Below are 57,671 nucleotides of genomic sequence, written 5' to 3' on the forward strand. Positions count from 1 at the left end.
TTTCACCAACCGAGACTCTCTTTACCATCTTTCACTTTTACTTATCTTATCAACGCGCGAATCATTAACTTGTTATTAAGTATATCAGTAAATTTTTTATGTGTCAACCGTTTTTTGAAAAATTGTGTATTTTTATCTAAAAACTTTTTATAATTTTGAGTAATTGTCAGAAAATGGGAGTGACTCAAAAATCGTGATTTCGTAGAAATCGATTTTGTCGAGTCACCCCCGCAAAGTTTATTAGATATCTAAAAAGCTTTTATAAAGCGAATTTAGATATCAATAAACCACTGCGTCTATGAGTTTTCATATAAACCTTGTTAAAATTTAGGGCTTTTGAGTCAGCCCCCTTATTATTTTTTCTAAACTTCTGTAGAATCTTATATTCTAATTTTTATTCTAATCAGTTTCCAAAGACCAGCTGGTACTAATAATATTGTTAATGCTAAAGCTAGTACATTGTTAATAGTAAATACATCCACTAATACTATTAATACGAAGGCAAATACTCCTATTAATAATATTAAGTATCCCACTAACGAAACTCTTTCTATTATGAAAAATTCTCCTTCTTTTTCTACATTATGTATTCTATAAATCTTACTTGCTAACAGCATAATTATTGTTAAAATAACTAGGTAAATAATAATATTCTTCCAAGGACTATATCCGAAATAATAAAATATTGGCATCTTTGGTATATTATCAAGAAACGGTCCTTCTGGAAGATAATTTACAAAGAACAATCTTCCTACAGCAATCCATACTACCAATGGATAATAAATTAATGTAAGAGATGGAATATACATCACACCTATGCTCAATATACTTCCACAAAAACTTGATAAAATAGCTCCTAGTAATACCAGACCTATTCCTAGTATATAAATTTTATTATTTATTTCGAGTACCGCTGGCACGTTATAAATTTCTCCTAACAAACTATTACTTATAACTGCTATATTGGTTAATCCTGTTAGAATATAGCTAACTATTAAAGTTAAGAATGATAAAATTACTTTGGCAAAGTATACTTTCTCTTTTTCATAAGGTAAGCTCGCTACAAATTTACCAAAATTAGTATGATATTCAACTCCAAAGATTAATAACGGGATCAATGTTATTAAAATATAATACCCTATATTAGTTCCCTCGTTAAACATAGTTTCTTTCAACTTAACTTTACTAGCTTCTAAATTTTCTTTTAAGAAAGTTAATGTTTTTACATTACTAATATCTAATGCTGGCGGATATACTTTATCTAATTCCTCTTGTTTATCAAAGTACTCCTTACTACCCGGCTGCATTCTTGACCATTCTTTATACTTAGAAACATTATTCAGTTCTTCTTCAGTTAAGTACTGTTTATATTTTTCACTATCATTGCCAGTAAGTACATTTAGGTCCTCATTGTTAGTATAAAATGTCCATAATGTAGCACTAGGAAAGTTATGCAAATATGCTCCAACCGCATAAGAATGTTTCATCTCAGCTAATTTTTCTTTTGATAACTTTTCTTTATAATTTTTTTGATATTCTTCTTTTTCCTTATACAATTCATATCTTTTTTGATTTAATTCATCATTAGATGCACCTTTTCTAATTTCCAATTCCTTAACTATTCCTGTTGTTAATTGAAAATCATAAACTGCAACTCCATTTTTTAATTTATTTAGTTGTTTATTGGTAGTTGTAGCAGCAAATGTCGAGAAGGCAATTAATAGTATAATTAACATTATTGAATATTGTTTCAAATATATGCGAATAATTTTTAAAATATCTTTACACATTTTCATCTTCCCCCTTACTATTTAATAAAAAGATATCCTCTAATACAATAGGGAGTTTATCATATTGAAGAAGATTTTCATCTTGAATAATGTCATGAGTAACATCATAACTTCCCTTCATAATAACCACATAAACTCTTCCAATATTACTAATAATTCTTATATCAGGGTTACGACGTAACTCCTCTGGTATTTTTTCTTGGTATACTAATTGATATTTACTATACTCATCCTTATTAATTTCTTCACTAACTCCAACTCCATCATCTAAATAGACAACCTTATCACTTATATTTTCCAGAGCATTTAATTGGTGACTACTAATTAATAACCCAACTCCATCACTTTGAGCGTCCAAAATATAATCAACTATCATTTTAATATTTATCACATCTATCCCATCTAGTGGTTCATCTAAGAAGATAAACTTCGTTCGACACGAAATCCCCAAAATCAAACTAAAAATAGCTAGTTGTCCTTTTGATAATTCAGATAATCTGCTAGTTTGTGATAATTTAATTTTTTCTAATTCTGTTTTAAAATATTGTTCATCAAAATTTTCATAAGCTAACTTGTAAAATTCACAAACTTTCTTAATTTTAGAATTTTTAAAATAATCGAATCTATCCGGTATATAAATCAATTGTTTTCTTATATTTTTATTATCTACACCTTCAATTTCTATTTCCCCAGAATCTTGACTATATATTCCTGATAGTATCTTTAATAAAGTTGTTTTCCCACTTCCATTTCTTCCAACAAGTGCTACAATTTCTCCTGTACTTACGGAAAAACTAACATTGTTTAATACTATATTTTTTAAAAATTTTTTATTAATTTTTTCTATCGTAAGCTTCATAATTTTTCTCCTTTATCTTTTTTGATATAACTTCGCATAATTTCTCCATTGATAATCCTAAAAATTTCCATTCCATGATTAATTCTTTTAACTTTCCATCGATCTTCTTCTCATTATCCATAATTAATCACCCTTTCGAAATTCCAACTTAATTTTTTCTAATAAATCTTCTTCCGAGATTCCCCTTATCTTTACTTCCCTAATTAATTCCTCAATTATCGAATCTATTAGTTCATAATTTGGAACAATATTATCAAAATTATTTGTAATAAAAGTGCCTCTCCCTACGATTGTTGTGATTATCTTTTCACTTTCTAACTGTTGAAAAGCTTTTTGAATTGTACTAACATTAACACTAAGCATTTTCGAAAATTCTCTTACCGATGGTAATTTATCTCCCTCCTGTAATAAATTTTTGCTTATCATAGACTTAATTTGATCTACTATTTGTTTATAAATCGGTTTATCTGATAATGAATCAATTTGAAACATGGTGACCTCCTTTCTAAGTGTACCATATACCACCATACATCTTCCACTTATAGTGTACCATATACCACCATACATTACAAGTAAAAAATAAGATATAATAATAAATTTCAAAGAAACAATTATTATATCTTAATCTTACTTAGATTATCATAAAATCGTACCAATTTTTTCCGGTAATTCGATTTTTGTAAATCTATTTAATTAACTTTTTTATTTAATAATGGTTTTAGTACAACTCTAAAAACCGAATCAGCTATTATTATACCAACTGCTAAACCTATTGCACCATAAAAACTATTTAAGAAAATCTTTGCGGAATTTCCATATTCATCTAATAATAATGTTCTAAATGCATCATAAATAGTTACTCCAGGTACTACCGGTACTAGTCCTGGAACAAAATAGACAGTTACAGGATTTTTAAATTTTATCGCACAAATTTGACCTATATTAGCTAATAATAACGAGCATACTAAACTCGACATAAATACACTATGTCCATGACTCCACATTTCCCAATATCCACACCATCCTATAGCTCCAATTATTCCACCAGTTACCAAAGTTTTTCTTGGAACATCACAAACAATTCCGAAAGATACTGAAGATATAAAGCTAAATATAAAATGATATAGTAGCAACAAGGCATGACTCATTACAGCAAGCATTATACCACACCTCCTAGTAGTCTAACTATATAGTACACAGTAACTATTCCTGCACCTAACGCAAATGCTACACAGAAACTTTCAATAAATCGAATAGAACCAGAAATAAACTGTCTGGCGATAATATCCCTCATCGAATTTGTTATTGTAATACCTGGTACAAGAGGAACTACTGCACCTATCATAGCAAGTCTTAGTGAATGCCCATTTAACAAAGCAAATCCTATATATCCTGCTACACCACCGACAAAAGTACTAATGTACTCAGAAATAAACGGTGCTTTTAAATAGTCGATAACTTTAATATAAACATAAAATGCTACTGCTCCAGCTATTCCTCCTGGTATTACATCCCAAAAGGTACCATCAAAGATCAAGACGATACTACCACTAAGAACCCCTGAACAAAGAACTTTAAACCAATCCTTTATAGGACTCTTTTCTTCTTGAACTCTTTTTAGTGCCTTATACATATCTGGTAAACTTATTTTTCCTGATGTAAATGCCCTTGATAGCGAATTAACTTCCGATATTTTTGTTAGATTGTAGGTTCTATCTCCTACTCTTCGGAAATCAGTCCCTAGTTTTTCTATCCTAATAAATATACCAGTAAGAGTAACATGAGTATAATATTCATCAATACGATTATCGCCAACACCATGTTTAATGATTCTCTCAAGCGTATCTTCAGTTCTATATACCTCGGCACCATTTTCCATTAATATTTTTCCCGCAAGTAACGCTGTTTTCATCAATAATTTCTCATACATTACTCTTCTCCATTCAAGATTAGATGTAAAAATAAAATTAATTAAAAACTGTAAATAATTGCACAGTTTTAAAAACTTGAAATTCAACTACATATCTAATCGTCTTACCTTCCATAAATAAATTTTAAAATCATTATATCATAAAACCATCTATAAAAACATAGTTTTTCAATTATTCAAATTAAAAAAATCTTAAGGACACGCGCAGTAAGCGTACTCCAATCAGCTTCAGCTATCGCTTTGCTTCTTGGTACGTCCTTGCGTACTTTGTACCTAACGTATGTCAATTCATAATTTTCAAATTCTACATTGTCACTTCGCAGTTGGAACTAAAAATTTCTTACGTCTCTTCCTTCCTTAGAAATTTAGTTCCTTTTGCGTATTTTGCACGTAATGATTTTTACGAATCGAAGATTCTAAAAATAAAAACACTGCCTCGCAGTCTTGACTATGAGTTAATCGTTAAATTTCACAAATCTTATGGATGAAGGGAAATTTTATCGAGTAACTTATGCAACAATAACTCTAATCATCAGAAGCAACGCGACTAAGATGATTAGTAGTTATCACTGCTACTTTTATTCGTCACTTCGTTGCGTACGTTATACGTAAGGATTTCGACGTGCCTTTGGCACTAGAAATCTCATTATAATTTACTATATTACTTTGTCACTTCGCAGTAGACGTATTCCAATCACCTTCGGCTTTTGCCTTGCTTCTTGGTACGTCCTTGCGTATTTTGCACGTAATGATTTTTACAAATCGAAGATTCTAAAAATCTTAACACTGCCTCGCAGTCTTGACTAAACTTTTATTCGTCACTTCGTTCCTCTAAAAGTAAGTCTTCGTTGCGTACGTTGTACGTAAGGATTTCGACGTGCCTTTGGCACTAGAAATTCAAACGTACAACGCAAAAAAAGACTACCTTGCCTGGTAATCTTTTAAAGTATAATTAGATTTAATTTTTAAAGGGACAAAAGGGTATCCTAGCGATATGCTAGGATACATTAGAGCTAGACGACGTAGCCTTTTCCTACGCATTTCAAGCACTCTTTTGCCAAAAAAATTAGTTTAAATTCTTGTTGTATGTGTTGTTTAGTTGTGTGTGTATGTAGTATGTTATTGTTGTATGAAAAATTTTTATTAAACTAATTCTATAATAGCTGTTTCTGCACCATCACCTTTACGTGGTCCAACACGTAGAATACGAGTGTATCCACCGTTACGGTCAGCATATTTAGGTGCTACTTCTTCAAATAATTTTTTAAGAGCTAATTGACTCTTACCTTCTTCAGTTGCTACTGCAACAGGTTGGATGAATTTAGCTGCATTACGTCTTGCTGCTAGATCACCTTTTTTACCTAATGTAATCATTTTTTCTGCTAATGAACGAACTTCTTTCGCTCTTGTAACAGTTGTTTCAATTCTACCGTGTACTAGTAGAGCAGTTACTAAGTTTCTTAACATCGCTTTACGGTGAGCTGATGTACGTCCTAATTTTCTGTAACCCATTAGTGTGCCTCCTTGTTAGTATTATTCTTCTTTGAATCCTAGTTCTAACTCTTGAAGTTTAATTTTAACTTCTTCTAGAGATTTACGACCTAAGTTTCTTACTTTAATCATTTCTTGTTCTGTTTTGTTAGCTAATTCTTGTACTGTGTTAATTCCTGCACGTTTTAAGCAGTTGTAACTACGTACTGATAAGTCTAATTCTTCAATTGTCATTTCTAACATTTGAACTTTATTATCTTCTTCTTTAGCTACCAATATTTCAGCAGCTTTTGCTTCTTCAGACATTTCCATAAATAATTCTAAGTGCGAAATTAGAATTTTAGATGCTAATGCTAAAGCGTCGTTAGCTGTAATTGAACCATTTGTAGTAACGTCTAAGATAAGTTTATCAAAGTCAGTACTTTGACCTACCCTAGTTTTTTCTACAGTATAGTTAACTTTTGATACTGGTGTGTAAATTGAATCGATTGGAATAACTCCGATTGGTAAGTCACGTTTTTTGTTACCATCAGCTGGTATAAATCCACGTCCTTTTCCAACGTAAATGATCATTTCAAATTGTCCACCTTCAGATACTGTTGCAATGTGTTGATCAGTATTTACTACTTCGATATCAGAATCGATAGCGATGTCTGCTGCTGTAACAACTGCAGGACCTTTAACACTGATTGATACTTGTTTTTCTTCTTCAGAATGAACTACAAATGCGATGTTTTTAACGTTCATAATGATTTCAGTAACATCTTCTACAACACCTTTAATTGCTTGGAATTCGTGTTGAACTCCTTCAATATCGATGCTTCTTGCTGCTGCTCCTGGTAATGATGAGATTAACATTCTTCTCAATGAATTACCTAATGTAGTTCCATATCCACGTTCAAGTGGTTCAACTACAAAGCGACCAAATCTTTTATCTGATGATTCTTCAATGATTTGAATTTTTGGTTTTTCTATTGCTAACATTATGTTAAACCTCCTAAATTTTGTCTATGTTATTATTATACACGACGACGTTTAGGTGGGCGACATCCATTGTGAGGAACTGGAGTTACGTCTTTGATTGATGTAACTTCTAATCCAGCAGATTGTAATGCACGAATAGCTGCTTCACGTCCTGCACCTGGACCTTTAACTGTTACATCTACATATTTCATTCCGTGTTCCATAGCTTGTTTAGCTGCTGCTTCACTTGCCATTTGTGCTGCGAATGGAGTAGATTTTCTAGAACCTTTGAATCCTAGTGCTCCTGCACTTGACCATGATACTGCATTACCATGTTCATCTGTAATTGTTACGATTGAGTTGTTGAATGTAGAACGAATGTGTGCAACACCATTTTGTATATTTTTTTTCACACGACGTTTACGTGATTGTTGTTTACGAGCCATAGTTGTGTTTCTCCTCCTATCCTAATTATTTTTTCTTGTTCGCAACTGTTTTCTTAGGACCTTTACGAGTACGAGAGTTGTTCTTAGTGTTTTGCCCTCTTACTGGAAGTCCACGACGGTGACGAATTCCTCTGTAACATCCGATTTCCATTAGACGTTTGATGTTTAATGAAACTTCACGACGTAAGTCACCTTCTGTTTTGTAGTTATCTACGATTTCACGAATTTTATCTAGTTGATCTTCTGTTAAGTCTTTAACTCTCACATCTTCAGAAACTCCAGCTTCTTTTAAGATTTTTTGAGAAGTTTTTAAACCTATACCATATACATAAGTTAGAGATATAACAACGCGTTTCTCACGTGGAATATCTACTCCTGCTATACGTGCCATTAAGTTTGCACCTCCTAATTAATTATCCTTGTTTTTGTTTATGTTTTGCGTTTTCGCAAATCACTAATACTTTACCACCACGACGAATTACTTTACATTTGTCACAGATTTTTTTTACTGATGGTCTTACTTTCATCGTTATTTCCTCCTTGAGTTTATAACTTACTTGAATCTATAAGTTATTCTACCTTTTGTCAGGTCATACGGACTCATTTCTACTGTAACTTTATCACCTGGTAAAATTCTTATATAATTCATTCTGATTTTTCCAGAAACATGAGCTAAAATAATATGACCATTTTCTAATTCTACTTTAAACATTGCATTCGGCAAGTTTTCTACTACTAAACCTTCTACTTCAATGACATCTTTTGCCATACTTTTCCTCCCTGACTATTTCAGTTTATCTAATATATTTTGTACGTCTTGGAAAACTACTTTGATGTCTTGGTCACCATTAACATTTTCAACTACTCCTTCTTTTTGACTATAGAAGTCTAAAAGAGGTTTTGTTTGTTTGATGTTAACTTCTAAGCGATTACCAACTGTTTCTTCGTTGTCATCACTTCTTTGGTATAATTCACCACCATCATTATCACAAATACCTTCAACTTTTGTAGGGTTGAAAAGTAAGTGATAAGTGTTTCCACATTGTTTACAGATTCTTCTACCTGTTAAACGAGGTAACAGAATAGCTGGATCTACATCGATATTTAGTACTTTATCGATTTTTCTATTAGTTTTTGCTAAAATTTGATCAAGGGCTTCAGCTTGTTCTACTGTTCTTGGAAAACCGTCAAGTAAAAAGCCTTCTTTTGCATCTTCTTGATTCAATCTTTCTTCAACTAATCCTATAGTTACACTGTCAGGAACAAGTTGTCCTTTATCAATATAACTTTTTGCTTCTTTTCCAAGCGGAGTCTCATTTTTAATAGCAGCTCTAAACATATCTCCAGTAGAAATATGCGGAATTGGATAATTCGCTTTAATTTGCTCTGCTTGAGTACCTTTACCCGCTCCTGGTAATCCCATTAAAATAATATTCATCATGATTATTTACCACCTTTTCGTCCTGTAATAAAACTTCTATAGTTCTTCTCTGTTAATTGAGTATTAAGTTGTTTAACTGTCTCTAGCGCTACACTGACAACAATTATTAAACTTGTACCACCAATTTGAACAGATGCTGGTAATTTAGCAATGCTTGTGAATATTGTTGGAAGAACCGAAACAGCTGCTAGGAATATTGAACCTACAAACGTTAGTCTGTATAAAATACCTGTAATGTATTGTTCAGTTTTTTTACCTGGTCTAACCCCTGGAACAAAACTTCCTTGTTTTCTTAAATTATCAGCCATTTTTTCTGGGTTAACTTGAACCATTACATAGAAGTAACAGAACGCAATAATTAATACTACGTATAATGTTAATCCTAGAACATGACTGAAATCGAAATATGATACAATTCTTTGTAACTTTTCGTTATTAGGTGCGAATATCGCAATAGTTCTAGGTAATTGTAAGAATGCGATAGCGAAGATTACTGGGATAACCCCGGCACTGTTCACTTTAAGAGGCAAGTAAGTTGATCTTGCTCCTAACATTCTACGACCTGCTCTCGCTTGAGAGTATTGAATAGGAATTTTACGAATTGCTTCTTGCATGTAAACAACAGCAGCAACAATTCCTATAACAATGATTGCTACAATAACAATTTTTAAAATTGCTAATGTAAGGTTCTCAGCATCTTTAATTTGAGATTCATAAACTTGAATGAATTCCATTGGTAAGCGAGCGATAATACCCGCTAAGATAATGATAGAAACACCATTACCTACACCATATTGAGATATCTGATCCCCTAGCCATAGTAATAATGCTGTACCAGCAGTTAATACTAAAGCTACTGTAATGAATCCTATGACTGATGTGTCTTTGATTAGTCCTTGATATGCATTATTAAATCCATAAGACATAATAAGCGATTGGATAAATGCTAAGACAATAGCCAAGACTCTTGTTAATTTTTGAGTTTTTTTATGTCCTACTTCACCTTGTTTTGACCACTCAGTTAATGTAGGAATAACATCCATTTGCATAAGTTGAATTACGATTGATGCTGTAATGTATGGCATGATACCCATAGCGAATACAGAAAACTGTTGTAAAGCTCCTCCTGCAAATGTATTAAATATTCCGAATAATCCAGATGCATCTTGACTTTTAAGAACATCTGCATCTACTCCAGGTATCGGTAAGTAAGAACCGATACGGAATAGGAATATACCAAATAAGGTAAATAAAATTTTGTTACGAGTTTCTTTAACTTTAAATAAATTTAGTGATGCACTAAACATATATTATAGCACCTCGCAAACTCCTCCAGCTGCTTCAATAGCTTCTTTTGCTGAAGATGAGAATTTGTGAGCTTGTACAGTTAATTTTTTCTCTAATTTACCGTTAGCTAATACTTTAACACCTGAAAGTTCTTTTTTAATAACTTTAGTTTCTAATAATAGAGCAGGTGATACTACAGTACCATCTTCAAATTTATTTAAGTCGTCAAGATTTACAACTGCAAATTCTTTTCTGTTTACATTGTTAAATCCACGTTTTGGAATACGTCTGAATAATGGGTTTTGTCCACCTTCAAATCCTGGGCGAACTCCACCACCACTACGTGCTTTTTGTCCTTTTTGACCACGTCCTGAAGTTTTACCATTTCCTGATCCAATCCCACGACCTACTCTGTTACGCTCTTTACGAGAACCTTCAACTGGTTGTAATTCATGTAATTTCATTTAGACTAGCACCTCCTTGTATTAATAATTCTTATTTTTCTTCTACTGTTACTAAGTGTGAAACTTTGTTGATCATTCCGCGAATCGCAGCGTTATCTTTGTGTTCAACTGTTTGGTGCATTTTTTTAAGACCAAGAGCTTCAACAACTTTTCTTTGATTCTTTGGACGACCAATAGTACTACGAGTTAGGGTTACTTTTAATGTCATGTTCTTTTCCCTCCTCTTATCCTAATAATTCTTCCACAGATTTACCACGTAAAGCTGCTACGTGTTCTACTGTTTGTAATCTTGTTAATCCTTCGATTGTAGCACGAACCATGTTTACTGGTGTGTTTGAACCTAGAGATTTTGATAAGATATTTGAAATACCTGATAATTCTAATACGGCACGAACTGGTCCACCAGCGATAACCCCTGTACCAGGTGCAGCTGGTTTGATTAATACTGAACCTGCTCCAAATTGTCCGATGATTTCGTGAGGTATTGTTCCATTAACTACTGGTACAGTAATTAAGTTATGTTTAGCAGCTTCAACTGCTTTTCTGATTGCATCTGGTACTTCTTGAGCTTTACCTGTACCAAATCCTACGCGACCATTTTTGTCACCAACTACTACTAAAGCAGAGAAACGGAAACGACGTCCACCTTTAACAACTTTAGCTACACGGCGAATGGCAACTACGCGTTCTTCAAATTCTTTTTTGATTTCTTCTTGACGCATCTACTTATTTCCCTCCTTATTAGAATACAAGTCCGTTTTCACGTGCTGCTTCAGCTAATGCTTTAACACGTCCGTGATATAGGTATCCTCCACGGTCGAAAACAACTTTTTCAATTCCTTTAGTTTTAGCTACTTCTGCGATTAATTTTCCAACTTCTTTAGCTGCTTCTACACTTGATTTAGAAACGTTCTCAAGTTTTAATGAAGAAGCTTGTGCTAATGTAACACCTTTAGTGTCATCAATAATTTGTGCGTAAATGTTTGTGTTTGAACGGTATACGTTTAAACGTGGAACTTCTGTAGTTCCTTGAACTTTAACACGTACTCTTGCGTGTCTTTTTTTACGAACTTTATTTTTATCAAGTTTCGTAATCATATTTGAAACACTCCTTTCTGTTATCTATTATTTACCAGTTTTTCCTTCTTTACGGCGAACATATTCACCTACGTAGCGAATACCTTTACCTTTATAAGGTTCTGGAGGACGTACTGCACGAACTTTAGCTGCGTATTGTCCTACTACTTCTTTGTTAATACCTTCGATACTAACTTTAGTGTTTCCTTCAACACCTAATGTAATTCCTTCGATTTCTTCGAATTCAACTGGGTGAGAGTATCCAACACTTAGTACTAATTTTTTACCTTGCATTTGAGCACGGTATCCAACCCCGATTAATTCAAGTTCTTTTTTGAATCCAGCAGATACACCTTCAACCATGTTAGCTAAGATAGCACGAGTTGTTCCGTGTACTGTACGGTGACGTTTAGAGTCAGATGGACGTACTACTGTGATTTCACTTCCTTCAATGTTGAAAGTCATGTCTTTATCAAATTGTTGTTTTAATTCACCTTTAGGTCCTTTAACTGTTGCGAAGTTATCAACGATGTTAACTTCAACCCCTGCAGGTACTGTAATAACTTTATTACCTATACGTGACATTTAATTGGCACCTCCTTATAATATTACCAGATGTAAGCTAATACTTCTCCACCTGTGTTATTTTTACGAGCAACTTTATCAGTTACAACTCCAGTTGAAGTTGATACGATTGCTATTCCTAGTCCATTTAATACTCTTGGCAGTTCATCTGCTTTAGCGTATACGCGTAAACCAGGTTTTGAAATTCTTTTAATTCCTTTAATTACTCTTTCACCTTTTGAGTATTTAAGAGTAAGTTTAAGTTTTCCTTGTTTGTTATCTTCGATGTATTCTACATCTTTAATGAAACCTTCTTGTTTTAAGATTTCTGCAATTTGCTTTTTAATATTTGACGCAGGTAATTCTAATGTTTCGTGTTTAACCATGTTAGCATTACGAATACGTGTTAGCATATCTGCGATAGGATCTGTCATTGTCATTAGGATAAATCCTCCTTTCTTCTACTAATATATTACCAACTTGCTTTTTTAACTCCAGGAATTTGTCCTTTGTAAGCTAATTCACGGAATTTAATACGGCTGATTCCAAATTTTCCAATGTATCCGTGAGGACGTCCAGTTATGCTACAACGATTGTGTAAACGAGCTGGAGCTGAGTTTTTTGGAAGTTTGCTAAGTCCGATGTAATCACCTTTAGCTTTTAATTCCGCTCTTTTAGCTGCATACTTGTCAACTAATTTTTGGCGTTTTAATTCACGCTCTACCATTGCTTTTTTAGCCATGTGTCTTTTACCTCACCTTTCTTATTTTGCGAATGGCATTCCACATTGTGTTAATAACTCACGAGCTTCTTCATCTGTGTTAGCTGTTGTTACTATAACGATGTCCATACCACGTACTTTACTTACTTTATCGTAATCAATTTCAGGGAAAATTAATTGTTCTTTAACACCTAGTGTGTAGTTACCACGACCATCGAATGCTTTTTTAGAAACACCGTGGAAGTCACGTACACGTGGAAGTGCTACAGTTACTAATTTGTCGAAGAATTCATACATTCTTTCTCCACGTAAAGTAACTTTAGCCCCGATAGGCATACCTTCACGAAGTCTGTAAGTAGCGATTGATTTTTTAGCTCTTGTTACTAATGGTTTTTGACCAGAAATTAAAGCTAATTCTGCTACTGCGTTGTCTAGGGCTTTAGAGTTTTGCACAGCATCACCTACACCCATGTTAATTACGATTTTTTCAATTTTTGGTACTTGCATAACACTGCTGTACTCAAATTTTGTCATTAATTCTTTTGTTATCTCAGATTTAAATTTATCTTCTAAACGAGCCATCTAAAATAGTGCCTCCTTTCTTCAACTATTATTATATTTCTTTTCCTGATTTTACTGCGATACGTACTTTCTTACCATCTTTTTCTTCGAAACGTACTCTTGTCGCTTTTCCAGTTTCAGGATCTTGTAACATTACGTTTGATACGTGAATTGCTGCTTCTTTTTCTACGATTCCACCTTGAGGTGCATCTTGAGAATTCTTAACGTGTTTTTTAATGATGTTAACACCTTCTACAACAACACGATCTTTTTTAGGTTGAGCTTCGATTACTGTACCAACTTTACCTTTGTCTTTACCAGTAATTACTACAACTTTATCACCTTTTTTAATGAACATTTCTTGTTAACCTCCTTCTTTACTGTACTTTTTATTATTATAATACTTCTGGAGCTAGTGATACGATTTTCATGTAGTTACCGTCTCTTAATTCACGAGCAACTGGTCCGAAAATACGTGTACCACGTGGGCTCTTATCATCACGGATAATTACACAAGCATTTTCATCAAATTTAATATATGAACCGTCGTTACGACGAGCTCCTGTTTTTGTACGAACGATTACGGCTTTAACTACTTCACCTTTTTTAACAACTCCACCTGGTGTTGCTTTTTTAACAGAACATACAATTACGTCACCAATGTTAGCAACTTTACGTCCTGAACCACCTAGAACTTTGATTGTTAAAACTTCTTTTGCTCCTGAGTTATCAGCCACTTTTAAGCGTGTTTCTTGTTGAATCATGCGCTTTTTGCCTCCTTCTTAGGGTTTATCCTAGTTTTATTAGATTATAACTGCTTCTTCTACTACTTCTACTAAACGGAAGTTTTTAGTTGCAGATAATGGACGAGTTTCCATTATTTTTACGATATCATTTAATTTAGCAACATTGTTTTCATCATGTGCTTTGAATTTTTTAGAATATTTTACACGTTTACCGTATAGAGGGTGTTTTTTGTAAGTTTCTACTAAAACTGTGATTGTTTTATCCATTTTATCAGAAACTACTTTTCCAACGTAAACTTTTCTATCATTTCTCTCAGTCATGTTTGCCTCCTATATTATTTATTCGCTAATTCTCTTTCGCGAATAACAGTTTTCATACGAGCGATTGATTTTCTAACTTGACTAATACGAGCTGTATTTTCTAATTGACCAGTTGCCAATTGGAAGCGTAAGTTGAAAAGCTCTTCTTTTAATTCTTTGATTTTTGTTTCTAACTCTTGTGAAGTTAATTCTCTAATCATTGATTTGAATTCATTTGTTTTCATTATGCTTCACCACCTGTTTCTTCACGTTTTACAAATTTACATTTAACAGGTAACTTGTGAGATGCAAGTCTTAGAGCTTCACGTGCAACTTCTTCACTTACTCCAGCAACTTCGAACATCACTCTACCTGGTTTAACGATTGCAACCCATCCTTCTACTGCACCTTTACCAGATCCCATACGTACTTCTAATGGTTTTTTAGTGTAAGGCATGTGAGGGAAGATTTTAATCCAAACTTTACCACCACGTTTCATATAACGAGTCATCGCTATACGAGCAGCTTCTATTTGACGAGAAGTAACTCTTGCTGCAGTAGTAGCTTGTAATCCAAATTCACCGAAATCTACTACGTTTCCGCCTTTAGATTTACCTTTTGTTGATTGTCTGTGTTGACGACGATATTTAACACGTTTAGGCATTAACATAAATTAGTTACCTCCTTTTTCAGATTTTCTAGTTGGTAATACTTCACCACGGTTAATCCAAACTTTAACTCCAAGTTTACCATAAGTTGTATCTGCTTCTTCATGAGCGTAGTCGATGTCTGCTCTTAATGTGTGTAGTGGCACTGAACCTTCTGAGTAGTGTTCTGCACGAGCGATATCTGCTCCACCAAGACGTCCTGATACTTGAGTTTTAATTCCTTTAGCTCCTGCTCTCATAGCTCTTTGGATAGCTTGTTTTTGAGCACGACGGAATGATACACGAGCTTCTAATTGACGAGCAATGTTTTCAGCTACTAATTTAGCGTCGATATCAACTTTTTTGATTTCAACTACATTAATGTGTACTCTTTTCCCAGTTAATTTGTTTAATTCTAATCTTAATTTATCGATCTCAGCACCACCTTTACCGATAACCATACCTGGTTTACCAGTGTGTACTGAAATGTTTACTTTCTTATCAAATCTTTCAATTTCTACTTTAGAAACTGAAGCGTCTTTTAATTGTTTACTGATGAACTCACGGATTTTGAAATCTTCGTGTAAGTTAGCAGCGAAATCTTTTTCCGCATACCATTTTGAATCCCAATCACGAATAACTCCAACACGTAAGCCTATTGGATGTACTTTTTGACCCACAGTTTGTAGCCTCCTTTAACTAGTTTAGCTTTTATAATTTCTTAATTTTTATTATTTGTTATCACTTAAAACGATAGTGATGTGACTTGTTCTTTTGTTGATTGAACTTGCAGCACCTTTTGCTCTTGGACGGAATCTTTTAAGAGTTGGTCCTTCATTTGCAAATGCTTGTGATACTACTAAGTCTTCTACATTCATTCCATAGTTGTGTTCAGCGTTAGCAGCAGCTGATTTAATAACTTTAGCTACTGGTAAAGAAGCTGATTTAGTTGTGAATTCTAAAATTCCTAATGCTTCGCCCACTTTTTTCCCACGTACTAAGTCTAATACTAGTCTTACTTTACGAGGAGCAATGCGGACTGTCTTAGCGATTGCTTTTGACTCCATGAATGTGCCTCCTTGATTTTACTAATTTCTAAATTATCTTCTTGTTTTTCTGTCGTCTGCAACGTGACCTTTGTAAGTTCTTGTTGGTGCAAACTCACCTAATTTGTGTCCTACCATATCTTCAGTCACATATACAGGTACATGTTTTCTTCCGTCATATACTGCAAAAGTAAGTCCTATGAATGTTGGGAAGATTGTTGAACGACGAGACCAAGTTTTAATTACTTGTTTCTTTTCTTGTTCGTTCATTTTTTCAACTTTTGCTAATAAGTGGTGATCAGCGAATGGTCCTTTTTTTAAACTACGAGCCATTGTGTTATCTCCTTTCCGATACTTTGCATACTTAAGGCTTTGGTAAAGAGCACTTGCTCCTCACCAACTAACCTTTGTTTAATTTTATTATTTAGTTCTAGCACGTACGATAAATTTGTTTGAACGAGCTTTTTTAGAACGAGTTTTCTTACCAAGAGTAGGTTTACCCCATGGTGACATTGGTGATTTACGTCCGATTGAAGTACGTCCTTCACCACCACCGTGTGGGTGATCGTTCGGGTTCATAACAGATCCACGTACAGTTGGTCTTTTACCTAACCAACGAGTTCTACCGGCTTTACCGATATTTACTAGTCCGTGTTGTTCGTTACCAACTTCACCGATTGTAGCACGGCAAGTTGCTAAGATCATTCTTACTTCTCCTGATTTAAGACGTACTAATACGTATTTACCTTCTTTACCAAGTACTTGAGCACTTGCTCCAGCAGAACGTACTAATTGTCCACCTTTACCAGGTTTAAGTTCGATGTTGTGAATTAATGTCCCTACAGGGATGTTTGCTAGTGGTAATGCATTACCAACTTTAATATCAGCAGTTTCACCAGATACTAAGATTTGTCCTACTTTAAGTTCTTTAGGAGCGATGATGTATCTTTTTTCTCCATCTACATAGTGTAATAGAGCGATGTTCGCTGAACGGTTTGGATCGTACTCGATAGTAGCAACTTTTGCTGGTACGTTGTCTTTATTTCTCTTGAAGTCAATAATACGGTATTGTTTTTTGTGTCCTCCACCGTGGTGACGAACTGTAATTTTACCTTGGTTATTTCTTCCCGCTTTTTTCGGTAGCGGCGCTAATAATGACTTTTCTGGTTTGTTAGTTGTAATTTCCGCAAAATCTAATGATGTCATGTTACGACGACCGTTAGTTATAGCTTTATATACTTTAATTGCCATTTGTCATTTTTCCTCCTTAATGGTATTTGTTATTCTTAAGCGAATAATCCTTCGATTGTTTGTCCTTCTGCTAACTTAACGATTGCTTTTCTACGTTTGTTAGTGTAACCACCGTATCTTCCAACACGACGGAATTTTGGTTTGTAGTTCATTACGTTTACTTTCTCAACTTTAACTCCGAAGATTTCTTCGATAGCTTGTTTAATTTGAGTTTTGTGAGCGCGTGTGTCTACTAGGAAAGTGTATTTATTTTCTTGCATTAATAAATAACTTTTTTCAGTTAGTACTGGGCGTTTGATAATATCGCGTGCTTCCATTATGCTAATACCTCCCCAACTTTTTCTACTGCATCTTTAGTGAATACAACTTTGTTGCTTCCTAAGATGTCTAATACGTTAAGACCAGTTGTTTCTACAAATTCAACTCCTGGAATATTTCTTCCTGATAAAACAGTATTTTCTTCTAGTTCAGTAACTACGAATAATACTTTTTTCTCTAGGCTAAGGTTTGATAACATTTCTTTAAAGTTTTTAGTTTTAATTGTATCAAATGATAAACTTTCTAATGCAAATACTTCGTTAGCTGCTACTTTAGAAGATAAAGCAGAACGCAATGCTAAACGACGCATTTTACGAGGCATTTTGAAGCTGTAGCTACGTGGTGTAGGTCCGAATACAATTCCACCTCCACGCCATTGTGGTGAACGGATAGATCCTTGACGAGCACGACCTGTTCCTTTTTGACGCCATGGTTTGCGACCACCACCTGAAACTTCAGAACGTCCTTTTGTTTTGTGTGTACCTTGACGAAGTGATGCTCTTTGTAAAGTTACAGCTTGGAATAAAACGTGTTGATTTGGTTCGATTCCGAATACTGCTTCATTAGCTTCAACTGCACCAACTTTAGTACCGTCTTGTTTAAATAAATCTAATTGTGGCATTATCTAATTTCCTCCTTCCGTATATTTTCCGATTATTTACCAGATTTAACTGCTGATTGGATTTTTACGAAGCTTTTCTTAGATCCTGGAATACATCCTTTAACTAGGATTAATCCATTTTCTACATCTACGCTTACGATTTCTAAGTTTTGAGTAGTAACTGTAACTCCACCCATTTGACCTGGTAATGCTTTACCTTTGAATACACGGTTAGGTGCTACAGGTCCCATTGACCCAGGACGACGGTGGTAACGAGAACCGTGAGCCATTGGTCCGCGGCTTTGTCCATGACGCTTGATTGCCCCTTGGAATCCTTTACCTTTACTTACTCCTGTTACGTCAACTAAGTCCCCTGCTGCAAAAATATCAACTTGGACTTCTTGACCTACTTCATAATTAGCAACTTCTGCATCTCTGATTTCGCGTACGAAACGTTTTGGAGCAGTGTTAGCTTTATCTGCGTGACCTTGTTCAGGTTTGTTCGCAACTTTTACTAAACGGTCTTTACGTTCTTTATCGTAAGGACGTTTATCGTCGAATCCTAATTGGATTGCGTTGTATCCTTCAACTTCTTCTGTTTTCTTTTGTAATACGACGTTACCTTTCGCTTCAACTACTGTTACTGGAATTAATTCTCCATTTTCAGCGAAGATTTGAGTCATACCTACTTTTCTTCCTAAGATACCTTTGGTCATCGAAAGTCACCTCCTATAATTATAATTTTAATTCGATGTCAACACCTGATGGTAAGTTTAAGCTGATTAAAGCGTCAACTGTTTTTTGTGTTGGTTCAATAATATCGATTAGGCGTTTGTGTGTACGTTGTTCGAATTGTTCACGGCTATCTTTGTAAATGTGAACTGAACGTAAGATTGTGTATACTGCTTTTTCCGTTGGTAATGGAATTGGTCCAGAAACTTTTGCTCCAGAACGTTTTGCAGTTTCAACAATTTTCTCTGCACTTTGATCTACTAATCTGTGATCATATCCTTTAAGACGAATACGAATTTTTTGTTTTGCCATCATTTCTCCTCCTATACATTTATTCGCCGCTATCTAGTAGCGACTTCTCCACGAAAGTTCTCCAGCACGCCATGCCATGGCAAAGCGGCCGGGCGTGTCAGTAACCTTTCGCTTCAACGCAAGTCTTTTTCAAGACCAACATTAATTATTATACATGGTAAAAGCATATATTGCAAGTATTTTGTTAAAAAAATTTAAAAAAATTTTATGAATATGTTTTCTATTTTCTTGTATTTTTTTCTTTAGCTAATATAGACTATATTATATAGAAGAAAAAATTTATTTTTCTCCTGGAAAAATAAAAAACTCAGAGTTTTTACACCCTAAGTTCTTTTAAATTCTTATTTTATTTTAACGGTAAAATATTGTATTGAATTTCTAAATCAGATGATAATAAATGAGATACTTTACAACGAAGTTTAATATTATCTAGTACTCCTTGTCTATCCCCTGCCGCTAGTTGTTCTTCTGTTCTATCTACATGAACATTAGCTACAATTTTTCTATTATCATAATCAACAATCAATTCAGTTTCAATTACTAAATCAACTAACTCATATGCTCTGAAGAAATATCCTTTTGCACACATACTAACACATCCATTGTATGCTGTAGCAAATAAATCCATTGGACCATCTTTACTTTCTTCTATAAACATTTTATATTCTCCACCAAGTGGTGTTGTTGCATGTGAAGTAAAACCTTCTTTAATTTTTAAATTAGACGTATACATAACAGTCTCCCTTTGTATATTTGATTTTAAGATTTATCTTAATAATTTTATTATACTCTTCTGATTGGTTTTTGTACACTATTTATTCTCGAGAATTCCTTTAACTGTTGCAACTAAATCTACATCTTTAAATTTATAGTTTACACCAGAAAAATCCATATGTTTCGTGATATCATTTGTTTGTAAAATTAACGTTGCCCCCGATGCCGCCGCAGCCAATGCACCCGGTCGTGAATCTTCTATAGCTATAACATTATTTATGCTAACACCTAATTTTTCAGCTGCTAACAGATAAATATCTGGCGCAGGTTTAGGTGTAACCTTATCTTCTTTTGTAGCTATAACTGATATATATTTTTCAAAACCTTTTCTTTGAAGCCCAGTTTCAATATGTTCTCTTTTTCCATTTGAAGCTACTGCCATTTTTATCCCATGAGTATATAAATATTCCATAAGTTCCGCAATACCTGGTAATACAGGTGCATTATGATAATTATCTAGAATACGCTTAGTAATCTCCGCTTCAAACTTATCATAATCCTCACTAGACATTTCATATCTTTCATTATAGTATCTCTTGCTTGTTTCTTCATTTGTTCCTGAAACATTTTTTATGTAGTCCATTTTATCTAATTTTTGACCTAATACTTCTTCAGTTAAGTCACGCATGTTTTCATAGTAAACTTTTTCCGTATCTACTATCGTTCCATCAAAATCAAATATTACCGCCTCTAATTTTTCCACTTTATTTCTCCTTTTTTCTATTTAAACATATATTTACTATTTTATAATGTATTTACTAAAATTCAAAATTATTTGGACGAAATAAAGAGCAACTTTGAGACTGAAACTTCAATTCCACCTAGTTGCTCCCTTTTATATTTTTCAATATTTATTGCAAAAGTACTATTATATTATTCAAATCTCACTAATTTTTCAGCTTTAATTCTTACAGACGGTCTTCCATCTTTTTCTTTTTTACCTAGTGCAATTAACATCACAGGTACTAAGTTTTCCTCTAACTCAAATAGTTCAGCAACTTTGTCTCTCATAAATCCACCAATAATATTAGTGTCATACCCTTTAGCATAAGCTATATTAGTAAATTGCATCGTCCATAGTCCACAGTCAAAGTAAACACCTTCTCTATTTTTATCAACCGGGATTTTTTCTAATTGAGGAACCATACCTTCTTCAAAGCCGTCTTTAACTTCTTGAGTCATATAACCTTTTTCTACAGCTTCACCATATATCTCATCAAACTTGTTATAGTAGTTTAAATCCCCTAGTACGATAATCATCGCAGCAGAAGTATCATTTTGAATTTTATTGTAGTTAGCACTACCTAACTTCTCTTTTCCTTCAGGAGTATCTACAACGATATATCTCCAAGGTTGCAGGTTACAAGATGAAGGAGCAATATTCGCTTCATCTAACATCTCTATAATTTCTTCACGTTTAATTTTAACATCAGCATCAAAATACTTAACTGATTTTCTTCCTTTTATCACTTCAAAAAACTCTGGACTCTTCTTACCTAATAGTGCATTAAAAAAGTTTCTCACTTATCTTCTCCTTCTATAAATCTATTTTATATATTCTCTCCGTAAAATCACCTTCTGATCTTAAACAACTTGTAAATTATACTATACTTGATAATTTCTATCAACTAATACAGCTTATAATATAAAAATTAAACAAGTAGCCAATAATATCTCAATCAGCTACTTGCTTTAAACAATAATTTTATATCGCAATAATAATGTGTTCCTTTTACACATCATCAAATTTTCCATTATAAAATTTATCATAATTCTCTATTTCCCTAATAATATATCCAAGATCATCTGTGGTTTTGTTACCATAAGAAGATGATCTGACTCCTCTATTTGCGTATAATTCATCCCTATTAGCTTGAAGTAAGAAAATACTGTAAGTTTATTAAATATATTCCTACTTCTTTTTAATAGTTCTAAATTATCTACCCCCGCATACAAAGATAAATAATCATACTCTGTTTGCGAGTTCGGCCTCACCATATATTCACTACCTTCTTTTCTCAGTTTTTTTAGGATTAACTCCACCAAAAACTCATCTTTCATCTCTTCTACACTAAGTGTCTTTGATAGATATTCTTCTTTACTAGTGAACTTTATCTCTGGTTCAAAATATGTTTTTAACACCGATTCAGGAGGTATAGGTTCTAAGCCCTCAATGATAATTAAATTAACACCATCAAGGTATTCACTAAAAATCTCTAAACCGTTAAGTAAAACAACCGTACCATAAGAAGCAGTTACAATATAACCCCCTCTTCTTACTCTTGTCATTTTATTTAATAGCACCTGCTCAATTTCTTTTTTTGATATAGATTTAAAACTCTCTTCGGTAAATTCAATAAAATCAAAGGTTTGGTCTGGCATATTTTCTAAGACTCTCGCCCAAATATATCTATCCCAACCTAGTGGATTAATAAATAAGATATCTGTCATTATAATCATCCTTTCAAATATCTACACTAAAATCCTAATTCATTACCAAAATCCTCTAATTTATTTACAAGTATCGCCCCCTCCTTAATGTACTCATTCATTGCATAACTCATCTTATCGCCAAATTTCCCCGGTAGGCAGAATACATCAGAACCTACATCTAAGGCGAAATCCACCGTCCTTTGCGTTCCACTTCTCTTTGCCGCTTCCGTCACCAAAAGAGCACATGAAAGACCGGCAACAAGCCTATTTCTCTCCAGAAATTTATATTTCCTTATAGGCGAAGTTGGAAAATACTCAGATATAATAAGATGGTTTCGTTCTAACTCCTTATAGAGCTTATAACTTTGTTCCGGATAAATAATATTGTGCCCATGAGCTATTACACCAATAGTGTATCCTTTACTTTTTAAAGCCCCCTCATGAGCAAGGCTATCAACCCCAATCGCAAGACCACTTACTATCACAAAATTATTCATCGTTAAATACGGCACTATACTCTCGAGAGCATTTTTTGAATATGAAGTATTATTTCTACTACCTACTATAGAAATCTTCCTTCTAAACAGTAGCAAATCCTTATTACCTCTGTAAAAAATAACGTACGGATAATCATAAACCCTAAAAAGCTCCTTAGGATAATAAACATCATCACAAAATATATAGTTCACATTATAAAATTCAAAATAACTCTCGAAATCAAACTCCATATTATTATGAAGTTTAGTATAAACTTCCTCAGCATTATCTCCAAAATACACAGATAACTCCGGTATAGATAATTCTAAAATCTTCTCTATGCCATTTAAATCTTTAAACACCCTATGCATCTTTAAAGTTGTAACTTTCTCTATAGCTATTAAAGAAAGCAACACCCTTTTTTGTTCATCTGTAAAACTCTCAATGTACTCCCCCATAATTTTGTCCTCTTACTTATCATTTTCTACTAATAAAGCATAATACGCTTTGAATACTTTTAAGAAAATTTCCCCTTGTTGAACATTGTTAATATAAATACTATCTTTAAATTCTATAATATTACTCATTATTCTTATGAGTTCAGAATAACTTTTGCCTTCTTTATAGAATCTATACATTAATCCTTGCCAATAGACAAGTGGCGTTCTAATAAGTACCTGTTCTAACATGTTAACACCAATTACTTCAGGAATATTATTCAACTCTATATGTTGATTATAAAACATGCTTAAAACTTTATTTTTTACAGTCTTATCGAACTTAATTTGTTCATAGACATAATTTTCAACATCCGATGGATACAACTTCGACGTTAAATCTTTGTCCAGTAGTTTTAAATCAAGTGGCACATCAAACTCATCAATACTTAATGAAGTTTTTATACAAACAGCATTTCGTTTTTTTAGATTATGAGCCCAGATTTGATAGAATTCAAATTTTTTGTTTATATTATCCCAACCATAAAAGAACACTTTCCCTTGATAATAATTTAAAAAATTGTCCACAAATGGTGCATACCTAATATAACTTATACCATCGTAACTTTTTAATTCTTTTATAAATTTGTTTGTATCAATTAACCAGATTAACTTCAATCCAGCTTTCATATATCCTCTTGTTCTAGCTTTAATAAGATCAAAAGGAATAACTGATCTTTGATACTCAAAAGCTATGCTATTATCTTTAATAAATACATCCGCTATTTGAATATCATTATTTTCCCCTGTTTTAAAAATATGTTCGACTTCCACATTACGATATCTTTTTCTAAAATGTTCATAAAGATCTTTCTTCGCTTCTAGATGTTCACTACTCTCTTTCTTGTAAGTTTCAAACTCACAAGAACAATTTTTAGCATGAGCAAAATGCGATTGAATCTTCACACCTTTTTTGAAAATTACTTTCCCTCCACATATCGGACAGTGATACTCCTTATTTTTTTCTATATCGCTATCCAATGCATTAAAAACTTCATCTTTATTATCGTATGCCACGTACATAATGTTTCTCCTCTTTTTTTCGTACTACACTTACAAACTACTTCTAACGCCTCTTATTCAATTGTCAATTTATTTTAAATACCTATATTTTCTATAAACAGAATCATCAACTTCTACTTCTATAAAATCCGTAAGATCCATCCACGTAATCTCATTTTCATGATTATCACTGTCTACTAGGTAAATCTTACTACCCTTCTCACATAGATAAAAGTTTTTCTGTCTATCATACATCCCTTGCATAAAATCCATATCCTCTTCTAAAGAAAAGTCAAGACATCTTTTATACCAAGGTACTTTTGCATGTTTTTTCACCTCTACTACATGATCGTATTTGCTTGCGTTCATAATATCTCCTCCTTCATAATTTTTCCTCTTTTTTAAACTTATATTACTTTTTACAAACTAAAAGCTCCAAATCTATCGTAATTTCTTTTAGTTTTTCAATATCAGCATCTGTGATAACTTTAGAAAATGTTAAAGGTGTCATCTTTAGAAAACTTGCCGCCTGCATCTGTGTTAATCGAAATGTATCGCTTACCGTTATCCTCTCCACGATAGTGCAATTCTCCTCGATTAGGCTCACAGTATCGCTATTCGTATATTCCTTACCACCGATTAACTTTCTAATTTCCCTTAGATAATTAGCATTAGGAATAACCTTAATCAAATACCCTTCATCTCCAAGCACTCTGAAAAACTCTTCATAATTCGCCGGTGTTAATATATTCAAGATACACGAAACACTGCCATCTTTGAACGGAAGATTAGCTAAGTTAGCAACCATATATGGATTCAATTTATCCTCTTTAACAGCTAACTCTATCGCATCCTTACTATTATCTAGACCATAAAAATATTTCTCAGGAAATACTTCCTTTAACTTCTTGATGTAATAACCTTCTCCACATCCGATATCCAGTACAATACCTTTAGCATACTTTTCAACTAAATTTTGGATATTTTTTAAAACATTCGCATAAAAATCATTACCAAAAACTTCGCTACGAGCTCTAAACAGCTCTTCACTATATTTTGTAGGTTTATAATTATTTATTAAATGGATATAACCCTTCTTAGAAAAATCATAACGATGATTATTACTACAAACCAAACTAATATTCTCTATACAAGATTCTGATAAACACTTTGGACAAAGATATATTTTTTCTTGATTAAACTTCTTTATTACATTCTCTATTTTCATTAAAACGCCTCTATACTTTCTAAGTTTATTGTATCAAATTTCCTTCAATATTGATAGCAAAAAACGGATAAAATATTAGAAAATTTCATCTTTTTCAGTTTTCTTCAAAACTTTATTTTTATTAGCTAATTACCGATTTCATTCCACTATTTTAAAACAAAAAATGACGACACAATCCTTTAGAATATTTTTATCGTCATTATATTTATATATTAATATTTTTTATTATTTTATACGGGAGAGACTCAGAAATCGTGATTTCGGAAAAATTGATTTTGTCAAGCCACTTTCCGCAGTGGTTTATTAGTTATCGAAAAAGCTTTTATAAAGCGAATGTAGATATCAATAAAACCTTGCATCTATGAGTTTTTATATAAACTTTTAAAAAATTTAAGATCTTTGTATTAACCCTAATATATTAAAACGTTATTTCTTTTTTCGCTCTCTTAACTCTTTAAAAAAATTCTTCATCAGCATAGAGCACTCTTCTTCAAGCACCCCAGAGATAACCTTAGCCTGATGATTAAATTTATTCTCACCCACTAAATCAATACAACTACCACAGCAACCGTACTTAGGATCACCCGTACCATAAATAACATTTTCAACTCTAGCTTGAACAATAGCTCCACTACACATAACACACGGCTCTACAGTAGTATACAAATAACTATTATCAAGTCTCCAAAAGCCTTGCTTCTCACAGCCTTCTTTAATAACTAGCATCTCCGCATGATTCAACGCCTGTTGATTTTCTTCACGAGTATTGTGCGCCTTCGCAACGACCTTATCATCAATAACCAGTACAGCTCCAATCGGGACTTCTCCTTTAGCGTAAGCTCTCCGCGCTTCTTCTAATGCCATCTCCATATAATAAGAATGATCTTTCACACCACTACATCCTTCCGCAAATATTATGTTCATTTTATTATATCATATTTAGAAATCAATAGGGGTAAAAAATAGACAGTATAGAAATTCATTTGTTCCCTGAATTTAAAAAGGGAGTGACTCAAAAATCGTTATTTCGAAGAAATCGATTTTTTAGAGTCATCCCCGCACAGTTTATTAGATATCTAAAAAGCTTTTATAAAGTGAACTTAGATATCAATAAACCACTGCGTCTATGAGGTTTTATATAAACCTTGTTAAAATTTAGGGCTTTCGGGGCAGCCACGATAGAAAAAAACTTAACAAAATTAATTTCAAAACTAATTTTGTTAAGTCTCCCTTCTTAAACCCTAGTGATTATTAAGCCAATAATATACATTTAAAAATATAATTATGGCTATAAACAAGAATGTCAGCATCCCTAGAACTATAGCGTGTATTTTTCTTTTGAAATATAGATATCCAATAAATTCTCTAATGAAGGCATTTAGCGTAAAATAGAATTTTGTCGGTGCTCCATAACCAATACATCTAAAACCTAAAGTTCTTGCTTGGACTAATGCTCGGTAGACATGATAATAATTCGTCACCACAGCGAAACTTTTATCAGCTGGAATAAATTTCTTCGAAAAAATAATATTTTCTTCGGTAGAAGTCGATTTATCTTCTAGAATTATATCATTCTCATCAACCCCCTGCTCAAGAGCATAGTTTTTCATCGCAAAGGCTTCAGATACTATTTCATCAGGACCTTGACCTCCCGACATAATTAGTTTACTTCCAGGATTAGCTTTATAAACTTTTATCCCTTTTCTTATTCTACTAGCAAGAAGTGGTGTTACCCTCTCACCAATCAATCCTGCACCCAAGACTACTACATAATCAATCCTTCTCGGCAAAATATTAATGACATTTAGAACACTAGATACTAAGTAAGACATTGCTATACACAAAAAATACAATACTACTAATCCAACATAAGAATAAAGTGCACTCAATGTTAAATTACCATAAGTATAGTCAGCAACACGTGGCCAATATATAAAATAACCTACCAGAAAGAAGAACGTAGCTAGACTCAGTAGATTCCCAATCCTTAATCCTTCTCTTCTAATAAGCATAAATGAATTGTATAAAAACATAATTACTACTACAATTGGTAGCAAAGTGAATATTACCACCGCTATAACAAGTAATACTACACCAAAATTATAAACAAACTTATTACCTGCCGCATTATTAGTGATAAGTGCCATTACATAAAAAATAAAACTCAAACCTGTCGCTATAAAAAATATCCCTAGAAATAAATTTCTTCTGTCGAAATACAGAACAGATAAGAACAACAAAAGAAATATTACAAAAACTATAAACGAACCTATTATCATAAAAACCTCCTGCTTATATACTTATATTATAGATTATATTGTAAACTAACAGACATGTCAATTACACCTAAGAATATAAAAACTCTATTTTCATCTCTCCACTTAATATATTTCATGACAGACTTCAAATCAAACATATTTTTCATTAAAAAGAAGAGACTATATTTATATCAAAAAAATTTTTTATGTTTTTAATTATTAATAAAATATCATTATATTAAATTCGAAATCAAACCGTATTCTCTTTCTATAGACTATTTGTTCTATAGATGAATTATATTTTCAAATATATATTTTATATAAATTTCTTTATTTTTGAGAAAATTTAGCACTATTTAACATAACTCTACTCTGTGCTATAATAATCTTGTAAATTTAATAATAAAAGGAGGAAAGTTACATGCAGAAAAAAATCAAAACTTTTCTAATATTTTTAGGAACATTACTTCTATGTTTCGTTATAAGTAGTCTAGGAGAAAAAGATGCTAAAGCAGACGAAGTTACCACTCCAAAATCCGAAAACACTTTACCTACTACTGATACAAACACCGTTGTTAAACCACCTATTAAAGATCGTACAACAGTATACTTACCTTTATACAACCAAAATAAAGAAGAAGTTATGGACGATCTGACTTTTGAATTAAAAGGGAATAACGAAGTTATAACAGCTAAAAATGACGAAGGAGAAATTGGTGCAAAATTAAAAAATAATGTTAGTTACACTATTACTCTTCTTGAAAATGATAAATATACGTTAAAACCTTTTAGTTTCACAGTAAAAAATGGCTCTCCAATTAGGGATGACAACAACGAACTTATATACAATTTAGATTTAGAGAAAAAAACTAAAGCAGCTGTTGAAAAACCTAAGAGTAGAACTACTCTATATCTTTCTGTCCTAGAAGGCAAAGAAGAATCTGAAGCTGACTTAACTTTTGAATTTAAGCATGGCGATGAAACTATTGTCTCAAAAAATGATGTTGGTCAAGTTGGTGCAAAATTACTTAACGATACTAGTTACCTAGTAAAATTACAAAATAATGATAAGTATGATTTCAAAGAATTCAGCTTTACATTAAAAAATGGAACACCTTATCGTGATGACAATAAAGAGCTATTAGTTAGTCTTGATATAATAAAAAAAGCCACTAACTCTACACCGCTACCAGAAGCTCCTAAACCGGACACTCCAAAACCAGAAACAAACAAACCGGATAAAGATCCTAATGATTGCGGATGCGAAACACCTAAACAAGATAAAGTAACTATTAAACAGCTTAAAGTTGTCGATATTAAAGACCCTGAAGGTGATACTATTAAAGAGCCTTTGACATTTGTATTCTTTAATGTATCAAAACAAAAACCTGCAGGAGAGTATACATCAACAGATGGAAAACTTCCAAAAGTTGAAATGTTGGTAGATGATGAATACGAAGTTTACCTTAAAACAAACGATAAATACGGTATGAGACATCGTCACTTCTACGCATTTATGAATCATTATCCAATAGATATGGAAGATGAACACGAAAGATATACTGATAGATTAGAAGTTATTAAAAAAGATAAAGATTATGTAGAACCTAAACAACCTGCAGTAACAGCTAGAATGCAAGTAAGATATAAAGGTAAATTACTAAAAGAACCTGTTACATTCGAATTTGTAAGCAACGGCGAAACACTAAAAGCTACTAGTAAAGACGGTCTTGTATCTGTTGATTTACATGAAAATACAGATTACATGGTAGGAGTTGTAAATAACGATAAATATGATATTGAAACTTTCCCAGTAGTTATTAAAAATAAACAAGTCGGGAAATTCCCTTATGACCACCGTACTTGTTGGTTAGTTGAACACCTTGACCTTTTAGATAAAGGTACAATTTCTACAACTAATCCTCACTATACTATTGCTACAAAAGATGAAAAAGTAAGAATCTCCGGTATGGATTTTAAAGATTTAAACCTTGATGTTAAAACAATTGATCCTACAACTATCCCAGCTTTAAAAGGAATGGATGCATTAGTATATGATATCAGCTTCATAAATATATATAGACATGAAATCGTAAATCTTAAAGGGGATTTCACAGTAACTGTTCCTAAAGATAGAAACAAAAAAGTTAAAGCAATCTACTACATCAATGACTTCGGTAAACTAGAAAAACAAGACGCTATCCCAGGTGAATTTAATAGTGTAATTACTTTTAAAACAACTCACTTTTCTAGATATGCTCTTGTCTATGGAGAAGATAAAGAAACTACTGTAAAACCTAATGAAGATTCTAATAAACCTGTAGCTCCTACAGTTAAACCTAACGATGATTCTAACAAACCTGTAGCTCCTTCAGTTAAACCTAACGATGATTCTAACAAACCTGTAGCTCCTGCGGTTAAACCTAACGATGATTCTAACAAACCTGTAGTTCCTTCAGTTAAACCTTTAGGTGACTCTACTAAACCAGTGAGCATGAACGTTCAAGATGCCCCTAGATTAGAGGTACCAGCATACGGTAATGCTGAAATCAAAAAAATAATAACTCAGATGGAACAAATCATCAACAAAATCAAAGATGGCGAAAAAAATGGAGCTAAAGCTGAGGATATCAAAGTATTAAAAGAAAGACTTGCCAACTTACAAGAAGCTTTCGATACACTAAGCCAAAACTTACCAGCTATCAATAAAGTTCCTGAATTCGACTTAACTAAACTTAGTATACCAGATAAAAACCAACAAGTTGACACTATTGACGAAAACTTCAATCAAACTAATTCTGTAACTAGAGATGAAGCTAATTCTGATGGCAAAATTAGCAATTCATCTAATTCAAAAACTACAACTAAACCGGATATTAAAACAAAAGAAGTATTACCAAATACTGGTATGAACTCTACTAGTTCTGCAGCAATTGGACTAGGATTAATTTCTTTAATAGGACTTGCTATTAGACGCAAACTTGCTAAATAATCAGCTAGTTGCTCTTATAACACAAAAGAGTATGGATTTTGACCTTTCCATACTCCTTTATTTATTATTCAGTTCTCAACGCTTCTACTGGATCTTTCTTCGCAGCTATTCTCGATGGAATGATACTAGCTATAAGTGTTAGTACTAAACTAAGAGCTATTAATCCTATTGAGGCTTTAGCATTTAATGACGCTGTAAAACTCTCCACTTCTAGTCCCTTAGCAACTGCTCTACTAATAGGAATAGATAGAAGCATAGTCACCACTACACCTACAGCACCGGAAATAAATCCAATTAATCCTGCTTCCGCGATAAAGATTCTCGTAATGTCTTTTTTACGAGCACCAATTGCACGAAGAATACCTATTTCTTTCGTTCTTTCTACTACAGATACGTACGTTAGTATCCCAATCATAATAGATGATACAATTAATGAAATTCCCGCAAATGCCGATAAGATTAATGAAATTGTATTAATCATCTGCGACATAATTGTTGTCATCTGCTTCGCCATATCAGCATATGTGATACTATATTTATGATAATCTGAGCTGTCTGATCCATATTTGTCAGCCACTTTCTTATTGAAATTGTTAATAACTTCTGCTATTTTATCACGATCATTGAAAGATTTTGGATAAAGCATAATTGCACTTGGTGTAGATTTTCCACCTATTGTCGCAAGAATCTGATCTGCCATATCCGCATCAATCTTCTGACGCGTCGCCACATTTACAGTTTTATCCTTTTCTTGTGCAACTACAATATCAGATTTAGCCTCTTTTTCCAGCATCTTATTTTGTAATGATTTTGTATATCCGATTGTCATCTGAGGTCTAGTGAAACTATCTTTAGCTTTTAATATTGCCACTACTTTAACCTTAGTTCCCGAATCATACATCTTAGTATCAACATCACGTGGAACAAAACCATCACCGATTTTTCTATAATAGTTATTATTATCTATAACGCTAAATTCTTTTCCAATAATATCTTCATACTTAACTTTTGAATTTTCATCAAAACCTAACGCTTTCAACGTAGATTTGTCAATTTCGTTATTTTTCGCAGTAAATAATACAACTTCATTATCACTAGGATATTCAAAATTATCTTTTGATGATTTTACCACTTCGTATTGATTCATAATCATATTCTTATCTTCTGGTAGTACTCCAAAAATACTCTCACCTAATGCATCTTGATCTTGTTTTACATCAATTACATCACCTTTTGCATTTTTAGTCAACGCCTGAATAGTATATCCTTGAGTAAATTCAATCGCAGAATAATAATCCTTCGCATTATTTTGAATATAGTCTATAAATGTTTCTCCATTTCCTAATGCGTCCACCGAATATAAGTTTCTATGTATATCACGGCTAGACTTCGGTACTAATTCTGAACCATTAGAATCTTTTTCTGAATTGTCATCATCAACACTAAGTCCGAAATTTACCTGATTTGCACTAATCATAATCGGCATCGATGATAAATTTTCGTTTTGCATTGTTTGAATATATTTATCCATTCCTGATGAAATAGACAATACTAGACCTATACTAATAATCCCTATACTGCTAGCGGCAACTGTCATAAATGTACGGAATTTCTTCGTAAGAAGGTTCTTAAAACTAGATTTAATTGCACTACCAAATGCCATAGAAGTTTTCTTCAAAGAAAATCCATTATCGGTAATCTCGTTAGTCACATACGGATTTGTATCTTCTTGAATCTCTCCATCTTTAACTCGGACTATTCTATCACTATATTTTTTCGCTATTTCTGGATTGTGCGTTACCATTATAACTAACTTTGTCTTACTTATCTCTTTAATAAGTTCCATAATTTGAACACTAGTCTTACTATCTAACGCTCCTGTAGGCTCATCAGCAAGAATAATCTTTGGATCTGTTACTAATGCACGAGCGATTGCCACCCTTTGCATCTGACCTCCAGAAAGTTGGTTAGGTTTTTTATACAGATGCTCCGCTAACCCAACATCTTCTAATACTTTCTTAGCCTTTTCATGGTTTTCTGAATTAGAATGTCCTGAGATAGATAAAGCTAATTTTACATTTTCAATAACACTTAAATGAGATATTAAGTTATAGCTTTGAAATACAAAACCTATAGTCCCATTTCTATAACTATCCCAATCTCTATCTTTAAACTCTTTAGTAGAACGCCCCATAAGAGCCATATCACCGGATGTATATTTATCTAAACCACCTATAATGTTTAATAGCGTCGTTTTTCCACTTCCACTTACTCCTAAAATCGATACAAACTCATTTTCTCTAAAATGAATATTTACAGATTTTAGTACTTCTACTTCACTACCACCAGTATTATACTTCTTAACTATATTTTTAAGTTCTAACACTCTATGTCCTCCTAATCTAATTTCATTAAAAATGATAATTCGTTTACATAAATCATTTCCATAATTTCCATTATAACACAAACTTCTAATCCCTAAAAGCAATATCCTAACTGACCAAACATAAAATAAATTTTAAGATAATTCCTAAAACAAGAGGAGTGACTTAAAAATCGTAATTTCTCAAAAATCGATTTTAACGAGTCACTCCCGCAAAGGATTGTTAAATATTTAAAAAACTTTTATAAAGCGAATTTAAGTATCAATAAACGACTACGTCTATAAGTTCTCATACAAACTTTTTTTGAAATTTAAAATTTTTAATTCTATCCCTCTAATCTAAAAATAGTTTTCAACTATAATCTACTCTAAGAGTTTAAAATAGAATAAGTTACTAATCTTTATACTTTTTAACCAAGTAAAAAGGTAAAAGCGTAGAGGCAATTGCAGAAATAACTATTAAAACTAACGCTACTGTTGAACTAAAGAATCCACTAATAAATATAGCAACTCCACTAAAAGTCATATGCAATGCGTAAGCTCTAATCACTTTTTGCTCATTGACACCTTTTTCTAAACCAAAAAGATTGAAATTATATTTTCCCCAAAACTCTTTTTTAGGCAGATAGTTACCAAGTATAATAAACACTATTCCGAAAATAAACACTACTAATTGTGATACATTGAAATTATTATCTAAAGCATATGCTACTATGCCACCTTGAACTAGAACACTTATCAAAGGTATAATTCCCTTAATTATTAGCGCCCCTTTTCTCGGAGTTTTATCAAAATCAACTACTAGCGAAATTATAATCTGAACTATCGCTAAGAATATTGGAATATCAATAATTGCATAAATTTTGCTCACAAAATTATCAGGCTCTCCATTAAAATTGAAGTGTACCGCTATTTGTTCAGGTAATACATCATAATAATAAACTCCTATTAATATCGGCAATAAACAAATAGCAACACTTAGAAACAAACTTTTTTTATCTACTCTCATCGTCTTTTCCTCCTAAACCATAAATCCACATCAGTACTTCTTCGAATACACTGGCATTCAACTCATAATATATAAAATTTTTATGCCTAGTTTCTAATATCAAACCCGCTTTTTTCAACTGAGTTAAATGATAAGAGACAGTAGCTCCAGATAGATTAAATTCCGAAGCTAGTTCTCCAGCACTTTTCTTCTCTTCTTTCAACATTTCTAGTATATTTCTTCTTACCGGATCAGATATTGCTTTTAAAGTTTCACTCATCCCATGTATATCACTCCTTTAAAAATTTGAACTGCAATTCTATTTAGATATCTTTCTAAATAGATTATAACTCTATCCTTTTTCAAAGTCAAGAACTATTTAGAAAATTTTCTAAATAGCTCTTGTTATTTTGTTTTTTCCTAAGTTAACTCATAACCTTGTTTCTTTCTAGAATCTACTTTTAGATTTTACTAATAGTTCTTTTTTATAATTTTATATTTTATAAATGCCATTATCTGTAAGTTTGCATATTCTAAATATTTTTATTTAGTCTTTAAATTTCAATTTTTCTATTTGTATATACAAAATGAAAAATAAAATAATATTTTTTAGATTTAATATTTAGCTGTTTTATTTAATTTGACAAGCACTGATAATTTGATACAATAAAGATATAACAGTTATTGAGATAATTTTATCATTAAAATATTTTAGTATAATTAATATTATTCTATTTCTTTTCAATTATACTATTTGTTGCATATAGATATTAATTATTACTGAATTATCTGTATTGTGGGAATAATTCAAATTATATAAATTCACCAGTACAGCAAAAGTTGACAATTTTCCCTAACAATATGTGATATTTTTACATGAGTTAATAGATAAGCGATATACATCTATATATCATGCAATCTTTTAGATTGTTCTTAAGACTGTGGAAGTGTCGTGACTTCCATTTTGAAGACTATATCATAGTCTAAACTTTCCTTTCGATTGTTAAATTTATTTAACAATAAACTTTTAATTTTATTTCAGGTTTTTCCTGATTTACTACAAAATAACAATTTACCCTAAATTTTATTTTGTGTTCATATAACGAAAAGCGGTCCATTACGGGCCACTTTTTGTTTTTATTATTCAGAATCTGTTTAATATAGCGTAGCTTCCTCCCTAATTTTCAAAATAAACCGCACTTGGCAAAGAGCCAAATATATAGAAAAAGAAGAAATAGGAGTTTTTCCTAATTCTTCTTTTTATTTTTTATATTAGTCGATTACAGAAACTTTTAAGAAGTTTGTTGTTCCTGCGTTACTTACTGAAGTATTGATACCACCAGTAATTACGATAGCATCTCCTTCTTTAGCGTATCCTGAAGATTTAGCGATTTTCGCTGCTGTTACTAACATTTCGTCTGTAGATTTAGCTTGTTCTGAAATTTGAGCATCAACTCCCCATACTAAGCTTAATCCACGAGCAACTTTAGCACTTGGAGTCACAGCTAAGATAGCTGCGTTTGGACGGTATTTAGAAATTAATCTAGCTGTTTTCCCTAATTCAGTGTAAGTTACAATTGTGTGTAAGTCTAAGTTTAGAGCTGTATATCCTACAGATACACCAATTGCATTTGTAATATCTTTAGATACAACTTTCTTAGAGCGTTCTTTTAAGATACGAGAGTAATCTTGCATTTCTTCAGTACGTTTAGCGATTGTAGCCATTGTACGAACTGATTCGATTGGGTAAGCACCCGCTGCTGATTCTCCTGATAACATGATTGCATCAGTTCCATCGTAAATTGCATTAGCTACGTCAGATACTTCAGCACGTGTTGGACGTGGATTTTTTTGCATTGAGTCTAACATTTGAGTAGCTGTGATTACAAATTTACCAGCTGCATTACATTTAGCAATAATGTCTTTTTGCATAATTGGTACTTCTTCTGCTGGCACCTCAACCCCAAGGTCTCCACGTGCGATCATAATACCGTCAGATACTTCGATAATTTCATCGATATTGTCAATAGCTTCTTGACATTCGATTTTAGGGATGATTTGAACGTGTTCGCATCCTTCTTCTTTTAAGATACGTCTAACTTCTAGTACATTTTCTTTTGTACGAACGAATGACGCAGCAACGAAGTCGATATCTTGTTTACATCCGAAACGAATATCTTCTTCATCTTTTGGAGTGATACCTGGTAATTTTGTAGATACACCTGGTACGTTAACTCCTTTTTTGTTTTTAAGTACTCCACCATTTTGGATAGTAGTGTAGATTAATCCACCTTCAATATCAACTTTGTTAACTGTTAATCCAATTAATCCATCATCAAGTAGGATTGTATCTCCAGCTTTCACATCGTGAACTAATTCACCGTAAGTGATTGAGAATTTATCTGTTGTTCCAAGAACTTCAGTCATAGAAACGATAACATCTTTACCTGTTTCTAACATGATTGCATCATTTTCCATGTTGTGAGTTCTGATTTCAGGACCTTTAGTATCTAAAAGGATAGCTAGGTTTGTTCCTGTAGCTTCTCTTACTTCTTTAATTGTTTGGATTCTTGCACCGTGTTCTGCATAGTCTCCGTGTGAGAAGTTAAGACGACAAACGTTCATCCCTAACTCTACCATTTGAGTTAATGTTTCTTTGGCCTCAGACTTAGGTCCGATTGTACAAATAATTTTTGTTTTTTTCTGTATCATAATATACCTCTTAAATTTTAATCTTTTATTATTTTAACTTATTTCCAATTTATTTTCAAACATTTTCCTAAAAAATAGCCATTTTTAGCAAAGAAAACGTTTTTTAAACCTAGATTGAAAGTTGTTTAGACACTTCATAGATATTTAGGTCTACGTTGTGAACATCTCCAAATACATCTTCAAACTTAGTACTTACAAGTTTATTATTTTGGATACCTACAGCACGTCCTGATTTACCAGCTAATAATAATTGAACAGCATAGTTCCCCAAACGTGATGCTAATACTCTATCTTGAGCTGATGGAGTTCCACCACGTTGGATATGTCCCAAGATTGTAGCTCGTACTTCTTCACCAGTACGTTCTTTTAATTCTTTAGCTAGCTCTTGTCCACCCATAACACCTTCCGCTAAAACGATGATTGAGTGTTTTTTACCACGATCTTCTCCGGCTTTAATACGTGCAACAACTTCATCGATGTCTTCTTTTCTCTCAGGAATTAGAAGACTTTCACTTCCTCCGGCGATACCAGCAAATAATGCTAAGTCCCCTGCATTACGTCCCATAACTTCGATAATAAATGCACGCTCATGACTTGATGCTGTATCACGTACTTTGTCAATAGCATCTACAATAGTATTAAGTGCAGTATCGAATCCAATTGTGAAGTCAGTACAACAGATATCGTTATCAATTGTTCCTGGTACACCAACAGTCTTAATGTTCATTTCGTTACTTAAAGCCATAGCCCCACGGTATGAACCATCTCCTCCAATTACTACTAATCCATCGATTCCTAGAGCTTCTAGGTTTTTAATAGCAATTTTTCTAACTTCTGGGTTAGCAAATTCTGGTAAACGAGCTGAGTAAAGCATTGTTCCACCACGGTTAATGATGTTACCAACATCCCCTACTTCTAGTTTTTTAATGTTGTTTTCTACTAGCCCTTTGTATCCTTGATATACTCCATAAACTTCTAATCCATTATAGATTGCTGTTCTTACAACGGCACGCACAGCTGCGTTCATTCCTGGTGCATCTCCACCACTTGTTAAAACTGCGATTTTTTTCATGTAGTCTTTACCTTCCTCATAATTTATTATTAATTATTTTTAAATTTACCTATCAACAATATCATATTTCTAAGATTTTTTCTAGTAAAAACAGAATTTTGTTTTATTTTTGTTCGATTTTTTTTGATTTTTTACATGTATGCGATTTTGATACGTTTTTCAGGGAATTTTTCCAAAAATTTCTGAACAAAATCATGTTCGTTATTGATTGTTATTGTCTTTCCTTTTGTAGAATCATTATCAAGTAGCGCTATTACCTTAACTCCACCAGCATCAACCTTATATTCTCTTAAAAGTGCCAATATTTCCTCATCAACAATTGTATAAATAATTTTTATATTACTAAGACAGTACTCTCTATAATTTTTTAAGCTTGCTATTTTTTCTAAAATGTACTGTTCTCTTCCATTACGAAGTTGTTTTTTCAATGTCATAACCGAAAAACTTCCTACTTTTATAAAAACATTAGCATACCTATATACACTTGGAAACACCGTAACATCATAATCATTTTTCCCATCGTTAACTGTTAGGAATGCCATGTAGTCACCATTTTTAGTCTTAATTTCTTTTTTCGTTATTATTTCTACATAACTATCACTTACTTCTCCACCAATATATTGTAGTGGCAGATAAGAATACTTCTCTTTTTCTACCTGTACCGGGTGTTTTAAAAAATAAGTTCCTGTCACTTCTTTTTCCATCTGAATTTTTTCAGTGATTGAATAGTCTTCTACTTCTTCTACCTTTAATGTCAGTCCACTCTCTGCTGATAAGGCAACGCGCACATTATTTATATATTGCCTATTATCTGAATAGTAGTCATTTACCTTCTTCATCAAAGTAGCTCGATTATATCCAAAAGTATCTAAAGCACCAGCTTTAACTAATGAAACTGCTGCTTGATAGTCAACCTTCTTATTCATTCGTTTTAAGAAATCATCTATATCTAAATATGATCCAAAATTAATTCTATCTTGGACTATTTCATAACTACTTCTATACCCAACATTCTTTATTGCGGTTAAGGCAAATACGATATCATTTTTAAAGACTCTAAAATTAGATAAACTCTTGTTTACATCAGGCTTTACCAAATTTATCCCCAAATTAGTAAGTTCTTGTTTATACTCATTAATCTTCTTCTCACTACTTATAACGTTATTCAATAAAGCTGTCATAAAATACTTAGTATAATAAACCTTTAAATATGCTAAGCGATAAGCTAGCATACTGTAAACAACCGCATGACTCTTATTAAAACCATAATTTGCAAAGGTAACAATAAGATCAAAAAGCTTTTCGGCAACTTTTATATCATAACCAGCAGCAACACTTTTCTCTACGAAGATTCTTCCATAATACTCAAGGTCTTCTTTTTTCTTCTTACTTACCGCTCTTCTCATATTATCCGCTTCGTTAAGGCTCATATGGGCGAAGTTCACCGCAATCAACATAATTTGTTCTTGATAAACAATGACTCCATAAGTATCCTTTAGTATTTTTTCTAAATGGGGGTGTGGATATACTACTTGCTCTTCTTTATTTTTTCTACGTACATAGACTTCGATTTGAGCCATTGGTCCCGGTCTATAAAGAGCATTCATCGCAACAATATCATTAAATTCAGTGGGTTTTAAGAGGTTCAACTTCTCCTTCATCCCACTCGATTCAAACTGGAAGATACCTTCTGTCTTACCTTTTGCAAATAATTCATAGACCTTAGGATCTTGATAATTTATCTTTGTTATATCAAATGTCGGATTCTCTTTTCTAATTTCTTCGACTATACTCGATACCATAGTTAGATATCTAATACCTAAAAAATCTATTTTTAATAAACCTACACTCTCTACATCATCCATCGTCCACTGTGTTAAGTACTTCGTCATGTTTGACTCAGCAAGTGGAGCATAGTTAACGAGCGGTTTATCATCGCTTATTACTATACCAGCCGCATGGACCGATGGATTCTTCGGTAGATTCTCTAAACTCAGTGCTATGCTGAACCAACGCTTATTAACATTACTCTGACCAATAAAACTTCTAAGAGCTTCCGAAGTTTCATAGCACTCTTTTAATGTTCTTGTCGAGCTAATATTACTACTAATAAATTTCAGAGTTTGTTCATCAAACTGCAAGATTCTCGCCGACTCTCTAGCTGCACTTTTCGATTGAAATGTTGTAAATGTAATAATTTGTGCAACTTTATCAGAACCATATTTTTCTTCCACATATTTTATGACTTCATCACGTCTAGTGTCTTGGAAGTCTATATCTATATCGGGCATAGAAATACGTTCTTTGTTTAAAAATCTTTCAAACAGAAGATTGTATTCTAATGGATCCGCTTCTGTTATATCTAGTAAATAACACACTAAACTTCCAGCAGCACTACCACGTCCTGCTCCTACTAAGATTCCATTGTCTTTTGCATATTTCACAAAATCATACACGATTAAGAAGTAATCATTAAAGCCCATTTCATCAATAATGTTCAATTCATAACTATAACGTTTTTTATAATGATATAAATCTTTACCTACTAATTTTTCCTTAACACCTTTTTGAACTAAGTAGTGCAAGTACTCTTTAGAAGATAACTTTGCGAAAATCTCTTCTTTTTCTCCGTAAATATACTTAGGCAAGTGATATCCTGAAAAGTTCAATTCATACTGACAACTATCGATTATTTTCTTTTGATTAGCAAATGATTTTCCAAAAATAATGTGTAATTCTTCATCTCCTGGAGCCAAGATTTCTTCAAAATCCTTTTGTTCTCTGACAAAATCATCTCCAGAGATAGTCGTAAGCTCCTGTATATTAAGCTTTTTATTATCGCGAATAGCGCGACTAACAATGACTTGCTGATAGTGCTCTTTATTTAGATAGAAACTTGGTTTTGTATAGACAATATTATCGTAATCACTATAGGTACTCTCCTGGAAACTCTCATTAAAACCGAAATAAAAATCATACTTATTTAGTAAATTCTTTAAATAAGAAAACTCCATACTATCTCTAAGTTCATCAACAACGATTAAGACAAAATTGTCCTTATAATCTATCATTTCATTAGAAAAATCTTCTACAGTCCACTCTTCTCCATTCATAAACTTTGTAGAAATCTCTAATAATTTATAAAACATTCTTTCAGATTTACACAATAAATTAAATTTTAGAAGCCCAATTCCATAACCTAAACTAACTTCTAAACCTTGAATTAAATTTATTCCTGCTTTTTTAGCTTGCTTATGAGCTTTAATTGCACCATACATATTCGGATCAACAATAACCACTGATTTCTGATTATCTTTTGCTAACTTTGAGAACAGACTCTCATACTTAATTGTACTATTCAATAAGTCATATGCACTATGTACTTGCATATTGTAATACATACTAATATCCTCCTTTCTTCGTTATTTTTGTTCAATTATATTATCCGCAAAGTGGGTTATAATCATCTTCTGAAGAACATCCCATGTTTTCCCCATGGTTTTTGCTCTGTTCATTAAAGTAACGGTAAACTCTCTTATTGTCATCACCCATAAAGTAAATTGGATTAAACTGTGTATATTTCAAACGTCCTTCTTCATCTAAAAGATTCTCACAAACAACCCTACGTTTTATAGATGCTATAAAATTTGTATAATTTCCAAATTCAGAAATACTTTCTACTTTACACTCAAGCGACAATATACATTCATCCATAATCGGAGCATCGATATATTTTGCTGGATCATATGTCATATCTGCCATACCAATTTTATTCTGTCCTGAATGGAAACCAGCAATTTCTACCTTACTAAGTATTTGTTGACAAGGTACATTAACGGTAAATTCTCCATATTCTTTAATGTTCTCCACCGCGTTACTTTCTGTCCTAAGTCCAACTGTAATCATATCCCCTAGCGAATACGATGAGCTACAAGTTGTCACATTGTACTTCCATTTTTTATCTTTATAACCTATTAATATTACTGGAAATCCGTAATATAATTTACTGGTTTTAATTTCTAATTTCATCTTCTTTTGTCCTTTTTCTTATTTCTTTTTATACCTATTCTTCCCTATTTTATTATCTTTTTGTTATAAAAGCTAATGTTCTTTCATCTGAATTTTCTACGCTAAATTTAAAATCATCAAACTGTATCTTCTTCATTTCATCTACTGATGAAACTTTATTTTTTACAAGCTCAGTTAAAAACTTGCCTCTAGCTTTTTTCGATATTGTAGAGTGCACTTTTAGCACTCCATCTTTTTCTTCCATAAAGCTAAGTCTAATAAACCTATCCCTCTGGTCTTTTGAAAATACCTCTTCAAACTCACTAGAAAGTAATGATACGACTAATTCTTCGCCCTCGATGCTCTTATCGTAACTCTCTTTCCAAAAGTTTTTTAAAGATTGATTTTTGACTTTAATATTTTGTAAAAAATCTAGTCTGTGTTCTTGAATCAAGTCATATGCACCTATTACACCATATAAAGATGTTGCAATAAATACATTTTCCTCTACATATTTTTTATCAGACTCATCAAAACCAGCACGATCTATATTTCTATACATCAAGCCATTGAATAACTCCAGCGCTTTGTAACTATTCGCCGTTTTATTTTTAATAGCCTGCCAACGAGAAAATTCTTCCACAGCCTTCTCATCTTTGATTTTGTAGACCTTCGCCAAGTCTTCCACACTTAATTTAGCTATTTCACTTACTATTTCAGTACTTTTGTCACTTAAACTTATCTTTTTATGTGGAATAGCCTTCTTATTTAACTCCTTGGCTGTTGGTATTAAAATTTTCATCATTATTCCTCTTCTTCAGGTAATTCTAAGAAGCTATTTTCGATTAAACTTTCCACTTCCATTAGTACAAAGTTGTACTCTGTTGCTTCTAGCGTAGGATCAATAATTAATGTATTAAAGTAACCTACTACAAAATCACGGTTAGCAATCTCTAGTTTAAACATATATTCACTAATTTCATCTACTAAGAACGCTGTTTCTTTTAGTTCTTTATCCTCATAAGTGTTAGCGTAGTGTACTGTTTCTAAAAGTCTGCGGATTTCTAAGTATGCATGCTCTTTAGCAAAACGATCACGAATGTGTTTTGCAAGTTCCTCAGCTCTAAGATCTTCTGTGTTAATATTTTCTTTTTTCAGTACGTCTTTTTCTTCTAATTTTGCTAATAATGCTGTTAAAGATTGGTGTAATGTATTCATTTAATTTTCTCCTATATTTACAATAAATTTTTTAAAACTTCCTCTATATATTTTATAAGAAAAACATGAAAAACGCTAATAATACGCTACACACATAACTACGCTATATTTCAAAGAAATCTATATTATGTACTGTTATTATATTAGTGTAGTAGAACTGATCAGACCTAAAATCTACTACTGAAAATTATCACATAAATAAATACATTTCTCACTTTTCATTATTTTGACAACGTTTTCTTTAGGCGTTATAATATAAGTAAGATATAATATATATTTTACTATACATTTAACATTATTATAAGATAGATTTACCACAAAAAAATTATTATCAATACAACAATAAAAAATTATGAAACTAATTAGAGAGATTTTATATAAGTAATAATAAATTAAAAAGCATAATAGGACTGACCCAAAAGTCCTAAAATTCAACAAAGTTCACATGAGAACTCATAGACACAGTGGTTTATTGATATCTAAATTCGCTTTATAAAAGCTTTTTAGATGTCTAATAACCTGGGGGGAGACTCGACAAAATCTTGTTTCTTCGAAATCGCGATTTTTGAGTCACTCCCTATTTTGACAATAATAACTATAATTAAAAGATTAGACTTGATTCAACATACTCTAAATCTCATTCGTAGCAGGATAAAGTACGTCTTTAAAGCAGTTAAAATCACAAATAAAGAGTCCTATTTATCTACGATTTTATTGTAAAAATGGTATAATATAAATGAAATAATTTTTCGAGGTGAAGTATGAAAAAATATGTAATGGCAATAGATCAAGGCACTACAAGTTCTAGAGCTATAATATTCAATAAAAAAGCTGAAATAATAACAAGTAGCCAAAAGGAATTCCCTCAGATTTTCCCTCAATCTGGCTGGGTTGAACACGATGCTAATGTAATCTGGAATTCAGTACAATCGGTTATTGCAGAAGCATTTATCGAAAGTGGTATAAAGCCGAATCAAATAGACAGCATTGGAATTACAAACCAACGTGAAACGACTGTTATTTGGGATAAAGAAACTGGACTACCTATTTATAATGCAATAGTTTGGCAAAGTAGACAAAGTGCGGATATAGCTAATAAACTCGTTAACGATGGTTATAAAGATATGATTCATCAGAAAACTGGTTTAGTCGTCGATGCCTATTTCTCTGCAACTAAAATACGTTGGATATTAGATAACGTACCTGGTGCACAACAACGCGCCGAAAATGGAGAATTACTATTTGGAACTATCGATACATGGCTAGTTTGGAAGCTTACAGGTGGAAAAACTCACGTTACCGACTACACAAATGCGGCAAGAACAATGTTATTTAATATTAAAGAGTTAACTTGGGATAAAGAAATTTTAAAAATTCTAAATATACCCGAATCTCTACTACCTGAAGTTAAATCTAATTCAGAAGTATACGGAAAAACTATAGACTATCATTTCTACGGTGGTGAAGTTACAATAAGCGGACTAGCAGGCGACCAACAAGCAGCACTTTTTGGGCAACTTGCCTTTGATAAAGGAATGATAAAAAACACATACGGCACAGGTTCATTCATCATCATGAATACGGGTGAAACTATGGAACTTTCTAAAAACAACCTACTAACAACTATTGGTTTTGGAATTAATGGAAAAGTTTATTATGCTCTAGAGGGTTCAATTTTCATCGCTGGAAGTGCAGTTCAATGGTTAAGAGATGGATTACGTCTAATTAAAAAGTCATCTGAAACAGAATCGTTAGCTTACAACTCTAAAAACAATAACGAAGTATATCTAGTGCCTGCCTTTACAGGATTAGGTGCTCCATATTGGAATCCAGATGCTCGTGGGACTATCTTCGGCTTAACACGTGCTACTACTAAAGAAGATATAGTGAAAGCTACATTGCAGTCAATTGCCTACCAAGTACGTGATATTATCGATACTATGAAAATCGATGCTAAGGTAGAAATCCCCTTACTTAAAGTCGATGGAGGTGCTGCAAACAATGATTATCTTCTAGAATTCCAAGCAAATATCCTAGGCGTTAAAGTTGCGCGAGCTGAAAACTTAGAAACTACAGCTCTAGGTGCTGCATTCCTAGCAGGATTAGCCACTGGATATTGGGAAAGCTTAGATGAGCTTAAGAACCTAAATACTGCAGGCAAACTATTTGTTCCTACGATGGAAAAAGCAGAACGCGAAAAACTCTACAAAGGGTGGAAACGTGCAGTAAAAGCTACACAGATTTTTGCAGAGGAATAATAAATAGCCCTCCAAAATTTGTCCAAATTTTGGGGGCTATTACCCTTTGACGAGATAAGATAATTATTTTTTAAAAATAACTTTATCGAGTCACCGTCTTTAAAACGGTGCCCTCTTTATAAATTTATTTTAACATAATTAAATTTATAAAGCAATTATTTTATTATCTTACAAAGTTACACAAACAATTTCTTATAAACTATAACTAGTCTTAAAATATTTTTAAATTCCCTTATTTTTCTTTGAAACCCAATCTATCTTTTGATATAATCAAAGATGGAGAGAGAAGTTAGGGAGTTTTATACTTCCTATAAAGATGGTGGCTACTTCTATATGAAAGGGGATGGTGCTATGCTCGCATACACTAAAATCTTGAAGAAAGGAGTAGCGAATTGTCTGCGTTTGAAATTATACAAACTATTATAGGTGTAAATCTTTTGATTGCAACTGTAGTTGGTGTATGTATCTCAGCATTAAAAAAAGACAATAAAAAATAACCATCTTTATACTTTGACCGGTTTAAGATGGTTATTTTTAATCATAATTTTATCGAGTCACCGTCTTTAAAACGGCTCTCTCTTTTATGATTTAATTTTAACACAAATCTATATTTAAATCAAAAGTTTTGTTAGATAATATATACAACATCTTATTTTCAGAATTCAATAACTTTAGAAAAACAACAGACCTCAAGATTCAAATGATTTTTGAGGTCTATTGCTTATAAGTATAACTTTAACTACTTCCCCAATTTAGAAAATTGGCTGGGAGTGACTCAAAAATCGTGATTTCGTAGAAATTGATTTTGTCGAGTCACCCCCGCACAGTTTATTAGATATCTAAAAAGCTTGCATAAAGCGAATTTAGATATCAATAAACCACTGCGTCTATGAGTTATCATACACATTTTTTTGAAATTTAGGACTTTTGGGTCAGCCCCGAGTTGTCACTTTTAATTAATCCTGTATCTGTTTTTCTAAATAAAGCATTAAAAATTATTAATTTTTCTTCCTTATCTACTTCTTTTCCATCTTGAATTAATGCTTGATAAAATCTTGTTAAAGCTGCCTTTTAGACATATGTTGACTTGAAACTATAATTTTAATAATAATTCTTATAATATATATTAGGAAAGATATTAATGCAACATAGATAAAAGATTTTGAAATAAATGGTATTTCCTTTTCTGTTCCTTGCAAATAATCATGAATACTGATAACAAAAAAACCACCAGATGCTAACAATCCCACTATAAAAATAAACAAAACACACGAAAATTTCATTTTAAAAGTTGCTTACTGTTTAGTTTTCTAAATAATACTAATTTAACACTGGTTCTCTAAATTCAACTTCAAACTGAATATAATCTAACTATTTTTTAACTTTCTTAACCTAGCAATTCTTCATACAACTTCTTATCTAAATCTTTAAATACATTGAATACTACTTTTAAATCAGCATCCGGGTTTTCTCTCAAGAATTTCTTAACCTCAACAACCGCTATTTTAGCAGCAAGATCATTTGGAAATCTAAATTCTCCCGTACTTATACAGCAAAAAGCAATGCTCTTAAGATTATTCTCTACAGCAAGTTTTAGCGAATTTCTATAACATGAAGCAAGAAGTTCCTTATCATCTTCTTCAACGACACGATATATTATTGGTCCAACAGTATGAATAACATGTTTAGCTGGTAAATTATAGCCAGCTGTTATCTTAGCTTGCCCTGTTTTTTCAAAACTTCCTTGTGCTTTCATAATATCATCGCATTCTTTTCTAAGTTGTATCCCTGCTTGCGTGTGAATGGCATTATCGATGCATCTATGTAGAGGAATTAAACATCCTAGTAGAACCTTGTTCGCTGCATTAACTATAGCGTCTACTTCCAATGTTGTAATATCTCCTTGCCATATATAAATATTATTTTCAATTTCTGTTAAATCTTCTACTCTTGTTATTCCTTTAGCATTTAGAATCTCTTGTAGATATTCATCTTGAACTTCATAGAATTCACTCGGTAACTCCGATACTTTCCATGTGTTCATCAATGATCTAAACAAATCTTTCTTTTCTTGTTCCGTTTCTGGTATTTCTATTTCTGAATTTAGTGTTTTTATTAAATAATCTAGTTTTTCCATATTCTAAATACTTCCTCCATTTCGGTTATTATTATATACCTTATTAAACTTCCTGTCTAACATTAAGATGGGGTTGACCCAAAAGTCCTAAAATTTAACATAGTTCATATGAGGACTCATAGACGCAGTGGTTTATTGATATCTAAATTCGCTTTATAAAAGCTTTTTAGATATCTAATAAACTGTGCGGGGGTGACTCGACAAAATCGATTTCTACGAAATCACGATTTTTGAGTCACTCCCTCCCTTATTTTATAAATCTCTACTAAAAATACTTATTAACACTAAAAATTCGACTTCAGAAGCCAGGGTTTAAATCCTAACTTTTGAAGTCGATATATTTTATCTTATTTTTGTTTACGACGTTTTACATAAACAGTTAATCCTACTAAGGCTAGGACTGCTATTCCAGCGTAAGCTGTCGCATTATTATCTAATCCTGTTTTCGGTAATAATGAATTAGATTTTGAAACTTTTCCGAAATCTTCATCTACATTAAATGTACTTTCTTTCTTAGTTTCTTTTCCAACGAAACCTCCTAGGATATCTTTAATTGATTTTTTAGAAACTTTTTTCTCCGCTTCTTTTAACGCTTCTAATGCTTTATCTACTTCTTCTTGAGTAGCAGTTGCTGAAGCTAATAGTTCTTGTACTTTTTGAACTGCATCTAGATAAGCTTTCTTATCTTCTGCACTTGCACTTTCAAAACTATCTTTCTCATTAACTTCTGCTAAATGACTTAATTGTTCATTTAGTTTTTTCTTATCTACTTTTGGTGTTTCTGGTTGAGGTTTGTTGCCTTCTTTCTTAGGTTCCTCAAGTGTTGGTTTCGGCTCTTCTTTTGGTGTTTCAGCTGCCGGTTTCGACTCTTCTTTTGGTGTTTCGGCTGCCGGGTTTACCTCCTCTTTCTTCGGAGTTTCAGCTGCCGGTTTTGGCTCTTCTTTTGGTGTTTCAGTCGCCGGGTTTGCCTCCTCTTTCTTCGGAGTTTCAGTCGCTGATTTTGGCTCCTCTTTCTTAGACTCTTCAGCCGCTGGCTTCGGAACTTCTACTTCCTTACCATCAAGAGTATTTTCAGCTTGTTGTAATTTTTCTAACACTGCTGTAACTTCTTCTGTCGTTGCATCTTTGTTATCAAGAACTGCTGTCACTTCTTTTATAGTATTTATGAAGTTATCTTTTTTATCTTGTCCTGCATTTTTAAATTTAACCTCAGTTTGAAGTTTTTCAGTTTCTTTTAATTTTTCAATTAATTTAGCTTTGTCTACTTCTTTTTTCACTTCTGGTTGTTGTGAATTAGCTAATGCTTCTTTAGCTTTATTTAGGCTTGCTACTGCACTGTTTACTTCTTCTTGAGTTGCATTTTCGTTTTCAAGAACTTTCTTAGCTGCCTCTAATGCTTTGTTATATGCATCTTTAGCTTCGATAGTTGCATTTTTGTACTCTTTAGTTTCATCTAACGCTTTATCCGCTTCTATTGCTTTTTGAAGCTCTGCTTTATTCACTTCTGCTTTCTTCTCTACTGGTGCATCTTTTGGAGTTAAAGCTACGAAGTTACTGAAGCTATCAGTAGTAAATGTAAGCTTACCATCTGCATAATTAACACTGCTTACAGCTGTTAATTTTCCATCTTTTTCGTGGAAGAAGCGCTCTGGAGCTTTCGCTAAATCTAAAGTTACATTTCTATCACCAGGAACCTTAACTTCTTTTCCTGTTGCATCTACAATATGAATGTTAAAGTATTCAACATCATATTTGCTTAAGTCTACATTACCTTCTGTTAATTGTTTTTGGATATTTGTTTTCTCTTCTGCAGTTGGTTCTGTTACAACAAGTTTATAATTATTGTAAAGTTTTTTCTCAGTGAAATCTACTGTACCTTGTGCTTTAGAATTCTCAGTAGTTCCTACACTTGCTACTTTTTCTGCAACATTTAGAACAACTTGTTTCTTATTGTGCCCATCTTTTACTACTAATTCAAAGTTATTTTCTGCTGGAGTATATCCTTCAGGTGTTACTATTTGAATTGTATATGTTCCATTTTCTAAGTTTTTCTGGAAGGCATTTTTTCCATATAAACTTGTTGGAAGTGATATTTTAGTACCATCTTGAGCTACTGCATAAACTTTTGTTCCTGCTGGCACTTGTTTATCAAAGCTGATTTCTGTTGCATTTCTGCTAATTTCATCTACTCTAAATTCAACCTCTTTTGTTGGTTTATCTTTTGTTATTTCGAAATCAACTTTTGATGGTGTAAGTAGTTTGTACTCTCCATCAACCATTACTACTTCAACAGTATACTTTCCGAATGGTAATGCTTGGTATGTACGTTTATTTCTAGAGAAGTCTTCCCCTACGATTTCACCTTTTTCATTAGTGATTTTAAAACGCAAGCGACGTGAATTATTTCCAGTTCCATCACCTTTCTTAACTTCTACTTCTAGACTTCCTTTACCATTACCTTCAACATTTGATAAGTTAATACTATCTTTATTATTTGCAAAGTCTTTTACTTCAAAAGTAATATCTTTTAATTCTACACCTTCTGGAATTGTGTAACTTCCGTCTTCATTTGCTGCAATAGTATTTTTCCCATAGCTTAATTTTTTATAGAATACTCCACTTCCATCTTCTAGTACTGGATATGGTGTGAATTTACGAGTTGCTTCATCATAGTAACCACCGTTAGCACCTGTAATTTTCGGAGCTTTTCTATCGATTACTACATTGAACGTTGTCTCTTGCATATCTGCACCACTTACTGCTGCGCTATAAGAAACTACATATTGATACTCACCGTCTGGAAGAGGGTTACCGTTATTGTCAACACCTTTCCAGTTTGTCATAGTTAATGATGTGTACTTCTTACCAGTATTATTGTAGAAGTTTTTGTTACCAGAACCATTACCATTTTGGTAAAGTGGGTTCTTACGTTCTACATCATCTTTAGCATATACTGAAAGTTTTAGGTTTTCGAAGTTACGGTAGAATACCCCTCTCATACCTATTTCATCATAAATCTCATCACCATTTGGCGAGAAGAAGATTTTATCAGTAAAGAATCTTTCACCAGTAACAGGATTTACATATGCTCCTGCTAGTGTTCTCTTATCTTTTTTATCTTCTTTATAAGTTGTTAATACTCCTGTGAAGTTCATTTCTGTTAACGAATCCCAGTTATTAGGGTTTGAAGTATAACCATACTCATATGTTGGTTTTTCTCCATTCTTCATAGAATAAATTGGTTTTTCTAATACTGGTAGATTTTGGAACTGACCTTTAAATCCTACAAATGGAATATTAGCTTTTAATGCACTTTCTTCATCATAGAAAGTTACAAATCCTTCTAGATAGTATCCATTAGTAAATACTTTTTCTAGCTCTTTTTTGAAGTTCGTAGCATCAACTGTGATTTCTACTTCTTTTTCACCTTTTGCTGGAACTTCTACAGTAGCCCAATCAGTTGTCAATAACTTCTTAGGAGTCATTGTAAGTTTACCATTCCAATCTACTCCAGCATCTTCACCATAATAATTATCTGTAGTTAGGTGAGCTGCATATTGTAGGCTTTGAGCCTTATCTGCTAAATTGTGTAATACTAATTTAAAAGTAAATTTATCCCCAACATTTCCTAGAGAAACACTTCCATAGTTATTTTCTCCAGTCACATAAAGATCTCCATATGCTGCTTTATTCGCATCGATTAGACCTGCACCTTGAAGACGTGGTGATCTATATGCTGTTGTATAGCCATCAGAATATACCTGTGGATTGGCCGTACTCATGATTAATCTCTTCGCTAAGCCTTGAATTTCTTCTGCACTTAAGTTCGGGAATCTTTCAGATAATACTTGTTTCACAAGTGTTATTGCTCCCGCAACGTGTGGTGAAGCCATACTTGTTCCACTATCTAGACCATATCTTCCATCATTATAAGATGATAAAATATCTCCTCCTGGCGCTGTTACGTCAGGTTTTAAGTATCCATCAACACTCATTCCCCAACCAGTAGATTCATCGAATTCACCTTTTTTAGGATTGTCTTGTTTATCCCAAGTACCATTAAATGTTATTTTATATTCCCCTTCATGAGCAGAAAGTTCATTACCAAATTTGTAATAAGTTGTTACTATAGGGAAATCTTTATCTTGTCCATTTAATGTCAGATTGTAAATAGTATCTCCTTCATTGAAGTAGATTACCGCTCCAGCTGCTCCGTATTGTTTAGCTAGTTTAACTTTTTCTTCAAAGCTATTACCACCACGTTGGATAAGGGCAATTTTTCCAGTTAAATCTTTATCAGCGTAGTTCTCCGCTTTACCAACTCCTACATATACATAATCATATGCTTTTTTCTCGAATTGTTTAGTGTAACTGAAAATTGGCATTTTTCCATTATCGAAATCAGCGTTGTCTTTAAGCTGCTCGATATTCGCCACTTCTCTGTTAAGAACGCTGTTGCTTATATTTGCTACAGAAATTGCATCTTCTGAAACCGATGGTCTTCCCACAGTTCCATAATCAGGATTAGCTGCACTTGGGTTGGTTTGTCCACTAGCGAAGAATGCATTGTTCCCAGCCGCTGCAACTATATTAACACCTGCTTTTTTCGCAACATCCATCGCACGAACTAAACCGTCACCTACTTCTACTACTGAACCAGCCGGTGAACCTAAACTAAGATTTATCGTATCTGCACCTAGTTTAATAGCGTCTTCTATCGCTTTTGTATAAATATAAGACTCTGTTCCTGCATTTTTAGTATCTGAGAATACACGCATAAAAATTAACTGTGCTTCAGGTGCTATACCTGTTACGTAATCACCATTTGTGAATTTCTCCTTAGGATTACCTACTGCAGTCCCAGCAACGTGCATCCCATGTGATTTATATGCACTTTGTTTAATATCATTATTCCAGTCGTTATAGTTGAATGCAAATGGTAATTTTTCACTATACCACTTACCATAGTCTATACCCACTTCTTTTTTTATTTTTTCAATTTCATCTTTAGTTTTATATTTAGATTTTGAATTGTCTGATAATCTAAGCACTGGATGATTCGGATCAAGTCCTGAATCTAATACTGCAACAACTTTTCCTTGTCCTCTATATCCTTTATTCCAAAGAGGTTGTATATTAATAAGATTATAACTATCTAATGCTTTAGAAAAATCATTAGTTTCAGTACTTTCTTTCTTCTCTTCTTCGCTCGCTATATTTTCTGGTTTATTGTAGCTAACACTCATTTCAACAGTATCTACAAAATCTAACTCTTGAATTTTTTTAGCATTTGAGAATGTAGTTTCTAAGGCGAAACCATTCATTAATGTATCGTACTCAAACAATTTTTCATAATCGATACCTTTATCTTTAATATCTTTTAATGCCTTTTCCCTGGGTGCTTTTGTTGATTCGGTAACTTCTTTAATTCCTTCTTTAGTTTTTAACTTATTAGGATCAACATCACCCTTTAACTTAACAATTACTTTTACTTTATCATCATTTTGGAACTTATGTTCTTCACTTTTCGAAACATTTGATAGCTCATCTTTTTTATCTTCGTGAGCTAATGTTATTTTTGATGATACTCCGTAATTAAATGTACTGATATTTCCTAGTAGTAATGCTGCACTCAGCACACTAACGGCTGTCTTTTTAGTCAGTGTCATTCCTTCATCTCCTATCTTTTTAAGTGTATTTAAAGCATATTTCTATATTTTAACATATATTATCTGAAAAACAAAGGTTATTTTCAGATAAAACGCTTTTATGAATTTAAATGGATTTTATTTTTTTATATTTGATATAGGTTTTCTAGCAAAAATTAAAACCAAGCACATCTTTTGTACCTGGTTTTATAATAAAAAAGTTAATAAACGACTCGTAATACGATTTTTAAAATCATTTAATTTTTAGTTAACTAATCGTCGTCGTTTAAAGTGTAACTATATTAATTAATATTAACTATATACATCTTTATTATTTCATACTATTTATACTTTGTCAAAAGCTAATCTAACTCAAAAATTTAATTTATACTCTTTATAGAAATTAAATATAAATTGAATTGTTATCTTTAATTTACTTACCTTAATAAAAGAAACTACCTCTCTATATTTTTACATATTTTCGATAATAATTATATGCACGAAAATACAACGATATTATTTTTTACAGTCTATATATAGATAAGGGGCTGACCCAAAAGTCCTAGATTTTAAAAAGTGTATATGGAAACTCATAGACGCAGTGGTTTATTAATATCTAAATTCGTTTTTTAAAAGCTTTTTAGACATCTAATAAACTGTGCGGAGGTGACTCAACAAAATCTTGTTTCTCCGAAATCACGATTTTCGAGTCACTCCCATACTTTAATTTTCCAAACTATACTAAAGTGTGATAAAATAAAAACTAATTAAAAATATAATTATGGCGGAGGTAGAATGAAATATTTAACTAGTGAAGAAGTAACTAAAGCGAAAAAAAATATTAGTGAAATAAAACCTTATAAGACTACAAAAGAGATTATCTTTTCTAATATTTTTACTTTTTTCAATGCTATGAACTTAGTTTTAGCAGCATTTATAGCTACAACACTTAGATTTGAAAATATGTTGTTTTTAGGTGTAATTACTATAAATACTGCAATTGGTATTTTTCAAGAAGTTCGTTCGAAAAATACCCTTGAGAAATTGAGTTTACTAGGTAGAAGTAAATACCGAGTAAATCGTGATAATGAAATAATAAATATAGATTCTGAAGAAATCGTCCTTGGAGAATATCTACACTTAAATCTCGGTGATCAGATTCCTGTTGATGCCGAAATCATTGAAGGTAATATCGAGGTCGATGAATCACTGTTAACTGGTGAAAGTGACAACATCTTTAAGACTACTAACGATAAAGTAATGAGTGGTAGCAACGTAGTTAGTGGTAGTTGTTTAGTAAGAGCTATTGCTGTCGGAGAGGATAGCTATATTAATAAGCTTGCTAAAAGCACTAAAGAATTTAAGAAATATCCATCTAAGCTTCGTGACTATATGGATAAAATTTTAAAAGTTATATCTATTCTATTAATTCCTGTCGCAATTATACTATACATGCGTGGTGCTAGTCTAGGACGTGGTTATGTGGAAATAGTTCTCCGTAGTGCTGGAGCTTTAGTAGGCATGATTCCAGAAGGTTTAATCCTTCTTGTCAGCGTCTCTCTTGCGGTTGCTGCGATGAAGCTTGCTAAAAAGAAAGTTCTAGTTCAAGAACTGTACTGTGTTGAGACTCTTGCTAGAGTAGATGTTCTTTGTTTCGATAAAACAGGAACTATCACTACGGGTAATATGAATGTTGTAGAAATTGATGATGAAGTTGCAGAAAAATTATCAAGTTATCTTGCATATTTCGATGATGAAAATGCAACATCTAGAGCTTTAAAAAATCATCTAACGTGCAAAAAACAATGGGATGTAAAAGAATTAGGAGCCTTTTCTAGTAAAAATAAATATTCATTTATAAAACTAAAAAACGGTGGAACATATTTCTTCGGGGCATATGAATTTTTAGGCTTCTCAGCTGAAATGGATGAATATTACGAGAATCTGAAAAAAGAAGGTTATCGAATTTTATCATTAGCCTATACTGAAGATAGTACAAACACCCCTACTAATATGAAACTTGTAGGACATGTAGTTCTATCAGATGAGATTAAGGAAAATACAAAAGAAACATTCAAATACTTCGAATCACAAGGTGTTGAAGTAAAAATAATCAGCGGAGATAACCATATAGCAGTGTATGGCGTCGCTAAGAAAGCTGGTTTCAAAGAAGATGCTAAGGCTATTGACATGACTAAAGTGACTGAAGAGGACTTTGAAAAAACTATTCTTGAGAATGATATTTTCGGACGTGTTACCCCTGAACAAAAACAGAAAATGGTGGCCGTATTACAAAAAGCTGGAAAAACTGTCGCTATGAGTGGAGATGGTGTTAACGATGTTCTTGCCTTGAAAAAAGCTGATATTAGTTTTGCTATGAATGGTGCTACTAGTGCTGCAAAAAGTGTATCGAACATTGTATTCTTAACAGATGACTTCGGAGTATTCTACGATATACTCATGGAAGGTCGTCGTGTTATTAATAACATTCAAAAGGTAGCTTCACTGTTCCTAACAAAGACATTCTTCTCGATTGTCTTCTCAATACTTAGTGTAATCTTCGCCCTGGAGTTTGCATTTATACCGATTCAATTTACGATAATTTCAGCGATAACAATCGGTATTCCATCCTTCTTCCTAACTTTTGAAGCGAATAAAGAAAAAGCAAGTAATAACTTCATGAAGGACATACTGACAAACGCTGCAATCGGTGGCGGTATTTTAGTAGCTACAGTACTACTGACAAACTTTGCTATCACAGACAATTCACAAGCGAAATTCATCTGTTTCCTTCTTGCGTTAATAAATGGATTATGTATGGTTGCAAAAGTCAGCCTACCTCTGAATAAATACAAACTTGCACTACTTTCTATGTTAAGTATCGCTGCAATTATAGGTGTTGGAGTTAATATATTTATCCTAAAAAATCACTTTACACCATTAGTATTTTCTCAGGTAATTTATATAATTATTCTTGGATTAGTGATTTCGACAGTCCACTTCTTTACGAGAAGAAAAGTGAGAAAATAGAATTTATCGCTCATTTATCGCTCATTTATCGCTCACTTTAGATTATGAATATTATCTAAACACCGATATAATAACTTTTTAAAAGAGTATAACAAAACCCTAGACTTGGTTAATTCCAAATCTAGGGTTTATTTTTTATTCTTCTTCAGAAGGTTTTTCTTTTGATTTTTCGTCTTCTAGGTCTTTTTCTTCAACCTTTTTAACTTTATCTTCTTCGTTTTCAGCCTCTTCTTGAGCTTTTTTCTCGGCTTCTTCTTTGGCTTTACGAGCTTCTTCTTCGTAGTATTTCTTATTAACTACTTTATCTAGTTGATCTGCTTCTCTTTCATCTAAGTCTTTTGGCATTTTTCCAAATTGGTAAAGAGCAACGATTTCTTTTCTATCGATTGTTTCAACTTCGATAAGTGTTTGTGCAATAAGTTCTAATTGTTCTCTGTGAGTTTCAATAATGTGAAGAACTTTAGCATAACATTCGTTAATAATTTTACGAACTTCGATATCGATTTCTTTCAGCATTTCTTCTGAGTAGTTACCGATACTTGAAAGTTGACGTCCACCATATGGATCGTGGAATGGAGCTTGCATTGGTCCTACAGCATCACTCATACCATATTCTGTAACCATCGCGCGAGCAATGGCTGTTACTCGTTCGAAGTCATTGTGTGCTCCTGTAGATACTTCATTAAAGAAGATTTGCTCTGCAGCACGTCCACCAAGTAATCCACAGATTTTGTCGATTAAATCTGTACGAGTTTGGAAGTATTTTTCTTCTTCCGGAATCATAAGGTTATATCCACCAGCATCACCACGTGGGATAATAGTAACTTTTTGTACTTTATCAGCACTATCAAGTACCATACCTACGATTGCGTGACCTGCTTCGTGGTAAGCCACTAAACGTTTTTCTTTTGGAGTGTATACTCTACTACGTTTAGCTGGACCACCGATTACTCTGTCCATCGCTTCATCTAGATCTTCTTTATCAATACTAGATTTGTTTTCACGAGCT

The 57,671-nt window shown here is 32.7% G+C and carries 60 protein-coding genes and 1 pseudogene (1 of these 61 running past the window's edge); 3 read left to right on the plus strand and 58 right to left on the minus strand.

Going from position 1 to position 57,671, the window contains the following annotated elements:
- Positions 1-380 precede the first annotated feature (380 nt).
- The 45 genes from RWN11_RS00005 to RWN11_RS00225 all read right to left on the minus strand — a co-directional run bounded on the left by RWN11_RS00005 (position 381) and on the right by RWN11_RS00225 (position 28,237).
- Positions 381-1,790, minus strand: coding sequence for a hypothetical protein (locus tag RWN11_RS00005; RefSeq protein ID WP_314159771.1), 1,410 nt, complete (start codon positions 1,788-1,790; stop codon positions 381-383).
- Positions 1,783-2,649 (minus strand): ABC transporter ATP-binding protein, encoded by an 867-nt coding sequence (locus RWN11_RS00010; RefSeq protein WP_314159772.1) that lies wholly within the window; start codon positions 2,647-2,649, stop codon positions 1,783-1,785. The genes RWN11_RS00005 and RWN11_RS00010 overlap by 8 nt, the downstream gene beginning before the upstream one ends.
- Positions 2,624-2,770: a hypothetical protein gene (locus tag RWN11_RS00015; RefSeq protein ID WP_314159773.1), complete on the minus strand. Its 147-nt coding sequence runs from the start codon at positions 2,768-2,770 to the stop codon at positions 2,624-2,626. Before RWN11_RS00015 ends, RWN11_RS00010 begins: the two co-directional genes overlap by 26 nt.
- 2 nt (positions 2,771-2,772) lie before the next feature.
- Positions 2,773-3,141 carry a GntR family transcriptional regulator gene (locus RWN11_RS00020; protein ID WP_314159774.1) on the minus strand — a complete coding sequence of 123 codons (369 nt, stop codon included), beginning with the start codon at positions 3,139-3,141 and terminating at the stop codon, positions 2,773-2,775.
- A 197-nt stretch (positions 3,142-3,338) separates the two neighbouring features.
- Positions 3,339-3,809 (minus strand): threonine/serine exporter family protein, encoded by a 471-nt coding sequence (locus tag RWN11_RS00025; RefSeq protein WP_314159775.1) that lies wholly within the window; start codon positions 3,807-3,809, stop codon positions 3,339-3,341.
- The gene (locus RWN11_RS00030; protein ID WP_314159776.1) at positions 3,809-4,579 is read right to left on the minus strand and encodes a threonine/serine exporter family protein; all 771 of its coding nucleotides are present in this window, start codon (positions 4,577-4,579) and stop codon (positions 3,809-3,811) included. Before RWN11_RS00030 ends, RWN11_RS00025 begins: the two co-directional genes overlap by 1 nt.
- A gap of 1,143 nt (positions 4,580-5,722) precedes the next feature.
- Complete coding sequence (gene rplQ, locus RWN11_RS00035) at positions 5,723-6,091, minus strand: 50S ribosomal protein L17 (protein WP_003144119.1); 369 nt, start codon at positions 6,089-6,091, stop codon at positions 5,723-5,725.
- Positions 6,092-6,112: 21 nt separating this feature from the next.
- Positions 6,113-7,054 carry a DNA-directed RNA polymerase subunit alpha gene (locus RWN11_RS00040; protein WP_314159777.1) on the minus strand — a complete coding sequence of 314 codons (942 nt, stop codon included), beginning with the start codon at positions 7,052-7,054 and terminating at the stop codon, positions 6,113-6,115.
- Between the two features lie 35 nt (positions 7,055-7,089).
- Complete coding sequence (rpsK, locus tag RWN11_RS00045; protein WP_003144405.1) at positions 7,090-7,479, minus strand: 30S ribosomal protein S11; 390 nt, start codon at positions 7,477-7,479, stop codon at positions 7,090-7,092.
- Between the two features lie 25 nt (positions 7,480-7,504).
- Complete coding sequence (gene rpsM / locus RWN11_RS00050; RefSeq protein ID WP_003144419.1) at positions 7,505-7,870, minus strand: 30S ribosomal protein S13; 366 nt, start codon at positions 7,868-7,870, stop codon at positions 7,505-7,507.
- A 22-nt stretch (positions 7,871-7,892) separates the two neighbouring features.
- Positions 7,893-8,006 carry a 50S ribosomal protein L36 gene (rpmJ, locus tag RWN11_RS00055; protein WP_003144208.1) on the minus strand — a complete coding sequence of 38 codons (114 nt, stop codon included), beginning with the start codon at positions 8,004-8,006 and terminating at the stop codon, positions 7,893-7,895.
- 26 nt (positions 8,007-8,032) lie between these two features.
- Positions 8,033-8,248: a translation initiation factor IF-1 gene (infA, locus tag RWN11_RS00060; RefSeq protein ID WP_003144387.1), complete on the minus strand. Its 216-nt coding sequence runs from the start codon at positions 8,246-8,248 to the stop codon at positions 8,033-8,035.
- Positions 8,249-8,263: 15 nt separating this feature from the next.
- Positions 8,264-8,917 carry an adenylate kinase gene (locus tag RWN11_RS00065; protein WP_314159824.1) on the minus strand — a complete coding sequence of 218 codons (654 nt, stop codon included), beginning with the start codon at positions 8,915-8,917 and terminating at the stop codon, positions 8,264-8,266.
- A 5-nt stretch (positions 8,918-8,922) separates the two neighbouring features.
- Entirely contained in the window at positions 8,923-10,227 is a 1,305-nt protein-coding gene (secY, locus tag RWN11_RS00070; protein ID WP_314159778.1) for a preprotein translocase subunit SecY, read from the minus strand.
- A gap of 3 nt (positions 10,228-10,230) precedes the next feature.
- Positions 10,231-10,671, minus strand: a complete 441-nt coding sequence (gene rplO / locus RWN11_RS00075; RefSeq protein ID WP_003144255.1) for a 50S ribosomal protein L15 — start codon at positions 10,669-10,671, stop codon at positions 10,231-10,233.
- A gap of 31 nt (positions 10,672-10,702) precedes the next feature.
- Positions 10,703-10,879 (minus strand): 50S ribosomal protein L30, encoded by a 177-nt coding sequence (gene rpmD / locus RWN11_RS00080; RefSeq protein ID WP_003144406.1) that lies wholly within the window; start codon positions 10,877-10,879, stop codon positions 10,703-10,705.
- Positions 10,880-10,895: 16 nt separating this feature from the next.
- Complete coding sequence (rpsE, locus tag RWN11_RS00085; RefSeq protein ID WP_003144191.1) at positions 10,896-11,393, minus strand: 30S ribosomal protein S5; 498 nt, start codon at positions 11,391-11,393, stop codon at positions 10,896-10,898.
- A gap of 19 nt (positions 11,394-11,412) precedes the next feature.
- On the minus strand, positions 11,413-11,769 hold the full coding sequence (rplR, locus tag RWN11_RS00090; RefSeq protein WP_048802798.1) for a 50S ribosomal protein L18: 357 nt from the start codon (positions 11,767-11,769) through the stop codon (positions 11,413-11,415).
- Positions 11,770-11,796: 27 nt separating this feature from the next.
- Complete coding sequence (gene rplF / locus RWN11_RS00095) at positions 11,797-12,333, minus strand: 50S ribosomal protein L6 (protein WP_003144256.1); 537 nt, start codon at positions 12,331-12,333, stop codon at positions 11,797-11,799.
- Positions 12,334-12,356: 23 nt separating this feature from the next.
- On the minus strand, positions 12,357-12,752 hold the full coding sequence (rpsH, locus tag RWN11_RS00100) for a 30S ribosomal protein S8 (RefSeq protein WP_060914795.1): 396 nt from the start codon (positions 12,750-12,752) through the stop codon (positions 12,357-12,359).
- A 32-nt stretch (positions 12,753-12,784) separates the two neighbouring features.
- Positions 12,785-13,054, minus strand: coding sequence for a 30S ribosomal protein S14 (gene rpsN / locus RWN11_RS00105; RefSeq protein WP_003144337.1), 270 nt, complete (start codon positions 13,052-13,054; stop codon positions 12,785-12,787).
- Positions 13,055-13,075: 21 nt separating this feature from the next.
- Complete coding sequence (gene rplE / locus RWN11_RS00110) at positions 13,076-13,615, minus strand: 50S ribosomal protein L5 (protein ID WP_003144426.1); 540 nt, start codon at positions 13,613-13,615, stop codon at positions 13,076-13,078.
- A gap of 31 nt (positions 13,616-13,646) precedes the next feature.
- Positions 13,647-13,952 (minus strand): 50S ribosomal protein L24, encoded by a 306-nt coding sequence (rplX, locus tag RWN11_RS00115; protein ID WP_004633598.1) that lies wholly within the window; start codon positions 13,950-13,952, stop codon positions 13,647-13,649.
- Between the two features lie 37 nt (positions 13,953-13,989).
- Positions 13,990-14,358: a 50S ribosomal protein L14 gene (rplN, locus tag RWN11_RS00120; protein WP_003144098.1), complete on the minus strand. Its 369-nt coding sequence runs from the start codon at positions 14,356-14,358 to the stop codon at positions 13,990-13,992.
- 39 nt (positions 14,359-14,397) lie between these two features.
- The gene (rpsQ, locus tag RWN11_RS00125) at positions 14,398-14,661 is read right to left on the minus strand and encodes a 30S ribosomal protein S17 (RefSeq protein WP_003144356.1); all 264 of its coding nucleotides are present in this window, start codon (positions 14,659-14,661) and stop codon (positions 14,398-14,400) included.
- 14 nt (positions 14,662-14,675) lie between these two features.
- Positions 14,676-14,885, minus strand: coding sequence for a 50S ribosomal protein L29 (gene rpmC / locus RWN11_RS00130; RefSeq protein WP_003144404.1), 210 nt, complete (start codon positions 14,883-14,885; stop codon positions 14,676-14,678).
- Complete coding sequence (rplP, locus tag RWN11_RS00135) at positions 14,885-15,310, minus strand: 50S ribosomal protein L16 (protein WP_003144099.1); 426 nt, start codon at positions 15,308-15,310, stop codon at positions 14,885-14,887. Before rplP ends, rpmC begins: the two co-directional genes overlap by 1 nt.
- 3 nt (positions 15,311-15,313) lie before the next feature.
- Entirely contained in the window at positions 15,314-15,967 is a 654-nt protein-coding gene (gene rpsC / locus RWN11_RS00140; protein ID WP_314085910.1) for a 30S ribosomal protein S3, read from the minus strand.
- Between the two features lie 51 nt (positions 15,968-16,018).
- Entirely contained in the window at positions 16,019-16,354 is a 336-nt protein-coding gene (gene rplV / locus RWN11_RS00145; RefSeq protein ID WP_003144105.1) for a 50S ribosomal protein L22, read from the minus strand.
- A gap of 33 nt (positions 16,355-16,387) precedes the next feature.
- Positions 16,388-16,666 carry a 30S ribosomal protein S19 gene (rpsS, locus tag RWN11_RS00150; protein ID WP_003144310.1) on the minus strand — a complete coding sequence of 93 codons (279 nt, stop codon included), beginning with the start codon at positions 16,664-16,666 and terminating at the stop codon, positions 16,388-16,390.
- An 87-nt stretch (positions 16,667-16,753) separates the two neighbouring features.
- The gene (rplB, locus tag RWN11_RS00155; protein WP_003144367.1) at positions 16,754-17,584 is read right to left on the minus strand and encodes a 50S ribosomal protein L2; all 831 of its coding nucleotides are present in this window, start codon (positions 17,582-17,584) and stop codon (positions 16,754-16,756) included.
- 35 nt (positions 17,585-17,619) lie between these two features.
- Positions 17,620-17,901, minus strand: coding sequence for a 50S ribosomal protein L23 (rplW, locus tag RWN11_RS00160; protein WP_003144216.1), 282 nt, complete (start codon positions 17,899-17,901; stop codon positions 17,620-17,622).
- A complete protein-coding gene (rplD, locus tag RWN11_RS00165; protein ID WP_048802796.1) occupies positions 17,901-18,524 on the minus strand; it encodes a 50S ribosomal protein L4 in 624 nt (207 codons plus the stop codon). The genes rplW and rplD overlap by 1 nt, the downstream gene beginning before the upstream one ends.
- Before the next feature lie 32 nt (positions 18,525-18,556).
- A complete protein-coding gene (gene rplC, locus RWN11_RS00170; protein WP_003144195.1) occupies positions 18,557-19,219 on the minus strand; it encodes a 50S ribosomal protein L3 in 663 nt (220 codons plus the stop codon).
- Between the two features lie 19 nt (positions 19,220-19,238).
- A complete protein-coding gene (rpsJ, locus tag RWN11_RS00175; RefSeq protein WP_003147624.1) occupies positions 19,239-19,547 on the minus strand; it encodes a 30S ribosomal protein S10 in 309 nt (102 codons plus the stop codon).
- 346 nt (positions 19,548-19,893) lie between these two features.
- Entirely contained in the window at positions 19,894-20,280 is a 387-nt protein-coding gene (locus RWN11_RS00180; RefSeq protein WP_314159779.1) for a hypothetical protein, read from the minus strand.
- A 78-nt stretch (positions 20,281-20,358) separates the two neighbouring features.
- Positions 20,359-21,024: an HAD family phosphatase gene (locus tag RWN11_RS00185; protein WP_314159780.1), complete on the minus strand. Its 666-nt coding sequence runs from the start codon at positions 21,022-21,024 to the stop codon at positions 20,359-20,361.
- 170 nt (positions 21,025-21,194) lie between these two features.
- Positions 21,195-21,845, minus strand: coding sequence for a nitroreductase family protein (locus RWN11_RS00190; RefSeq protein WP_314159781.1), 651 nt, complete (start codon positions 21,843-21,845; stop codon positions 21,195-21,197).
- A gap of 252 nt (positions 21,846-22,097) precedes the next feature.
- A complete protein-coding gene (locus RWN11_RS00195; RefSeq protein WP_314159782.1) occupies positions 22,098-22,772 on the minus strand; it encodes a hypothetical protein in 675 nt (224 codons plus the stop codon).
- A 26-nt stretch (positions 22,773-22,798) separates the two neighbouring features.
- Positions 22,799-23,689 (minus strand): DNA-processing protein DprA, encoded by an 891-nt coding sequence (dprA, locus tag RWN11_RS00200; RefSeq protein WP_314159783.1) that lies wholly within the window; start codon positions 23,687-23,689, stop codon positions 22,799-22,801.
- A gap of 12 nt (positions 23,690-23,701) precedes the next feature.
- Positions 23,702-24,751 (minus strand): competence protein CoiA family protein, encoded by a 1,050-nt coding sequence (locus RWN11_RS00205; RefSeq protein WP_314159784.1) that lies wholly within the window; start codon positions 24,749-24,751, stop codon positions 23,702-23,704.
- A 69-nt stretch (positions 24,752-24,820) separates the two neighbouring features.
- Complete coding sequence (locus RWN11_RS00210) at positions 24,821-25,099, minus strand: hypothetical protein (protein WP_314159785.1); 279 nt, start codon at positions 25,097-25,099, stop codon at positions 24,821-24,823.
- 43 nt (positions 25,100-25,142) lie between these two features.
- Positions 25,143-25,958: a methyltransferase domain-containing protein gene (locus tag RWN11_RS00215; RefSeq protein WP_314159786.1), complete on the minus strand. Its 816-nt coding sequence runs from the start codon at positions 25,956-25,958 to the stop codon at positions 25,143-25,145.
- Between the two features lie 426 nt (positions 25,959-26,384).
- On the minus strand, positions 26,385-26,882 hold the full coding sequence (gene tadA / locus RWN11_RS00220; protein ID WP_314159787.1) for a tRNA adenosine(34) deaminase TadA: 498 nt from the start codon (positions 26,880-26,882) through the stop codon (positions 26,385-26,387).
- Positions 26,883-27,199: 317 nt separating this feature from the next.
- Positions 27,200-28,237: a YdcF family protein gene (locus RWN11_RS00225; protein WP_314159788.1), complete on the minus strand. Its 1,038-nt coding sequence runs from the start codon at positions 28,235-28,237 to the stop codon at positions 27,200-27,202.
- 400 nt (positions 28,238-28,637) lie between these two features.
- Between RWN11_RS00225 and RWN11_RS00230 the strand changes: the two genes are divergently transcribed.
- The gene (locus tag RWN11_RS00230) at positions 28,638-31,208 is read left to right on the plus strand and encodes an LPXTG cell wall anchor domain-containing protein (protein WP_314159789.1); all 2,571 of its coding nucleotides are present in this window, start codon (positions 28,638-28,640) and stop codon (positions 31,206-31,208) included.
- Positions 31,209-31,272: 64 nt separating this feature from the next.
- Here RWN11_RS00230 and RWN11_RS00235 read toward each other — a convergent pair whose 3' ends face one another.
- From RWN11_RS00235 to RWN11_RS00275, 9 genes are all read right to left on the minus strand, one after another.
- Positions 31,273-33,594 (minus strand): ATP-binding cassette domain-containing protein, encoded by a 2,322-nt coding sequence (locus tag RWN11_RS00235; protein WP_314159790.1) that lies wholly within the window; start codon positions 33,592-33,594, stop codon positions 31,273-31,275.
- A gap of 391 nt (positions 33,595-33,985) precedes the next feature.
- Entirely contained in the window at positions 33,986-34,600 is a 615-nt protein-coding gene (locus RWN11_RS00240; RefSeq protein WP_314159791.1) for a DUF1648 domain-containing protein, read from the minus strand.
- Positions 34,587-34,859 (minus strand): autorepressor SdpR family transcription factor, encoded by a 273-nt coding sequence (locus RWN11_RS00245; protein WP_314159792.1) that lies wholly within the window; start codon positions 34,857-34,859, stop codon positions 34,587-34,589. The genes RWN11_RS00240 and RWN11_RS00245 overlap by 14 nt, the downstream gene beginning before the upstream one ends.
- 992 nt (positions 34,860-35,851) lie before the next feature.
- A complete protein-coding gene (pyk, locus tag RWN11_RS00250) occupies positions 35,852-37,291 on the minus strand; it encodes a pyruvate kinase (protein WP_314159793.1) in 1,440 nt (479 codons plus the stop codon).
- A gap of 109 nt (positions 37,292-37,400) precedes the next feature.
- Positions 37,401-38,363, minus strand: coding sequence for a 6-phosphofructokinase (gene pfkA, locus RWN11_RS00255; RefSeq protein ID WP_314159794.1), 963 nt, complete (start codon positions 38,361-38,363; stop codon positions 37,401-37,403).
- A gap of 131 nt (positions 38,364-38,494) precedes the next feature.
- Entirely contained in the window at positions 38,495-41,764 is a 3,270-nt protein-coding gene (locus RWN11_RS00260; protein WP_314159795.1) for a DNA polymerase III subunit alpha, read from the minus strand.
- A 40-nt stretch (positions 41,765-41,804) separates the two neighbouring features.
- A complete protein-coding gene (locus RWN11_RS00265) occupies positions 41,805-42,392 on the minus strand; it encodes a flavin reductase family protein (protein ID WP_314159796.1) in 588 nt (195 codons plus the stop codon).
- Positions 42,393-42,444: 52 nt separating this feature from the next.
- Positions 42,445-43,173 carry a peroxide stress protein YaaA gene (gene yaaA, locus RWN11_RS00270; RefSeq protein WP_314159797.1) on the minus strand — a complete coding sequence of 243 codons (729 nt, stop codon included), beginning with the start codon at positions 43,171-43,173 and terminating at the stop codon, positions 42,445-42,447.
- 2 nt (positions 43,174-43,175) lie between these two features.
- Complete coding sequence (locus tag RWN11_RS00275; RefSeq protein WP_314159798.1) at positions 43,176-43,589, minus strand: hypothetical protein; 414 nt, start codon at positions 43,587-43,589, stop codon at positions 43,176-43,178.
- 761 nt (positions 43,590-44,350) lie between these two features.
- Between RWN11_RS00275 and glpK the strand changes: the two genes are divergently transcribed.
- Positions 44,351-45,847 (plus strand): glycerol kinase GlpK, encoded by a 1,497-nt coding sequence (gene glpK, locus RWN11_RS00280; protein ID WP_314159799.1) that lies wholly within the window; start codon positions 44,351-44,353, stop codon positions 45,845-45,847.
- 918 nt (positions 45,848-46,765) lie between these two features.
- On the opposite strand, the pseudogene RWN11_RS00285 reads toward glpK, so the two are convergent.
- The 3 genes and pseudogenes from RWN11_RS00285 to RWN11_RS00295 all read right to left on the minus strand — a co-directional run bounded on the left by RWN11_RS00285 (position 46,766) and on the right by RWN11_RS00295 (position 53,653).
- Positions 46,766-47,130: pseudogene (locus tag RWN11_RS00285) on the minus strand (DUF6161 domain-containing protein).
- 104 nt (positions 47,131-47,234) lie between these two features.
- Positions 47,235-47,984 carry a protein-ADP-ribose hydrolase gene (locus tag RWN11_RS00290; RefSeq protein WP_314159800.1) on the minus strand — a complete coding sequence of 250 codons (750 nt, stop codon included), beginning with the start codon at positions 47,982-47,984 and terminating at the stop codon, positions 47,235-47,237.
- A 347-nt stretch (positions 47,985-48,331) separates the two neighbouring features.
- A complete protein-coding gene (locus RWN11_RS00295) occupies positions 48,332-53,653 on the minus strand; it encodes a S8 family serine peptidase (RefSeq protein WP_314159801.1) in 5,322 nt (1,773 codons plus the stop codon).
- A 774-nt stretch (positions 53,654-54,427) separates the two neighbouring features.
- Between RWN11_RS00295 and RWN11_RS00300 the strand changes: the two genes are divergently transcribed.
- Positions 54,428-56,662 (plus strand): HAD-IC family P-type ATPase, encoded by a 2,235-nt coding sequence (locus tag RWN11_RS00300; protein ID WP_314159802.1) that lies wholly within the window; start codon positions 54,428-54,430, stop codon positions 56,660-56,662.
- A gap of 135 nt (positions 56,663-56,797) precedes the next feature.
- On the opposite strand, the gene ftsH is transcribed toward RWN11_RS00300, so the two are convergent.
- Positions 56,798-57,671: the 3' end of an ATP-dependent zinc metalloprotease FtsH gene (gene ftsH / locus RWN11_RS00305; RefSeq protein WP_314159803.1), read on the minus strand. 1,163 nt of this gene lie beyond the right edge of the window; only the last 874 of its 2,037 coding nucleotides appear in the window; its start codon lies beyond the right edge, outside the window; it ends in the stop codon at positions 56,798-56,800.

Origin of the sequence: uncultured Gemella sp. (assembly GCF_963519265.1) — a bacterium.
GTDB lineage: Bacteria > Bacillota > Bacilli > Staphylococcales > Gemellaceae > Gemella.

What these genes read in the sequence shown, in the direction of transcription:
- RWN11_RS00005 (WP_314159771.1), bottom strand. Translation starts at nt 1,790, where the DNA reads ATGTGTAAAGATATTTTAAAAATTATTCGCATATATTTGAAACAATAT.
- RWN11_RS00010 (WP_314159772.1), bottom strand. Translation starts at nt 2,649, where the DNA reads ATGAAGCTTACGATAGAAAAAATTAATAAAAAATTTTTAAAAAATATA.
- RWN11_RS00015 (WP_314159773.1), bottom strand. Translation starts at nt 2,770, where the DNA reads ATGGATAATGAGAAGAAGATCGATGGAAAGTTAAAAGAATTAATCATG.
- RWN11_RS00020 (WP_314159774.1), bottom strand. Translation starts at nt 3,141, where the DNA reads ATGTTTCAAATTGATTCATTATCAGATAAACCGATTTATAAACAAATA.
- RWN11_RS00025 (WP_314159775.1), bottom strand. Translation starts at nt 3,809, where the DNA reads ATGCTTGCTGTAATGAGTCATGCCTTGTTGCTACTATATCATTTTATA.
- RWN11_RS00030 (WP_314159776.1), bottom strand. Translation starts at nt 4,579, where the DNA reads ATGTATGAGAAATTATTGATGAAAACAGCGTTACTTGCGGGAAAAATA.
- rplQ (WP_003144119.1), bottom strand. Translation starts at nt 6,091, where the DNA reads ATGGGTTACAGAAAATTAGGACGTACATCAGCTCACCGTAAAGCGATG.
- RWN11_RS00040 (WP_314159777.1), bottom strand. Translation starts at nt 7,054, where the DNA reads ATGTTAGCAATAGAAAAACCAAAAATTCAAATCATTGAAGAATCATCA.
- rpsK (WP_003144405.1), bottom strand. Translation starts at nt 7,479, where the DNA reads ATGGCTCGTAAACAACAATCACGTAAACGTCGTGTGAAAAAAAATATA.
- rpsM (WP_003144419.1), bottom strand. Translation starts at nt 7,870, where the DNA reads ATGGCACGTATAGCAGGAGTAGATATTCCACGTGAGAAACGCGTTGTT.
- rpmJ (WP_003144208.1), bottom strand. Translation starts at nt 8,006, where the DNA reads ATGAAAGTAAGACCATCAGTAAAAAAAATCTGTGACAAATGTAAAGTA.
- infA (WP_003144387.1), bottom strand. Translation starts at nt 8,248, where the DNA reads ATGGCAAAAGATGTCATTGAAGTAGAAGGTTTAGTAGTAGAAAACTTG.
- RWN11_RS00065 (WP_314159824.1), bottom strand. Translation starts at nt 8,917, where the DNA reads ATGAATATTATTTTAATGGGATTACCAGGAGCGGGTAAAGGTACTCAA.
- secY (WP_314159778.1), bottom strand. Translation starts at nt 10,227, where the DNA reads ATGTTTAGTGCATCACTAAATTTATTTAAAGTTAAAGAAACTCGTAAC.
- rplO (WP_003144255.1), bottom strand. Translation starts at nt 10,671, where the DNA reads ATGAAATTACATGAATTACAACCAGTTGAAGGTTCTCGTAAAGAGCGT.
- rpmD (WP_003144406.1), bottom strand. Translation starts at nt 10,879, where the DNA reads ATGACATTAAAAGTAACCCTAACTCGTAGTACTATTGGTCGTCCAAAG.
- rpsE (WP_003144191.1), bottom strand. Translation starts at nt 11,393, where the DNA reads ATGCGTCAAGAAGAAATCAAAAAAGAATTTGAAGAACGCGTAGTTGCC.
- rplR (WP_048802798.1), bottom strand. Translation starts at nt 11,769, where the DNA reads ATGATTACGAAACTTGATAAAAATAAAGTTCGTAAAAAAAGACACGCA.
- rplF (WP_003144256.1), bottom strand. Translation starts at nt 12,333, where the DNA reads ATGTCACGTATAGGTAATAAAGTTATTACAGTACCTGCAGGGGTTGAA.
- rpsH (WP_060914795.1), bottom strand. Translation starts at nt 12,752, where the DNA reads ATGACAATGACAGATCCTATCGCAGATATGCTAACACGTATTCGTAAT.
- rpsN (WP_003144337.1), bottom strand. Translation starts at nt 13,054, where the DNA reads ATGGCTAAAAAAGCAATGGTAGAGCGTGAATTAAAACGCCAAAAATTA.
- rplE (WP_003144426.1), bottom strand. Translation starts at nt 13,615, where the DNA reads ATGGCTCGTTTAGAAGATAAATTTAAATCTGAGATAACAAAAGAATTA.
- rplX (WP_004633598.1), bottom strand. Translation starts at nt 13,952, where the DNA reads ATGTTCATTAAAAAAGGTGATAAAGTTGTAGTAATTACTGGTAAAGAC.
- rplN (WP_003144098.1), bottom strand. Translation starts at nt 14,358, where the DNA reads ATGATTCAACAAGAAACACGCTTAAAAGTGGCTGATAACTCAGGAGCA.
- rpsQ (WP_003144356.1), bottom strand. Translation starts at nt 14,661, where the DNA reads ATGACTGAGAGAAATGATAGAAAAGTTTACGTTGGAAAAGTAGTTTCT.
- rpmC (WP_003144404.1), bottom strand. Translation starts at nt 14,885, where the DNA reads ATGAAAACAAATGAATTCAAATCAATGATTAGAGAATTAACTTCACAA.
- rplP (WP_003144099.1), bottom strand. Translation starts at nt 15,310, where the DNA reads ATGTTAATGCCTAAACGTGTTAAATATCGTCGTCAACACAGACAATCA.
- rplV (WP_003144105.1), bottom strand. Translation starts at nt 16,354, where the DNA reads ATGGAGTCAAAAGCAATCGCTAAGACAGTCCGCATTGCTCCTCGTAAA.
- rpsS (WP_003144310.1), bottom strand. Translation starts at nt 16,666, where the DNA reads ATGGCTCGTAGTTTAAAAAAAGGACCATTCGCTGATCACCACTTATTA.
- rplB (WP_003144367.1), bottom strand. Translation starts at nt 17,584, where the DNA reads ATGGCAATTAAAGTATATAAAGCTATAACTAACGGTCGTCGTAACATG.
- rplW (WP_003144216.1), bottom strand. Translation starts at nt 17,901, where the DNA reads ATGGAAGCACGCGATATTATCAAACGCCCAGTACTAACTGAAAAAAGT.
- rplD (WP_048802796.1), bottom strand. Translation starts at nt 18,524, where the DNA reads ATGCCACAATTAGATTTATTTAAACAAGACGGTACTAAAGTTGGTGCA.
- rplC (WP_003144195.1), bottom strand. Translation starts at nt 19,219, where the DNA reads ATGACCAAAGGTATCTTAGGAAGAAAAGTAGGTATGACTCAAATCTTC.
- rpsJ (WP_003147624.1), bottom strand. Translation starts at nt 19,547, where the DNA reads ATGGCAAAACAAAAAATTCGTATTCGTCTTAAAGGATATGATCACAGA.
- RWN11_RS00180 (WP_314159779.1), bottom strand. Translation starts at nt 20,280, where the DNA reads ATGTATACGTCTAATTTAAAAATTAAAGAAGGTTTTACTTCACATGCA.
- RWN11_RS00195 (WP_314159782.1), bottom strand. Translation starts at nt 22,772, where the DNA reads ATGACAGATATCTTATTTATTAATCCACTAGGTTGGGATAGATATATT.
- dprA (WP_314159783.1), bottom strand. Translation starts at nt 23,689, where the DNA reads ATGGGGGAGTACATTGAGAGTTTTACAGATGAACAAAAAAGGGTGTTG.
- RWN11_RS00205 (WP_314159784.1), bottom strand. Translation starts at nt 24,751, where the DNA reads ATGTACGTGGCATACGATAATAAAGATGAAGTTTTTAATGCATTGGAT.
- RWN11_RS00210 (WP_314159785.1), bottom strand. Translation starts at nt 25,099, where the DNA reads ATGAACGCAAGCAAATACGATCATGTAGTAGAGGTGAAAAAACATGCA.
- RWN11_RS00215 (WP_314159786.1), bottom strand. Translation starts at nt 25,958, where the DNA reads ATGAAAATAGAGAATGTAATAAAGAAGTTTAATCAAGAAAAAATATAT.
- tadA (WP_314159787.1), bottom strand. Translation starts at nt 26,882, where the DNA reads ATGAACATAATATTTGCGGAAGGATGTAGTGGTGTGAAAGATCATTCT.
- RWN11_RS00225 (WP_314159788.1), bottom strand. Translation starts at nt 28,237, where the DNA reads ATGATAATAGGTTCGTTTATAGTTTTTGTAATATTTCTTTTGTTGTTC.
- RWN11_RS00230 (WP_314159789.1), top strand. Translation starts at nt 28,638, where the DNA reads ATGCAGAAAAAAATCAAAACTTTTCTAATATTTTTAGGAACATTACTT.
- RWN11_RS00240 (WP_314159791.1), bottom strand. Translation starts at nt 34,600, where the DNA reads ATGAGAGTAGATAAAAAAAGTTTGTTTCTAAGTGTTGCTATTTGTTTA.
- RWN11_RS00245 (WP_314159792.1), bottom strand. Translation starts at nt 34,859, where the DNA reads ATGAGTGAAACTTTAAAAGCAATATCTGATCCGGTAAGAAGAAATATA.
- pyk (WP_314159793.1), bottom strand. Translation starts at nt 37,291, where the DNA reads ATGATACAGAAAAAAACAAAAATTATTTGTACAATCGGACCTAAGTCT.
- pfkA (WP_314159794.1), bottom strand. Translation starts at nt 38,363, where the DNA reads ATGAAAAAAATCGCAGTTTTAACAAGTGGTGGAGATGCACCAGGAATG.
- RWN11_RS00260 (WP_314159795.1), bottom strand. Translation starts at nt 41,764, where the DNA reads ATGTATTACAATATGCAAGTACATAGTGCATATGACTTATTGAATAGT.
- RWN11_RS00265 (WP_314159796.1), bottom strand. Translation starts at nt 42,392, where the DNA reads ATGAAATTAGAAATTAAAACCAGTAAATTATATTACGGATTTCCAGTA.
- yaaA (WP_314159797.1), bottom strand. Translation starts at nt 43,173, where the DNA reads ATGAAAATTTTAATACCAACAGCCAAGGAGTTAAATAAGAAGGCTATT.
- RWN11_RS00275 (WP_314159798.1), bottom strand. Translation starts at nt 43,589, where the DNA reads ATGAATACATTACACCAATCTTTAACAGCATTATTAGCAAAATTAGAA.
- glpK (WP_314159799.1), top strand. Translation starts at nt 44,351, where the DNA reads ATGAAAAAATATGTAATGGCAATAGATCAAGGCACTACAAGTTCTAGA.
- RWN11_RS00290 (WP_314159800.1), bottom strand. Translation starts at nt 47,984, where the DNA reads ATGGAAAAACTAGATTATTTAATAAAAACACTAAATTCAGAAATAGAA.
- RWN11_RS00295 (WP_314159801.1), bottom strand. Translation starts at nt 53,653, where the DNA reads ATGACACTGACTAAAAAGACAGCCGTTAGTGTGCTGAGTGCAGCATTA.
- RWN11_RS00300 (WP_314159802.1), top strand. Translation starts at nt 54,428, where the DNA reads ATGAAATATTTAACTAGTGAAGAAGTAACTAAAGCGAAAAAAAATATT.